This is a genomic window from Salarchaeum sp. III (genome assembly GCF_036418315.1).
Lineage (GTDB): Archaea > Halobacteriota > Halobacteria > Halobacteriales > Halobacteriaceae > Salarchaeum.
In genome coordinates this window covers 107,592-164,287 of record NZ_JAZHPG010000023.1, presented here as the reverse complement: position 1 = coordinate 164,287, position 56,696 = coordinate 107,592, and the positions used below count along the sequence as shown (strand labels likewise).

The 56,696-nt window shown below is 65.9% G+C and carries 51 protein-coding genes (2 of these 51 cut by a window edge); 26 read left to right on the top strand and 25 right to left on the bottom strand.

Annotated elements, in window-relative coordinates:
• From U3A55_RS07175 to U3A55_RS07150, 6 genes are all read right to left on the bottom strand, one after another.
• Positions 1-827, bottom strand: partial view of a CaiB/BaiF CoA transferase family protein gene (locus U3A55_RS07175; protein ID WP_330990803.1) — the 5' portion only. 391 nt of this gene lie to the left of the window's left edge; 827 of the gene's 1,218 nt are visible here — the first part of the coding sequence; it begins with the start codon at positions 825-827; the stop codon falls past the left edge of the window.
• A 23-nt stretch (positions 828-850) separates the two neighbouring features.
• Positions 851-2,242, bottom strand: coding sequence for a dihydroorotase (locus tag U3A55_RS07170; RefSeq protein ID WP_442978286.1), 1,392 nt, complete (start codon positions 2,240-2,242; stop codon positions 851-853).
• 1 nt (position 2,243) lies between these two features.
• Complete coding sequence (locus U3A55_RS07165; RefSeq protein ID WP_330990801.1) at positions 2,244-2,912, bottom strand: isochorismatase family protein; 669 nt, start codon at positions 2,910-2,912, stop codon at positions 2,244-2,246.
• 75 nt (positions 2,913-2,987) lie between these two features.
• The gene (locus U3A55_RS07160; protein WP_330990800.1) at positions 2,988-3,974 is read right to left on the bottom strand and encodes an LLM class flavin-dependent oxidoreductase; all 987 of its coding nucleotides are present in this window, start codon (positions 3,972-3,974) and stop codon (positions 2,988-2,990) included.
• Positions 3,971-4,357: a nuclear transport factor 2 family protein gene (locus U3A55_RS07155; protein WP_330990799.1), complete on the bottom strand. Its 387-nt coding sequence runs from the start codon at positions 4,355-4,357 to the stop codon at positions 3,971-3,973. The genes U3A55_RS07160 and U3A55_RS07155 overlap by 4 nt, the downstream gene beginning before the upstream one ends.
• Positions 4,357-5,796 carry an FAD-dependent oxidoreductase gene (locus tag U3A55_RS07150; RefSeq protein WP_330990798.1) on the bottom strand — a complete coding sequence of 480 codons (1,440 nt, stop codon included), beginning with the start codon at positions 5,794-5,796 and terminating at the stop codon, positions 4,357-4,359. The genes U3A55_RS07155 and U3A55_RS07150 overlap by 1 nt, the downstream gene beginning before the upstream one ends.
• Positions 5,797-5,913: 117 nt before the next feature.
• Between U3A55_RS07150 and U3A55_RS07145 the strand changes: the two genes are divergently transcribed.
• The 4 genes from U3A55_RS07145 (at position 5,914) to U3A55_RS07130 (ending at position 10,195) form a co-directional block, all read left to right on the top strand.
• Positions 5,914-7,281: an MmgE/PrpD family protein gene (locus U3A55_RS07145; protein ID WP_330990797.1), complete on the top strand. Its 1,368-nt coding sequence runs from the start codon at positions 5,914-5,916 to the stop codon at positions 7,279-7,281.
• Between the two features lie 59 nt (positions 7,282-7,340).
• The gene (locus U3A55_RS07140) at positions 7,341-8,111 is read left to right on the top strand and encodes an IclR family transcriptional regulator (RefSeq protein WP_330990795.1); all 771 of its coding nucleotides are present in this window, start codon (positions 7,341-7,343) and stop codon (positions 8,109-8,111) included.
• Positions 8,112-8,546: 435 nt separating this feature from the next.
• Positions 8,547-9,038 (top strand): Lrp/AsnC family transcriptional regulator, encoded by a 492-nt coding sequence (locus U3A55_RS07135; protein ID WP_330990794.1) that lies wholly within the window; start codon positions 8,547-8,549, stop codon positions 9,036-9,038.
• A gap of 2 nt (positions 9,039-9,040) precedes the next feature.
• Positions 9,041-10,195 carry a pyridoxal phosphate-dependent aminotransferase gene (locus tag U3A55_RS07130; RefSeq protein WP_330990793.1) on the top strand — a complete coding sequence of 385 codons (1,155 nt, stop codon included), beginning with the start codon at positions 9,041-9,043 and terminating at the stop codon, positions 10,193-10,195.
• Positions 10,196-10,638: 443 nt separating this feature from the next.
• On the opposite strand, the gene U3A55_RS07125 is transcribed toward U3A55_RS07130, so the two are convergent.
• Both U3A55_RS07125 and U3A55_RS07120 read right to left on the bottom strand, forming a co-directional pair.
• Positions 10,639-10,944 (bottom strand): AtuA-related protein, encoded by a 306-nt coding sequence (locus U3A55_RS07125; RefSeq protein ID WP_330990792.1) that lies wholly within the window; start codon positions 10,942-10,944, stop codon positions 10,639-10,641.
• Positions 10,941-12,290: an acyclic terpene utilization AtuA family protein gene (locus U3A55_RS07120; protein ID WP_330990791.1), complete on the bottom strand. Its 1,350-nt coding sequence runs from the start codon at positions 12,288-12,290 to the stop codon at positions 10,941-10,943. The genes U3A55_RS07125 and U3A55_RS07120 overlap by 4 nt, the downstream gene beginning before the upstream one ends.
• A gap of 85 nt (positions 12,291-12,375) precedes the next feature.
• Here U3A55_RS07120 and U3A55_RS07115 point away from each other — a divergent pair, with 85 nt between their 5' ends.
• Positions 12,376-13,401, top strand: coding sequence for an NAD(P)-dependent oxidoreductase (locus tag U3A55_RS07115; RefSeq protein ID WP_330990790.1), 1,026 nt, complete (start codon positions 12,376-12,378; stop codon positions 13,399-13,401).
• On the opposite strand, the gene U3A55_RS07110 is transcribed toward U3A55_RS07115, so the two are convergent.
• The 3 genes from U3A55_RS07110 to U3A55_RS07100 all read right to left on the bottom strand — a co-directional run bounded on the left by U3A55_RS07110 (position 13,398) and on the right by U3A55_RS07100 (position 17,064).
• Positions 13,398-14,195: an SDR family oxidoreductase gene (locus U3A55_RS07110; RefSeq protein ID WP_330990789.1), complete on the bottom strand. Its 798-nt coding sequence runs from the start codon at positions 14,193-14,195 to the stop codon at positions 13,398-13,400. The two genes, U3A55_RS07115 and U3A55_RS07110, sit on opposite strands and share 4 nt — an antisense overlap.
• A 37-nt stretch (positions 14,196-14,232) precedes the next feature.
• Entirely contained in the window at positions 14,233-15,501 is a 1,269-nt protein-coding gene (locus tag U3A55_RS07105) for an MFS transporter (protein ID WP_330990788.1), read from the bottom strand.
• Between the two features lie 72 nt (positions 15,502-15,573).
• On the bottom strand, positions 15,574-17,064 hold the full coding sequence (locus U3A55_RS07100; protein ID WP_330990787.1) for an aldehyde dehydrogenase: 1,491 nt from the start codon (positions 17,062-17,064) through the stop codon (positions 15,574-15,576).
• A 207-nt stretch (positions 17,065-17,271) separates the two neighbouring features.
• Between U3A55_RS07100 and U3A55_RS07095 the strand changes: the two genes are divergently transcribed.
• The gene (locus U3A55_RS07095; protein WP_330990786.1) at positions 17,272-18,321 is read left to right on the top strand and encodes a TAXI family TRAP transporter solute-binding subunit; all 1,050 of its coding nucleotides are present in this window, start codon (positions 17,272-17,274) and stop codon (positions 18,319-18,321) included.
• A gap of 50 nt (positions 18,322-18,371) precedes the next feature.
• Here the strand turns inward: U3A55_RS07095 and U3A55_RS07090 are convergent, their stop codons facing one another.
• The 5 genes from U3A55_RS07090 to U3A55_RS07070 form a co-directional block, all read right to left on the bottom strand.
• On the bottom strand, positions 18,372-19,145 hold the full coding sequence (locus U3A55_RS07090; protein ID WP_330990785.1) for an enoyl-CoA hydratase/isomerase family protein: 774 nt from the start codon (positions 19,143-19,145) through the stop codon (positions 18,372-18,374).
• A gap of 36 nt (positions 19,146-19,181) precedes the next feature.
• The gene (locus U3A55_RS07085; protein ID WP_330990784.1) at positions 19,182-19,718 is read right to left on the bottom strand and encodes a carboxymuconolactone decarboxylase family protein; all 537 of its coding nucleotides are present in this window, start codon (positions 19,716-19,718) and stop codon (positions 19,182-19,184) included.
• Between the two features lie 44 nt (positions 19,719-19,762).
• A complete protein-coding gene (locus U3A55_RS07080; RefSeq protein WP_330990783.1) occupies positions 19,763-21,034 on the bottom strand; it encodes an acyl-CoA dehydrogenase family protein in 1,272 nt (423 codons plus the stop codon).
• Between the two features lie 72 nt (positions 21,035-21,106).
• Positions 21,107-22,207, bottom strand: coding sequence for an Ldh family oxidoreductase (locus U3A55_RS07075; RefSeq protein WP_330990782.1), 1,101 nt, complete (start codon positions 22,205-22,207; stop codon positions 21,107-21,109).
• Positions 22,208-22,249: 42 nt separating this feature from the next.
• Positions 22,250-23,866: a thiamine pyrophosphate-binding protein gene (locus tag U3A55_RS07070; protein ID WP_330990781.1), complete on the bottom strand. Its 1,617-nt coding sequence runs from the start codon at positions 23,864-23,866 to the stop codon at positions 22,250-22,252.
• 99 nt (positions 23,867-23,965) lie between these two features.
• Here U3A55_RS07070 and U3A55_RS07065 point away from each other — a divergent pair, with 99 nt between their 5' ends.
• Positions 23,966-24,589: an RraA family protein gene (locus tag U3A55_RS07065; protein ID WP_330990780.1), complete on the top strand. Its 624-nt coding sequence runs from the start codon at positions 23,966-23,968 to the stop codon at positions 24,587-24,589.
• A 39-nt stretch (positions 24,590-24,628) separates the two neighbouring features.
• On the opposite strand, the gene U3A55_RS07060 is transcribed toward U3A55_RS07065, so the two are convergent.
• Genes U3A55_RS07060 through U3A55_RS07045 form a run of 4 tightly spaced genes read right to left on the bottom strand, consistent with a single transcriptional unit; the run spans position 24,629 to position 29,197 of the window.
• Positions 24,629-26,080, bottom strand: a complete 1,452-nt coding sequence (locus U3A55_RS07060; RefSeq protein ID WP_330990779.1) for an acetyl-CoA hydrolase/transferase C-terminal domain-containing protein — start codon at positions 26,078-26,080, stop codon at positions 24,629-24,631.
• Positions 26,073-26,621 (bottom strand): MaoC family dehydratase, encoded by a 549-nt coding sequence (locus tag U3A55_RS07055; protein WP_330990778.1) that lies wholly within the window; start codon positions 26,619-26,621, stop codon positions 26,073-26,075. Before U3A55_RS07055 ends, U3A55_RS07060 begins: the two co-directional genes overlap by 8 nt.
• Positions 26,621-27,820 carry an acyl-CoA dehydrogenase family protein gene (locus tag U3A55_RS07050; protein ID WP_442978285.1) on the bottom strand — a complete coding sequence of 400 codons (1,200 nt, stop codon included), beginning with the start codon at positions 27,818-27,820 and terminating at the stop codon, positions 26,621-26,623. Before U3A55_RS07050 ends, U3A55_RS07055 begins: the two co-directional genes overlap by 1 nt.
• Before the next feature lie 36 nt (positions 27,821-27,856).
• On the bottom strand, positions 27,857-29,197 hold the full coding sequence (locus U3A55_RS07045; RefSeq protein WP_330990776.1) for an MmgE/PrpD family protein: 1,341 nt from the start codon (positions 29,195-29,197) through the stop codon (positions 27,857-27,859).
• Between the two features lie 95 nt (positions 29,198-29,292).
• Between U3A55_RS07045 and U3A55_RS07040 the strand changes: the two genes are divergently transcribed.
• From U3A55_RS07040 to U3A55_RS07010, 7 genes are all read left to right on the top strand, one after another.
• Positions 29,293-30,066 carry an IclR family transcriptional regulator gene (locus U3A55_RS07040; protein ID WP_330990775.1) on the top strand — a complete coding sequence of 258 codons (774 nt, stop codon included), beginning with the start codon at positions 29,293-29,295 and terminating at the stop codon, positions 30,064-30,066.
• Positions 30,067-30,137: 71 nt separating this feature from the next.
• Positions 30,138-30,743, top strand: coding sequence for a rod-determining factor RdfA (gene rdfA, locus U3A55_RS07035; RefSeq protein WP_330990774.1), 606 nt, complete (start codon positions 30,138-30,140; stop codon positions 30,741-30,743).
• A gap of 77 nt (positions 30,744-30,820) precedes the next feature.
• Positions 30,821-32,755 (top strand): archaea-specific SMC-related protein, encoded by a 1,935-nt coding sequence (locus U3A55_RS07030; RefSeq protein ID WP_330990773.1) that lies wholly within the window; start codon positions 30,821-30,823, stop codon positions 32,753-32,755.
• Between the two features lie 631 nt (positions 32,756-33,386).
• A complete protein-coding gene (locus tag U3A55_RS07025; protein WP_330990772.1) occupies positions 33,387-34,247 on the top strand; it encodes a ParA family protein in 861 nt (286 codons plus the stop codon).
• Positions 34,247-34,666, top strand: coding sequence for a hypothetical protein (locus U3A55_RS07020; RefSeq protein ID WP_330990771.1), 420 nt, complete (start codon positions 34,247-34,249; stop codon positions 34,664-34,666). Before U3A55_RS07025 ends, U3A55_RS07020 begins: the two co-directional genes overlap by 1 nt.
• Positions 34,667-34,897: 231 nt before the next feature.
• Positions 34,898-35,074 carry a hypothetical protein gene (locus tag U3A55_RS07015; protein WP_330990770.1) on the top strand — a complete coding sequence of 59 codons (177 nt, stop codon included), beginning with the start codon at positions 34,898-34,900 and terminating at the stop codon, positions 35,072-35,074.
• 47 nt (positions 35,075-35,121) lie between these two features.
• Entirely contained in the window at positions 35,122-35,478 is a 357-nt protein-coding gene (locus U3A55_RS07010) for a TRAM domain-containing protein (RefSeq protein WP_330990769.1), read from the top strand.
• Here U3A55_RS07010 and U3A55_RS07005 read toward each other — a convergent pair.
• On the bottom strand, positions 35,475-36,947 hold the full coding sequence (locus tag U3A55_RS07005; protein ID WP_330990768.1) for an MATE family efflux transporter: 1,473 nt from the start codon (positions 36,945-36,947) through the stop codon (positions 35,475-35,477). The genes U3A55_RS07010 and U3A55_RS07005 overlap by 4 nt on opposite strands.
• Before the next feature lie 313 nt (positions 36,948-37,260).
• On the bottom strand, positions 37,261-38,433 hold the full coding sequence (locus U3A55_RS07000) for a membrane dipeptidase (protein ID WP_330990767.1): 1,173 nt from the start codon (positions 38,431-38,433) through the stop codon (positions 37,261-37,263).
• 147 nt (positions 38,434-38,580) lie between these two features.
• On the opposite strand from U3A55_RS07000, the gene U3A55_RS06995 reads away from it, so the two are divergent.
• The 9 genes from U3A55_RS06995 to U3A55_RS06955 all read left to right on the top strand — a co-directional run bounded on the left by U3A55_RS06995 (position 38,581) and on the right by U3A55_RS06955 (position 50,686).
• Complete coding sequence (locus U3A55_RS06995) at positions 38,581-39,066, top strand: Lrp/AsnC family transcriptional regulator (RefSeq protein WP_330990766.1); 486 nt, start codon at positions 38,581-38,583, stop codon at positions 39,064-39,066.
• A gap of 51 nt (positions 39,067-39,117) precedes the next feature.
• Positions 39,118-39,711, top strand: coding sequence for a rod-determining factor RdfA (rdfA, locus tag U3A55_RS06990; RefSeq protein WP_330990765.1), 594 nt, complete (start codon positions 39,118-39,120; stop codon positions 39,709-39,711).
• Positions 39,708-41,543: an archaea-specific SMC-related protein gene (locus tag U3A55_RS06985; protein WP_330990764.1), complete on the top strand. Its 1,836-nt coding sequence runs from the start codon at positions 39,708-39,710 to the stop codon at positions 41,541-41,543. Before rdfA (U3A55_RS06990) ends, U3A55_RS06985 begins: the two co-directional genes overlap by 4 nt.
• A 266-nt stretch (positions 41,544-41,809) precedes the next feature.
• Positions 41,810-42,709, top strand: coding sequence for an alpha/beta fold hydrolase (locus U3A55_RS06980; protein WP_330990763.1), 900 nt, complete (start codon positions 41,810-41,812; stop codon positions 42,707-42,709).
• Positions 42,709-44,541, top strand: coding sequence for a S9 family peptidase (locus U3A55_RS06975; RefSeq protein WP_330990762.1), 1,833 nt, complete (start codon positions 42,709-42,711; stop codon positions 44,539-44,541). Before U3A55_RS06980 ends, U3A55_RS06975 begins: the two co-directional genes overlap by 1 nt.
• Before the next feature lie 69 nt (positions 44,542-44,610).
• Positions 44,611-46,413 carry an ABC transporter substrate-binding protein gene (locus tag U3A55_RS06970; RefSeq protein WP_330990761.1) on the top strand — a complete coding sequence of 601 codons (1,803 nt, stop codon included), beginning with the start codon at positions 44,611-44,613 and terminating at the stop codon, positions 46,411-46,413.
• Positions 46,414-46,440: 27 nt separating this feature from the next.
• Complete coding sequence (locus tag U3A55_RS06965; protein WP_330990760.1) at positions 46,441-47,427, top strand: ABC transporter permease; 987 nt, start codon at positions 46,441-46,443, stop codon at positions 47,425-47,427.
• Positions 47,427-48,368, top strand: coding sequence for an ABC transporter permease (locus U3A55_RS06960; RefSeq protein WP_330990759.1), 942 nt, complete (start codon positions 47,427-47,429; stop codon positions 48,366-48,368). Before U3A55_RS06965 ends, U3A55_RS06960 begins: the two co-directional genes overlap by 1 nt.
• Entirely contained in the window at positions 48,365-50,686 is a 2,322-nt protein-coding gene (locus U3A55_RS06955) for an ABC transporter ATP-binding protein (RefSeq protein ID WP_330990758.1), read from the top strand. Before U3A55_RS06960 ends, U3A55_RS06955 begins: the two co-directional genes overlap by 4 nt.
• Here U3A55_RS06955 and U3A55_RS06950 read toward each other — a convergent pair.
• Entirely contained in the window at positions 50,668-50,892 is a 225-nt protein-coding gene (locus U3A55_RS06950) for a hypothetical protein (protein ID WP_330990757.1), read from the bottom strand. The genes U3A55_RS06955 and U3A55_RS06950 overlap by 19 nt on opposite strands.
• A gap of 154 nt (positions 50,893-51,046) precedes the next feature.
• On the opposite strand from U3A55_RS06950, the gene U3A55_RS06945 reads away from it, so the two are divergent.
• Both U3A55_RS06945 and U3A55_RS06940 read left to right on the top strand, forming a co-directional pair.
• Positions 51,047-52,813, top strand: a complete 1,767-nt coding sequence (locus U3A55_RS06945; protein WP_330990756.1) for a M28 family peptidase — start codon at positions 51,047-51,049, stop codon at positions 52,811-52,813.
• Positions 52,813-53,535, top strand: a complete 723-nt coding sequence (locus U3A55_RS06940) for an aspartate/glutamate racemase family protein (RefSeq protein WP_330990755.1) — start codon at positions 52,813-52,815, stop codon at positions 53,533-53,535. Before U3A55_RS06945 ends, U3A55_RS06940 begins: the two co-directional genes overlap by 1 nt.
• Before the next feature lie 202 nt (positions 53,536-53,737).
• On the opposite strand, the gene U3A55_RS06935 is transcribed toward U3A55_RS06940, so the two are convergent.
• A complete protein-coding gene (locus U3A55_RS06935) occupies positions 53,738-54,493 on the bottom strand; it encodes a hypothetical protein (RefSeq protein ID WP_330990754.1) in 756 nt (251 codons plus the stop codon).
• A gap of 69 nt (positions 54,494-54,562) precedes the next feature.
• Positions 54,563-55,699, bottom strand: a complete 1,137-nt coding sequence (locus U3A55_RS06930; protein WP_330990753.1) for a LolA family protein — start codon at positions 55,697-55,699, stop codon at positions 54,563-54,565.
• A 194-nt stretch (positions 55,700-55,893) separates the two neighbouring features.
• Between U3A55_RS06930 and U3A55_RS06925 the strand changes: the two genes are divergently transcribed.
• Positions 55,894-56,696: the 5' portion of a glycosyltransferase family 87 protein gene (locus U3A55_RS06925; protein ID WP_330990752.1), read on the top strand. 487 nt of this gene lie beyond the right edge of the window; only the first 803 of its 1,290 coding nucleotides appear in the window; the start codon lies at positions 55,894-55,896; its stop codon lies beyond the right edge, outside the window.

Genomic DNA, 56,696 nt, shown 5'->3' with positions numbered 1-56,696 from the left:
AAGTCGGGCCGGTCGATGGCCTCGAACACCCGTATCGCCGTCGGCTGCGTGGACGCGGAGATGGCGACGTACCGGCCGTCCCCGGTCTCGTACACGTTCCGGGGCGCGGAGGACGTCGAGCGGTTCCCCGCGCGCTCCTCGACCTCGTCCAGCTGGTCGTACCGGAGCGGCTGCGGGCCGAGAATGGAGAAAATCGGTTCGACGAGGCTGGTGTCGATGACTTGTCCCGTCCCGCCGTTCACCTCGCGCTCCCAGAGCGCGAACATCACCGCGAACGTCGAGAACATCGCGGCGACGCTGTCGGCGAGACCGGTCGGTGGGAGGAGCGGCGGCCGGTCCTCGAAGCCGTTGAGGTACGCGAACCCGCTCATCGACTCCGCGAGCGTGCCGAACCCGGGACGGCTCGAATACGGGCCGTCCTGTCCGAACCCACTGATGCGAAGGACGACGAGGTCCTCGTTGCGTTCGCGGAGCGACTCGGGCGCGAGCCCCCACTTCTCGAGCGTCCCCGGCCGGAAGTTCTCGAGGAGTACGTCCGCCTCGCTCACGAGGTCCTCGAAGACCGTGCGGCCGTCCGGCCCGGAGACGTCGAGGGTCACGGACTGCTTGTTCCGCCCGAGGTACTTCCACCAGAGACCCGTACCGTCGGCCTGCGGGCCGAAATGGCGGAGGTGGTCGCCCGTCTCGGGGTGTTCGACTTTCACGACCGTCGCGCCGAAGTCAGCCAGCAGGCGGCCGGTCGTGCCGGCGGAAATCATCGTGCCGGCCTCGACGACGAGAAGGCCGTCGAGCGGTCCAGTAGCGTCTGTGTCGTTCGTATCTATCATATGTACTGTGAAACGGTGGGTGCTCAGATGGGGCGGTCGATGTGCGTTCCGTGACCGGGTTCCCCGACGATGTCGCCGCGGTCGTACGCGAGCTCGCCGCGCACGACGGTGTGCGTCGGCCAGCCAGTCACGTCCCGACCCTCGTAGGGCGAGTAGTCAGCCCCGCCCTTGAGAAGGTCGGGCGTGACCGTTTTGGTCTCGTCGAGGTCGACGACGACGAGGTCCGCGTCCGCCCCGACGCGGATACTGCCCTTCTTCGGGTAGAGGTCGAACGCCTTCGCGGTGTTCGTGGACGTGATTTCGACCGCGCGTTCGAGCGAAATCCGGCCCTCGTTCACGCCCACTGAGAGGATGAGGGGGAGCATCGTCGCAGAACTCGGGAATCCGGGGAGGCTGTCCGGCACGTCCTCGCCGATCTTGTCCGCCGCGAGGTTCGCGCAGTGGTCCGTCCCGATGGTGGAGATCGTGCCGTCGGCGACGCGCTCCCACAGCGTCTCCTGGTCGTCCTTCGAGCGAACGGGCGGGTTGACGTTGTGGCGCTCGTCGCACTCCTCGGTGGTGAGCGTGAGGTAGTGCGTGCACGTCTCGCCCGTGAGCCGGTAGCCGGCGTCCCGGAGCGCGGCGAGTTCGTCCGCGGTCTGTCCGGACGAGATGTGGACGGCGTAGAAGTCGTCGTCGTAGTCGTGCTGTTTCGCGAGCGACGCGCCCGACACCATACTCTGGGTCTCCGCGTAGCCGGGGAACTGGTCGACGAGCGTCTGGTACGGCCGATACTCGCTCTCGTCGTCCCGCTCCGTGTCGAGGTAGGGGTTGTCGCCGAGCGAGTTCGTTATCTCGACGTTCTCGGAGTGATAGCCGAGCGTCGTCGGCGCGTCGATGTCGGCGAGCGCTTGAATGAAGGCGTCCCCGAAGTCGTCGCGCATTTCGCAGTCGACGCCGAACTTCTCCGACGCGACGTACTTGTAATTCATGTACCACTTAAAGGATGTGATGCCGAGCTCCTCCACGATGTATGGAATCTCGTCGATGTGGTCGAAGGAGAGCAGGCCGAGGCTGAAGAAGTAGTCGTGGTAGTAGTTCGCCTCGGCGTCGGCGAAGTAGTCGTCCATGATGTCGGCGTACGCGCCGGGTCGCCGGAAGTAGTTCCCGATGGTGGTGACGCCGCCGACGAGGTCGGAGCGAGATTCGGACTCCGCGTCCGCCTCCAACCCCCGGTAAATCCCGTGGTGCGTGTGCGGGTCGATGGCGCCGGGAAGCACGTGGTTGCCGGTCGCGTCCACTTCGGTCTCGCCCGAGAGCGACCCGGTCCGCGCGACGGCCGCGATTTTCCCGTCCTCCGCGGCCACATCAGCTTCGAACGTTCCGTGTTCGGGTGTGACGACGGTTCCGTTCTTCACGACGAGGTCGTACGCCAACTCACTCACCCCCGAGCGCTTCGACGTACTCCTCGACCTCCTCGGTCTCCAGGACTTCCGCGTACTTCATCCAGAGGTCGAGCAACCCGATCTTGTGCGACGCCTCGATACGGTCGAAGATGCACTCCTGGGGAATGAGCACGTCGAAGCCGTTCTGCTTCGCGTCGATAGCAGTCGCCCGCACGCACCCGCTCGTGGAGTTCCCGACGATGATGACGCTGTCGTGGCCGTTCCGAACGAGCCGCGAGAGCAAGTCAGTCCCGTAGAACGCGCTCGCGTAGGACTTATCGACGACCGTCTCACCGTCCTCGGGGGCGACTGGGTCGACGATATCGAGGTCGGGATGCGACGGGTCGTCGTAGCTCGACGGCACGACGCGCGTGTACATCACGGGAATATCGTGGCCGCGCGCGAAGTCGAGGAAGGGGTCGATGGCATCGATGGCGTCCCACGCGACCTCCCCCATCGCCGTCCGATACTCCTCGATGGCGTCGAGAATGGGTTCGTCCTCACCGACGATGAGGCGTTGCATATCGATGACGAGAACCGCGGGGTTCTCGCCGAGCCCCCGCGACTCCCAAGAGGACGCGCCCTCCTTGTCGTAGCCCGCTTTCGAGATGACTTGCTCGTCGCGCTCCGTTAGCAAGTCCTCCCAGATTCGCTCTGTCATGAGTGGTAATCACTCACACCTGCGCGCCGGAGCGGCATAAAATTACGTCATCGACCGGGGGACGACGCGGCGGCGTCACGCAGGCCGCGGAGCGAACGTCTCGAGAACTCGCTCCACGAGCGCTCGGTCCGCGCCCGACGGTGCGCGCATGATCGGTAGCGCCACGCCAGCCTCTCGAAGCGTCCGAAGATCAGACCGCGCCTCCGCCGGCGTCCCCCAGATAGCGACGCGGTCCAAGAACTCATCGCCGAGTTCGTCCGCGCCCGCCGCCGTCGTCGGCGCATCCCGAACCGCCGAAACCTCCCGGTCAAGCCCCGCGTTCTCCGCGACACGCCCGTAGTAACCCGGGATATCCCGGAGGTAGTACGCCACGTGCTCCGCGACCGCCCGCCGGGCGACCGCGGGGTCGTCGTCAACGGCCGCGAGCACGTACATCGCGATGTCCACGTCCGCGACGGCACGGCCGGTGCGTTCCGCGCCCGTCTCCAACCACGACCGTGCGGTCTCGAACTCGGAGAGCGGATAGAGGTTCGGGATCCAGCCGTCGGCGTACATCCCGGTCAACCGGACGTTCCCGGGTCCAAGCGCGCCGTTGTATATCGGTATCTCGGCGCGAACGGGGTCGAACGCCTCCCAGAACGCCGTTCGGGCCGGGGAGAAGAACTCGCCGTCGAAGCCGCGCGGGTCTCCCGCGAGGTACCGGCGGACGAGTCGGATGTACTCCTCCATTCGCGCGAGCGGACGCTCGAACTCGCAGCCGTGGAACCCCTCGACGACGCCGGGGTGTGCGACGCCCAGGCCGAGAATCGCGCGGCCGCCGGAGTGGTCGTCGAGCGTGGCGGCTGCCTGCGCGAGGGCCGCGGGCGTGCGCGAGAACACGTTGACGATTCCCGTCGCCAGTTCGATATCCTCCGTCACGGCCGCCCATCGTTCGAGCTTCCCGAACGCCGTCTTTCCCTGGCCCTCCGCGGCCCAGACGCTCTCGTACCCGAGGGTTTCCGCTCGCTGCACGAGGTCGAGGTCGTCGCGGAGCGCGAACAGGACGCCGGTTCGCTCGGTCATACGTCCACCACGCCGTCGTCGGCGAGGTCGTTGTAGACGTCCAGGCGCGCGATACGGCCGTCCCGCACCTCGTACACGTCCGTGTATCGGACACCCGCGAACTCCGCGCCGTCGATGTCGACGCCGTTGAGCGTTCCAACGCTGACGACCGCGTTCCTGTCCACATCGACGTACCACCGGTCGAACTCTTTCGCCGCCCACTCGTACCGGGGCGCGAAGTGCGCGAGCATCTCCTGGGGTGCGTCCGGACCCGAGAACGTCGCACCCGGGAGGGTGATAACGGCGTCCGTAACGAACAGCTCGCCGACCGTCTCTCGGCGGTCGTCGTCGGCCATCCGCTCGAAGAACTCCTCGACGACGCCCCTGAGACGACTTCGACTCATCACTCCGCTCCGAGCCGTTCGCCGGCGTGGATTCCCGCGAGACGGCCCAGTCCGAGCGCGGTCGTGAGGCCGTTCCCGGAGAGGTAGCCGCCGGCGCCGTGCCCGCTGATACCGACAGCGGACCCGCCGCCGGCGTAGAGGCCGTCGACGACCGAGCCGTCGGTGCGCTGGACGCGCCCGTGGCCGTCCACCACGAGGCCGCCCTGCGTGTGGAACAACGACCCCGTGACTTTCGCGCCGTAGAAGGGTTCGCTGAGCGTGTGCCTCCCGTCGGTCCGGCCGACGGCGTCCGGCTCGTCGGCCGTCACCGCGTCGTTGTACGCGGCAACCGTCTCCACCGTCGTCTCCGGGTCACAACCGAGGCGCTCGGCGAGCGCGTCGAGAGAGTCGGCGCGCTTGTACGCGCCGAGGTCGTCCGCGCGGTCGAAGTCGTCGAACGCGCCCACCAAGCGCTCGTAGATGCGTTCGTCGAAGATTTCGTACGCGATTCCGTCCGGCTGTTGGAGCACGTCGATGGCGAACTCCGAGTAGCCCTTCGATTCGTTCCCGAAGCGTTCGCCGTGCTCGTTCACGAGGATGCCGCCGTTCATCACGACCGCGTACGTGGAGAGCGCGCCGGTCTGACTGGACACCGTCGCGTGACCCTGATAGGAGTCCATGCAAGCGAGTTCTCCCCCGAGCGCGTGCCCCCAGCGAATCCCGTCGCCCGTGTTGCCGTCCGTTCCGAAGTAGAGCGCGCGCTCGATCGCGTCGTCGAGGTGTTCGCGAACCATCTCCCGGTTCCCGCCGAACCCGTCCGTCGCGAGGATGACGGCGTCCGCCGCGACGGCTTCCGTCCGTCGGTCCCCGACGATAGCACCGACGACACGCCCCTCGTTTGCGACGAGTTTCCGTACGGGCGCGTTCGTGAGTAGCTCGATGTTCTCCGTCTCCCGCACACGCGCTTCGAGTTCCGCGACGAGGTTCTCGCCGTTCCGGCCCGCGGGAGCGTGCATACGGTACTCCGAGTGCTTCGGGTATCGGAAATCGTCCACGAGGTTTAGCGTGATATCCCAGTCGTCCACGAGCCAGTGAACGAGATGCCGGCTTTCCTCGGCGAGGTGATGCACCATCTCCTCGTCGGCCTCGTGGGCGTTCTTTTCGAGAATATCCCGTGCCATGTCCGCGGGCGTCTCCTCGATACCCGCGTCGGCCTGCATTCTGGTTCCGGCTGCCGGAACCATTCCCGTCGAGAGCGCAGTGTTCCCGCCGACTGACTCGGACTTCTCGAAGACAGTAATAGTGCGGTCGTCGGCGTCTGACGCCGCGAGCGCGGCGACCAGCCCCGTTCCGCCGCCACCAGCGACGAGTACGTCCGTCGACACGTCCCACGAAACTTCGTCCGCCGTCACGACCTCCGACGCCGCATCGGAGAGCGTGACTGACTCTAACTCACTCATCGTGCTAACAGCTAACGTGCGAGACCGTAAAGCTGTCGTAGCAGCCGTGGGGCGGCTTTATACACCTTGCCGGAGTCGCCCTACACGAACGCCGCGCTACAGCGGCGACGTACCACCATGACAACTGAGACAGTTCATCCGGTCCGAGCGTGGGAGGCTGACGTGTATCGGTTCCTCGAACAGACGACCGTTCCGCCGGCGGTCAGAGAACACGGCGAACGGGTCGTCGCCGACGTGTTGGCGGCGATGGTCGCCGGGTCGACGGTCGACTCCGTGGACGCGGTCGGCCGGACCGCCGCGTTCTCCGCGGGTCCGGCAACCGCTCTCGGGTCGGGTCGGCGTCTCGATCCCGGGCAGGCAGCGTTGGTCAACGCCACCGCCGGTATCGCACAGGAGGTGGAGGAGGGGCACAACGAGGGCGGGCACGTCGGAACGAGCGTCGTCGCGGGCGCGCTGGCGCTCGGCGAAACCGCGGACGTGGACGGGGAGACGTTCGTCGACGCGTGCGTGAAGGCGTACGAGGTCGTCGTCCGGCTGGAGTACGCTATTTTCGCGATGAAAGCGGAGTTGAGCGAGGCGACGGAGTGGGTGATCCGCGACCCGCACTCCACGTGGACGACAGTCGGACCGGCGCTCGCGGGCGCGCTCTGCCGCGGACTGACCGACGACGCGCTCCGGAACGCGTTCCGAACGGCGGCGAACCTCGCGGTCGTCTCGATGCACGACCCCTACGAGGAGGGCGCTCCGTCGCGGAACTTCACCGCGGGGTTCTCCGCACAGGCGGGGACGACGGTTCCGCTCGTCGCCGAGGCGGGTGTTACGGGGGCTGAATCGGGCGTGACGGACGTGTACGACCCGCTCCGTGACCTACTCGACGACGGCGAGTTCGACCGTCTGTTCGCGGAACTCGGCGAAACGTGGGAGATACGGCGGAACTACTTCAAGCCGTATCCGTCGTGCCGGTACACGCATCCGGCGCTGGACGCGCTCGTCGACCTCCCCGAAGACGTGGACGCCGCCGATGTGGAGCGCGTGGACGTGTACACGTTCGGGAACGCCGTTGCGATGAACCATCAGTCGCCGGAGACGTTCACGAGCGCGAAGTTCTCCATCCCCTACGTGCTCGCACGCCAGCTCGTGAGCGGGGCCGTCGCGTTCGAACACTTCACGTCGGACGCGATCGCGGAGGACTCCGTACAGGCGCTCGCGGACCGCGTGTTCGTCCACACCGACGCCGAGTTCGAGGACCGGTTCCCCACCGAGTGGGGTGCGCGGGTAGCGGTTACCGTCGACGGTCGAACGGTGTCCGCGGTGCGTCGGGTCCCCCGCGGCGATCACGCGGATCCGCTGTCCGAGGCGGCGCTGAGCCGGAAGTTCGAACGGTGCTGTGCGCTCGCGTTGGACGACGCGGAACGCGCGACGACGGTGCTGGACGCACCCGCGAGCCACTCCGTCGCCACGATTGCGGACGCGCTCTCCGACTAGCGTTCGGCATTGACGAACGAACCCCGCATATTTTTCTATACCGCCTACCAAGGTAACGTATGACAGCCGACCCATCCGACACGGGCCTGCCGGTGCAGGCAGTCGGCCGCACGTTCGACATTATCAACCACTTACGGACGGAAGGGGCGTCCGGCGTGACGGCCGTGGCAGACGGTCTCGCCCTCCCGAAGAGCACGGTTCACGGCTACCTCGACAGCCTCGAACGCGGCGGGTACGTCGTCCGCGACGACGGCGAGTATCGGCTCAGCCTCCAGTTCCTCGACCTCGGGGACTACGCTCGAAGCCGCTACGGCCTCTACGAGACGGTAAAGCCGGAAGTGGACGACCTCGTTGCGGAACTCGGCGAACGCGCACAGGTGATGGTCGAGGAGGCCGGGCAGGGGGTCTATATCTATCAGACGACGGGCGAGAACGCCATCCAGACGGACTCCCACATCGGCACTACGGTGAATCTCCATACAACTGCGGTCGGGAAGGCGTACCTCGCGTTCCAACCCGAGGAGCGCAGAGAGTCCTTCATCGACGGCGAACTCGCGCAAGTCACTGAGCGGTCGCTCGTGGACACGGATGCGCTCCGTGAGGAGCTCGCGGAGGTGCGAGAACAGGGGTACGCGTTCAACATGGAGGAGAAACTAGACGGGATGCGTGCGGTGGGTGCACCGATACTCGACGACGACGGCGTGTCCACCGCTGCGATAAGCGTCTCTGGGCCGACAACGCGGTTCAACGGCTCCTTCCTCACCGACGACCTGCCCCAGCGGATGAGCCAAGTTGCGAAGGTCGTTAGCGTGAAAACAGCCTACTCGTAGCGTTCGGATATACCGAACAGCTGTGTGCGGGATGTTCTCGATTTATATGGGAACGCCAGTAGTGCACCCATATCCACTCTGTCACTAACACTCTGTCCGGCATCGTCGAACAATACTCGCACACCGGTGGTTGCACCACTAGAATAACATTCGTACTATCGTTATACATATGGGGCGTAGTCGAAGCGTACGCCATCCCTGAGAAACACCGTCCGCAAGCTACTCGCCCGCAGCATCCGCCTTCCGTCACTCACGCGTATCTCCGTTCACCGGGACGTTTTCGCGTCGGTTAACAGGCGTTCGACACAGCACCACCCACATCCGTTCGGTAATACTGAATTCCTTCGAGAGACGGGCGGGGCGAGGGGACCCGACGACCTCGCATATCTGGCGGGGAGCGGTAACGGCTTAACCCTGCCCCGTATTCCCTCAATTATGAACGGACGCCGACGCGAAGTACTCGACCTCCTGCGAGAGAACGCGCGGTACACCGCCGAGGACATCGCGCGACTGACCGACCTCGACGAAGACGAGGTCGAGCGCACGATTCGAGACCTCGAAGAAGCGGGCGTCCTCCGCGGATATCAAGCCGTCGTGGACTGGAGTCGCGTAGACGACGAACGCGTCCGCGCGGAAGTCGAACTGAACGTCTCACTCGACCGCGAAACGGGCTACGACGACATCGCGAAACGCCTCCAGCAGTTCCCGCGCGTACGGACGCTCCGCCTCATCAGCGGCGACTACGACTTCTACATGGAAGTCGAAGGCGACTCCCTCGAATCCGTGTCACGGTTCATCAGCGAGGAAGTCGCACCCGTCCCCGAAATAACGCAGACCGTCACGCACTACGTGATGACGTCCTACAAGGAGGACGGCATCGAATTCGACACTGACAGCGAGGACGACCGCCTCTCCTTCTCCCCCTAATCATGTCCTTCGAACTCTCCGAACGCGTGCAGGACGTGCCGCCGTCGGGCATCCGTCGGTTCTTCGAAATCGCGGACGAACGCGACGACGTCATCTCGCTCGGCGTCGGCGAACCCGACTTCAGCGCGCCGTTCGCCGCCCGCGACGCCGCCATCGCATCGCTCGAACAGGGCCGAACGTCGTACACGTCGAACCGCGGGAAACCCGAACTCCGCGAGGAGATCACGGGGTACGTCGACGACCGGTTCGACCTCGCCTACGACCCGGCGGAGGAAGTCGTCGTGACGGCGGGTGCGAGCGAAGCTATCGACCTGGCGTTCCGCGCGTTCGTCGACCCCGGCGACACGGTCGCGGTCGCCCAACCGGCGTACATCTCCTACGAACCCGGCGTCGTCTTCGCCGGCGGAGAGGTGCTACCCGTGCCGACCCGAGAAGCGGACGACTTCCGCTTGACCGTCGACGCACTCCGGGACGCCGGCGCGTCGGACGCCGACCTGCTCGTGTACTGCTACCCGAACAATCCGACGGGCGCGGTCATGTCGCGCGAGCACCTCGAACCGATTGCCGACTTCGTTCAGGAACACGACATCAACGTGGTCGCCGACGAAATCTACGCCGAACTCACGTACGAGGACGACCACACGTCCATCGCCACGCTGGACGGGATGCGCGAGCGGACTATCGTCGTCAACGGGTTCTCGAAGTCGCACGCGATGACGGGGCTCCGACTCGGGTACGCGCTCGGCCCCGCGGACGCCATCAACGCGATGAACAAGATCCACCAGTACACGATGCTGTCCGCGCCGACCACCGCACAGTACGCGGGCATCGAAGCATTGCGGTCGTGCCAGGACGACGTAGCGGCGATGCGTGAGCGCTACGACCGCCGCCGTCGGTTCGTTCTCTCGCGGTTCCGCGAGATCGGGATGGACGTGTTCGAGGCGACGGGCGCGTTCTACTGCTTCCCCGAAGTCCCCGAAGGACAAACCGCCGAGGAGTTCGCGGAAGGCGTCCTCCGCGAGCAGGGCGTCGCGGTCGTTCCTGGCGACGTGTTCGGTGTGGGTGGCGAGGGACACCTCCGAGTGTCGTACGCGACCGACCTCGACGACCTGCGCCGCGCCCTCGACCGGATCGAAGCGTACGTCGACGGCCTGTAGCGGCCTCGCGTACGTCGTTCGAGTAGTACGACTCGTTCCAGATCGTGAGTTGGACCCGGGATATCCTAACAAGGGTGCTGGCATTATCTCTCCTGGGTGGTGCGTGCAGCCCGGCGGTGTGGCCCGGTTGTCAACACGTGTCCCGAACGCGCCCGGAAGACATTTCATATAGCTATTTAGAGTTTATACCTGGGCTGGAGGCCACCGCTGTCGTTCGGTGTGCAGGTGGAGTAAACGCTGACGGGCAGTGCTCAGATATACGAATAGGTAAAGTAGCAACCCACCACATTTAGGTGACGAACCCCAAGTAATAAATGGTTCGATTGATAACGATTGTTTGGTAGCGTCATTGCCATCATGCGTCATGTCACGCGGACCGCCGACAGACGCTCCCGTCAGACGCTACCCGACCCTTCCCCCTCGGGTCGTTCATGCACGCCGAGTTACGGAACGGACATCCCGGCGACGAGCGACGACAGAGCCTTCCCATGACTGTCGACCCGCAGGGATGTCGTCACACCACCCGCGAGTACCCCGCGGACCACGAAGTTCAGTGACCGGGTCGCCGGAACCTCGTATCGCTCGGTCGCGTCCGCGCCGAGGTGCTCGAACCGCTCGAACACGCGGTCCTCCGTCAGTTCACGCACGAGCGTGTCGTAGGCCGCAGCGGAGTCCGCGACCACGACGACGTTCGACGTGTTTCCTTTGTCGCCTGCGCGCACCAGCGCGAGGTCGCGCACGGTCGTCATCGCTCCACCTCCGTCACCGACACGGACGGAGAGACGGTCGCGCGGTCGACGAGCGTCGACACGATACCCACGACGCTCTCCACGTCCGTACGCGCGCCACCGCCGCCCGCGGGACCGTTTGTGTACAGGGTTTCAACCTCTTGTGCGACGGCCGCGACGGTCTCCCGGTCGTCGTCGCGCGCGGCGACGCGCAACCGCGTCTCGTACGGGTCAGTATCGCCGACATCGCCGTGCAACGAGTCCACGCCGACGAGGTCGACGCGAAGGTCGGCGGGGTCGACACCGCGCACGTCGAGGCGTTCACGGACCACGTCGCCCGCGAGTTCTGCCCGTCCGCGCGCGTTCGGTCCGGCGTACGACAGCTCTCCGACCCCGCGGTAGCCCGCGTCGTAACCGAGCGAGACCTTCAGCGTGTCCGGCCGGGGCGCTGCAACCGCGCCCGCGACCGCCACCGCGTCCGGGCCGGCGTCCGTGAGCGTCACCTCGGTAAAGTCGACGGCTCCGTCGGGGACAAGGTACTCGCTGGGGTCGTGAATCTCGTAGAACAACTGCTGGGTGCACGTCTCGACGGTTACCTCGCCGCCGGTCTCGGGGAGTTTCGTGATAGTCACGTCGCCGTCGGGCGTGACCTCGCCGACCGGGAACCCGAGGTGTGCGAGGTCCTCGACATCCGCGCGGCCGGGGTCGGCGTAGTAGCCGCCCGTCACCTGGCCGGCGCATTCGAGAAGGTGGCCCGCCGCGATGCCCTGCCCGACGAGCGACGACGAGGTGTCGTGCGGGAACTCCCAGTCGAACTCGTGGAGGAGCGGCGCGAGGAACAACGAGGAGTCCGCCACTCGACCGGTGAGAACGATGTCCGCGTCCGCGTCGAGGGCGTTCCGGATGGGGTCAGCGCCGAGGTAGGCGTGGGCCGCGAGCGTCCGGTCCCGGTACGCCTCCGTGGGCTCACCGTCGAACGTCGTCCCGTCGAGCGCGTCGAAGCGGTCCGCGACGTTCGACCCGGCGACGCTGCCGACACGCAGGCCGTCGAGCCCGGCGTCGGCGGCCAACGCGACTGTTCGCTCCGCGGCGGCGTCCGGGTCCGCCGCACCCATGTTGGTGACGATGGTGATGTCGTTTCGCGCGCAGTTCTCCAGGACCGCGTCGAAGCGGTCGACGAGGAGCGGGTTGTAACCGGGGTCGCCGCGTCGCCGCCGTTCCTCGGCCAATGCTACGGTGCGTTCGCCGAGACACTCGAACACGAGGTAGTCCAGGCCGGCGTCCCGGGAGAGTTCGACGGCGGGTTCGATGCGGTCGCCGGCGTACCCGGCACCGCTGCCGAGACGAACGGCTTCGGCTGTCGACATGCCTCTCCAATCACGACTACCCTACAAAAGTCCAGCGCCGCACGCGAGCCAAATCTTCATACTGGTGCGGGCACGCTGGAAGAACATGCATTCGGTGTTAGTGACGACCAGCGAGTCGCGTCCCGTCCGCGCGGACGTGCTGACGGCGGAACTCCCCGACGACTGGACCGTCGAGACGTACGAAATCGACGCGGACGGGCTCGAACGGGGGTCGGGTGCGGAGGTTGCCGCGGCGGCGGACGGTCACAACGCGCTCGTCCTGCGGCCGGGCGTCGCCGACCGCGCACTGTTCGAGGGCGCGCCGTCCCTGGACGTGCTCGCGGTGTACGGGTCAGGGTACGACCGCGTCGACCTTGACGCGGCGACCGACCACGGCGTCGTCGTCACGCACTCACCGGGCGCGCCGGGACCGGCGGTGGTGGAGTACACGGTCGCGTCGATGACGATGCTGCTGCGGAACCTTTTCGGGATTCACGAGCGGACCACGGGTGGCGAGTGGCAGGCCGCAAAGGGCATGGAGCGGGAGCTCGGGCGGACGACGGTCGGCGTCGTCGGCCTCGGCACCATCGGGTTCGACGTGGCGGAGCGCGCGAGCGCAGAGGGCGCGACCGTGCTTGGGTACGACCCGTACGTCGCGGGCGACCGCACCGACTCCTGCATCTATCCGCGGTACTCCCGTGACCAGGTGGAGGACGCGGGCATCGAACTCGTGGATATCGCGGAGCTCGTTGAGCGCGCGGAACTGGTGTCGCTGCACACGCCGCTCACGGACGACACCCACCACCTCATCGGTTCCGACGAACTCGCAGCGCTCGACGGCGGCTACCTCATCAACGTCGCGCGCGGCGGCGTCGTCGACGAGGACGCGCTCGCCGACGCCGTCGAGAACGACCGGCTCGCGGGCGTGGTCGTGGACGTGTTGTCCGCGGAGCCACCCGCGCCCGACCACCCGCTGCTCACGCACCCGAACGTCATCGCGACGCCGCACGTCGCCGGCGTGACCGACGGCTACCTCGAACGCGGTGCGCGGCTCGCGGCGGAGAAAGTCCGGACGGTGCTCGGCGGCGGGCGGCCGACGACGGTCGTCAACCCGGCCGTATACGACGATTAGAGGTTCGCGCCCATCGACCCGCCGTCGACGGGCATCGCGGCGCCGTTGATGTATCCCGAGCGCGGAGAGGAGAGGAACGCGACGGTGGAACCGAACTCCGCTGTGGTGCCGAGTCGGTCGAGCGGGACTTCGGTGACGCGGTCGTCGATGCCGTCCTGGTAGTCCGCGTAGTCGCCGCGCTCGACGCCCTGTTTGACGAGGTCGGTGATGCGCGAGGTCTCGTGCGACCCGGGAAGGACGGCGTTCGCGCGCACTTCGGGCGCGAGCTCCGTGGAGAGCGTCTTCTCCAGGCCGATAACGCCCATGCGGACGGAGTTCGAGAGCACCATCTGGTCGACGGCCTGCTTGACCGTCCGCGACGTGATGTTGACGATGGTTCCCCCGTCACCGCTCTGGAGGTGGTCGGTGGCTTCGCGGACGGTGCGGACGACGCTCATCACGAGGAGGTCGTACGCGTCGTACCAGTCCTCGTCCGTCGTCTCGAGAAACGGACCAGAGGGCGGGCCGCCGGCGGACGTGACGAGGTGGTCGAGACCGCCGAACTCGTCCACCGTCGTCTCCACGAGCGTCTCGATGTCTTCTTCCTCCGTGAGGTCGGCCTGAACGGGGAGGATTGCCGTGCCCGCCGGTGCGATGTCGCGGAGTTCAGTTGCGGTGTCTTCGAGAACGGTCCGGCGGCGGCCGTTGATGGCGACGTTCACGCCCTCCTGAGCGAGCGCCTTCGCCGAGGCCTTTCCGAGGCCGCTGCTGGATGCTGTAACGAGCGCCGCGCTCCCCTCGATATTGAGGTCCATACGCAGTCCACTGGTCGGGTCGTGTTAACCGTTGGCGTTAGTCGGCGGAGTACGCGGTCGCTCCCTCGGGGGCCGTGGTGGTGTGCGCCAGGAGAACGCTCGCGACGCCGACGAGCACGGCGACGCCGCCCGCGCCGACGAGAATCCAGCGAAGGGCGTCCGCGCGTCCGAGCGACGGTTCGAGGACCGTGAGGAGCGCGCCGATGGCGACGGGCGTGAGCGTGGCAACGGTGCGCGCGCCGGACTCGGAGAGGCTGACGAGGCCGCCGCGGAACCGGGGCGGTGCGACGCCGGTGATGATGCTGCGGTAGAGCGAGAACGTGATGCCGACGCCGACGCCCATCGCGACGACGGACGGGACGGCGAGCGGGACAGCGGACGTGAGCGCGAACGTCACAAGGCCGCCGCCGAGCAGGATGTTCGCGCTGACCAGCGGGACGGCGTCGTGGTCGAACCACGCGGTGATGCGGCCGGCCTGCGTGGACGTCGCGGCGTAGACCATGCTGAACGCGGCGACGAGCAGGCCGGCCTGGCTCGCCGACCCGCCCTGAAGACGGCCGATAACGAGCGAGTTGTACGTGAGGAAGGCGAAGAAGGGCATCGCGACGATGGCTCGCGCGAGCAGGTACGCGGCGGCATGCGGGTGGGTTGCGAGCGCTGCGAGGCCGCGGCCGTACCCCGTCTCGTGGGACGTGTCTGTGTCGGCGTCACGGCCGTGGTCTGCGGGTTCGTCGAAGAACAGCCAGATGAGGGCGGCGATTGGGATGGCGAGCGCGTAGATGAGGAACGGGTACTGCCAGGCGGCTACCACGACGGCGCCAGCGATGGCGGGGAAGACGGCCTGGGAGAGGCCGGTGACGCCGAACCTGATGCCCTGCGCGGTGGCCTCCGTGTCGTCCGTGTAGAGGTCGCCGAAGGACGTGATGATAATCGGCGTGACGCCCGCGAACCCGACGCCCTGGAGCGCGCGGAGCGCGAGCACGACGGTGAAATCGGTCGTGAGAGCGATGGCTGCGCCGGCGCCGCCGAAGAGGACGAGACCAGTGATGAGGACGGGTTTCCGGCCGATGCGGTCGGCGATGACGCCCGAAACCGGAATGAGGAAGATGGACGGCGCGCCGACGGCGGTGACGAGCAGGCCGATTTCGGCGGCGGACACGCCGAACGGACCGGTGAGCGAGTTCAGGAGCGGGGAGACGAGTGCGGTGCCGAGCGCGCCGATGGCGTTCGCCGCGAGGAGGAGGCGGAATTCGTCGTCGTGAACCATGCTCGCGTTCCGCCCGAACAGCCTGCCAACCCATGTCATTACCGCGACGTTCTCCGCACGGGGTCAAAGGCGTAGGGGTATCGACAACGCCGGACGGAAGCGGAGTCAGGGCTATCCGAGCGTGAACGGGTCCTCGACTTCGCCCGCGAGGTCGACCCAGACGCTCTTCGTCTGCATGTACTCTTCGAGCCCTTCGCGTCCGTTCTCGCGGCCGAGACCGCTGTCCTTGTACCCGCCGAACGGTGAGTTGTAGGTGAGGGTGCGGTACTCGTTAATCCAGATGGTTCCCGCTTCGAGAGCGTCGGCGACTCGGTGGGCTTTCCGGAAGTCCTCGGTCCAGATGCCCGCGGCGAGGCCGAAGTCGGTGTCGTTCGCGCGCTCGACGAGAGCGTCCTCGTCGCTGAACGTGAGGATGCTGGCGACCGGGCCGAATATCTCATCCTGGGCGACGGTCATGTCGTTCTCCACGTCGGTGAGGATGGTCGGTTCGAGGAAGCATTCGCCGGGGAGGTCGTCGGGCTGGTGGCCGCCGAACCGGAGGGTTGCGCCCTCTTCGAGCGCGGTCTGAATGTACTCGCGGTCGGTCTCCCACTGTCCGCGGAAGGCGACCGGCCCCATCTCGGTCTCGGGGTCGCGGGGGTCGCCGAGGTCGATGTCGCGGGCGCGTTCGGTGAGCCGGTCGACGAACTCGTCGGCGATGTCCTCGTGGAGGAACACGCGCGAGCCCGCGAGACAGGTCTGACCGGTCGCGGCGAAGATACCCTTGATGACGCCGTTGATGGCGTTGTCGAGGTTCGCGTCGTCGAAGACGATGTTCGGGCTTTTCCCGCCGAGTTCCAGCGAGGCGGGGATGAGGTTCTCGCCCGCCGACTTCCCGATGTGGCGGCCGACACTGGTGCTCCCGGTGAAGGAGGCCTTGTCGACGCCGTCGTGGTTGATGAGCGCATCGCCGACGGTGCTGCCGCTGCCGGTGACGACGTTGTAGACGCCGGCGGGGAGGCCGGCTTCCTCGTGGAGAAGTTCGGCGAGGCGGAGCGCGCTCACGGGCGTTTGCGTGCTGGGTTTGTGGACGAACGTGCAGCCGGCGGCGAGCGCGGGCGCGAGTTTGAACGTCGTGAGGAGGAGCGGGGAGTTCCAGGGGGTGATGGCGCCGACGACGCCGTAGGGTTCCTCGACGACGTAGTTGAACATCTCGCCGTCCTTGCTCTCGACGGGGATAGTGTCGCCCTCGCGGGTCTCGCACTGGCTGGCGTAGTACCGGAACCAGTCGCCGAGCGAGTTCATCTGTCCGCGCATCTCGCGGATGAGTTTCCCGTTCTGCCGTGTTTCGAGTTCGGCGAGTTCGTCGGCGTGCTCGTCGATGGTGGCGGCGACGTCGCGGAGGAGGCTGGCGCGTTCGCTCGGGTGGATGCCGCCCCAGTCGTCGCGTTCGAAGGCGTTTCGCGCGGCTGTGACGGCGCGGTCGACGTCGCCGGCGGTGCCGAAGGGGACGGTCGCCCATGGTTCGCCGTCGTACGGGAACTCGACCTTGGCGCGGTCGTCGCTCTCAGAGGGGACGAACTCACCGTCGATGAACTGGTCGTGGCTCTCGATGTCGGCCATACTGGTATGGGAGAGCAGGCCACAATAACTCTTTCTGCGACGGAAGGCGACGGCGACGCCACGATTTGCGCGACGAACGGACGCGTGCGAACCGTTGATTTCTAGATATAAGGGCGTATATACAACACATATTCCTAAATTTCTACTTTTGGTACTCGTAACCAAGGGAAAGGTATTACCAAGCACGGCGAGCTCTGACGAACGTCTATGGTAGAGCGATCCATCGACCGACGGGAGTTCTTGTACGGCTCAGCAGCTGTGGGTGCGCTCGGATTGGCCGGGTGTACGAGCGGCGGCGACAGCGACGGCGGCAGCGACATGACGCTTCGCGTCGGCACGTCCGCCGGCGGCACGAAGGAAATCGGTCTCGCAGTCGAGCAGGTCGCGACGAACAACAGCGACAGTCTCGACTACGCGACGATCGAGAGCCCCGGTTTCATCGGCACTATCCGCCGGATGGACCAGGGCCAGTTCAACGCCGGTATCACGGACAACAACTCGCTCGTGAAGGCCGCCGACGGCCGCGGGTCGTTCGCGGAGCAGGGCGTGGACAGCATCCCCTGGTTCGGGTTCTACGGGTTCCCGTACAACATTTACCTCATCGCGCGTGACGGGACGGACATCGAGACGTTCGACGACCTCGCCGGAAAGAACGTCTACCCGGCCGAACCCGGCTACTCCACGCGCGCAACATCCATCGACGTGTGGTCGCAGGAGCCGACAGCGGATATCTACGAGCAGATGAACATCATTGACCTCAGCGTCGAGGACGCCCCCGGTGCGATGGAGGAGGGCAGCATCGACGCGTGTATCGCGTACGGCGCACCCGGCGCGGGCTACACCGGTTGGGTCACGCAGATCGCCTCCCGCGTCGACGTCCACTACGTCGAGCCCACGGATGCACTCCGCGAGTCGGGAGAGGCGTACAGCGGCGCGGGTACGTCCACCATCGAGTACAGCAACATGCCGCTCGGGAACCAGGACATCGGGACGGACACCCTGTTCACCTGGGACATCCAGTGTAACTTCATGTTCAACCCGACCGCGAGCGACGACGCCGTCTACGAGCTCTGCCGGGTTGTGGACGAACACAACAGCGCCGTGAACGAGACTGCGCCCCAGTTCGTCGACTTCGAGTCGACGAGCGACATGCACGCCTCCGCCGTCGACGCGTTCGAAATCCACCCGGGTGCGGCGCAGTACTACAAGGACAACGACGCGTGGAGCGACGGCCTCACCGAGGCGTCCCGCGAGTAACCGTCCATACGCCTCCGACGCTCTTTTCTTGCAACCGCGCACCGGACAGCTCAGCGGCCGGTGAACTCCGCGTCGCGGTTTTCGCGGAACGCGTCGATCCCTTCCTCCGCGTCCTCGGTCCCGAAGACGAACGCGCCCGCGAGCCGTTCGAGGTCGAGGCCAGCGTCCTGATTGAGCCCGCGATTCATGGCCTCCTTCGCGAGGCGCTGTGCGACCGGCGCCTGACTCGTGAGTCGGTCGGCCATCGCGTCGACTGCGTCCTCGAACTCGTCGCTCCCGTAGATGTGGTTCACGAGCCCGATGTCGTCGGCCTCCGCGGGTTCGACGACGCGGCCGGTGAGGACGAGTTCCTTCGCCATCCCGGCACCGACGGCCTGCGCGAGGCGCTGGGTGCCGCCGCCCGCGGGGATGACGCCGAGCGTGACCTCGGGAAGCCCGAACAGCGCGTCCTCGGACGCGAGGCGGATGTCGCACGCGAGCGCGATTTCGGTGCCGCCACCGAGTGCGGGACCGTCGACCGCCGCGACCGTCGGTTTCGAGAGGTCCGCGACGTAGTTGTAGAGGCCCTGCGCGTACTCTGTGACGTACTCTATGGCGTCTATGTGGTCGAACTCCGCGAACGAATCGAGGTCGCCGCCCGCGATGAACGCGCCGCCCCCGGCGCCGCGGAGCACGACGGCGCGGGAGTCGTCGTGCGAGACCTCCTCGAACGCGCTCCGGAGCGCCTTCCGAGTGGGCACGTCCATCGCGTTGTTCTTCTCCGGGCGGTTGACGGTGATGGTGGCGACGCTGTTCTCCCGTTCGACGAGTACGCGGTCTGCCATACCGGGAGGGTTGGGCGAGGGGGCCTATAATCCTTCTCAGGTTCGGGGCGTCCAGCCGACGAACGACTCCTCGATGGGTACGTCGAGTGCGCTGATGAATCGCTGGGTCGCGAGGTAGTGCGTCGCGAGCAGCGTCACGCCGACCAGCGTGGCGTCGTCGAGGAACTCCGCCGCGGCCGCGAACACGGCGTCGTCCACGGCGTCGTCGGCGACGGCTTGCGCGTACGTCGTGAGCGCGTCGACCCGCGACGAGAGGGCGTCCGTGGTGCCGTCGGCGAGCGCGCGTATCTCCCCGGACGGCACGCCTTCGCTGCGCGCGATGGGGTAGTGTTGGTGCCACTCGTACTCGGCGTCGAGTTCCCGCGCGACCGCGAGGATGACGCGTTCTACGTCCGCGCCGTTCAAACCGCAGTCACGCCAGAGCGCGGAACCGTACCGCATGTACGCCTGGAGCGCGTCGGGATTGTTCGCCATCACGCAGAGGAGGTTAATCTCGCCCATCGCGTCGTCGGAGAGCAAGTACTGGTAGTCGTCCGGCAGGTCAGCCTGCGCGAGACTCGAAAGTCTCGACATCTACACTAACGACGCCAAGCGGTGATATGAATCCCCCGGATACCTCAGTCGAGCGGGAGGGGGTCGACGTCCTCGTAGCCGCTGAGGAGGTTACGGGCGATGGTCTTGAGGTGTATTTCTGTCGGGCCTTCGCCGATGCGGCGGACGCGCGCCTCCCGCAGCCAGCGTTCGAGCGGGAGGTCGGCGTCGACGCCCATCCCGCCGTGTATCTGGACCATGCGGTCGAGCACCTCCCAGAGGGTTTCGGTGGCGCGGTACTTCGCCATTGAGGACTCGTGGCGGATGTCGTCGCCGTCGTCGTACGCGTCGGCGGCGTGGTAGACGGCGTACTTCGCGGACTGGAAGTCGACCGCGGACTTCGCGATCTTCCACTGGACGGCCTGCTTGCTGGCGAGCGGGTCGCCGCCGACGACGCGGTCGTTCGCCCAGTCGACACCCATCTCGACGGACTCCTGGATGGGGCCGAGGCAGTTCGCGGCGTACAGGACGCGGGACTCGCCGAGGCACTCCTTGGCGATGCTGAGTCCCCCGCCGACCTCACCAAGGACGTTCTCCGCGGGGACGCGAACGTCCGAGACCGTGACCTCGAACGGGTACTCGGGGCGGATGACGGGAATCGACCGCATCGAGATTCCGGGGTCGTCCGCCGGCACGAGGAAGGTCGTGATACCGTGGTCGTTGATGTTGTCGGTCTTCGGTTCCGTGCGGGCGAACAGGATGAGGAAGTCGGCGTCGCCCGCCCACGAGATGTAGTGTTTCGTGCCGTTGATGATCCACTCGTCGCCGTCCTTCTCGGCGCGCGTCTCCATCCCGCGCGGGTCGGAGCCGGCGGCGGGTTCGGTGAGCGCGAAACAGCTCTGCGCGTCGCCGTCGATGCACGGCTGGAAGAACCGGTCTATCTGGTCCTGGTTCGCGCTGTCGAGGTACGCCGTGGGTTCGCCGACGGTCAGTCCGGGGCCGAGTTCGATGACGCCGAGACCGGGCTGGTAGAGCCCCATCTCGTGCTTCGACAGTTCCTCCAGGACGACGCAGCGCTCGACGAGGCTCAGGCCGCCGCCGCCGTACTCCTCGGGAACGCCCATCGCCCAGAACCCCGCGTCCTTCGCGCGTTCGCGGAGGCGCTCGCGGTCCTCGCTCGGAATCTTGATCGGGTGCGGGCGGACGTTGTCCGTGAGTTCGGGATTGTCGGGGTCGAGGTCGTGGTACCGCTCGATTTTGTCGTCGACGCTGTTGAGTATCGGCCGGAACTCGTCGTCGACGAACCGCCGAATCTCGCGGCGAAGCATCTGCGTCTGGTCGGAGAAGTCTAGTTCCATCGTGGTAGCGCGTTCGGAAACCCGCGGCGTAAGTGTTGGGGTGGGGGGAGGGGGCGTCGCTTGCAGGGACTCTCAGCTGTCGAGCGCGGGCGGAACGGCGTCCGCGGCGTTCAGTTCAGCGGCGAGTTCGCGGAGTAATGCGGCGTCCACGTCGACGATGGAAACACCGTTCTCTCGGGTGTCGCGGAGCGTGCGGTGTTCGGCTTCACCGGGGAGGAGGCCGCGGTCGCCGCTGGCGGCGTCACCGGGACTCACGGGCGCGGAGTAGTCTGTGTCACGGAGATAGCTGGCGAAAGTTTCGACGCGTTCTTCGACGCCCTCACGGGTCGTGTGAAGCGTTGGGTCGATGACGACGAAGACGGCTCGGTTCCCCCACGTGTCGCCGTCCCCACCTGAAATCGCGCCGTCGCTGAGGATGGACGCGAACAGTTCCATCATCACAGACAGCCCGAACCCCTTGTGGCCGGTGGTGAACCCGCCGAGCGGGAGGATTGCGCCGCCGTCACCGTCGACGAACGCACCGGCGTCCCGGAGCGACGTGCCGTCGTCGTCGACGAGCCAGTTCGAAGGAACGGTGTCGTCGCTCGCCGCGTACTCGCGGACCTTCCCGTGCGCGACCTGGCTGGTGGCGATGTCGAGCACGAGCGGGAACGAGAGGGCGTCGTAGGTCGGGACGCCGAACGCGATGGGGTTGGTGGAGAGCCGGGGTTGCGCGCTCCCCGCGGGTGCGACGTACTGGCTGCCGGGATTGCAGACGAATGCCGCGAACAGCATCTCGTGGGCGACGGCGCGCTCGACCCACTCGCCGATGCGGCCGATGTGAGAGACGCCGTCGATACCGACGACACCGACGCCGTGTTCGGCGGCTTTCTCGACGGCGAGGTCGGTCGCGTGGCGGCCGGCGAGCTGGCCGAACCCGAGGTTCCCCTGAACGAGCCCGGAGAACGCCCCCGTTTCTTGGCGGTCGGGCGTGGCACCCGGTCGAATTTTGTCGTCCTGAATCTCCGGGTAGTACTTCGCGGGGAGTGCGCGAACACCGTGCGAGTGGTGGCCGCGTGCGTCCGCCGCGACCAGCGAGGTCGCCATGTCGGTTGCCGCGTCCGGGTCGGCGCCGAGCTCACGGATGAGGGTGGAGACGAAGTCGACGAGTGCGTCCCGTTCGATGCGTGGCATGCGGTACCCTGTCGCGGTTGTGCAGTTAAATCCGTCGAGTACTCAGTACGGCGGGAACCCGGGGCGGGAGACGGCGGGGTTCGTGCGCGCGTCGACGACCATCGGCCCGTCAGGGGCGTCGAGGTACTCGGCGACCGCGTCGAGGTCGTCGAGGTCACGGACTGTCACGGCTTCGGCGCCGAACCCGCGCGCGATAGCGGCGAAGTCCGGGCTCTCGTACTCCGCGGCGGTCGCTCGGTCGAAGTCGAGGTTCTGGCGGTGCCGGATGATGCCGTAGCTCTCGTCGTTGTAGACGACGACGAGCACGGGAAGGTTGAACCGGACCGCCGTCTCGATGTCCTGAATCACCTGCAGGAACGCGCCGTCACCGATGTAACACACCGAGGGCGTGGTGTCGTCGGCGACGCTCGCGCCGAGCGCGGCGGGGAGCGCGTACCCCATCGTGCCGAAGTTTCCGTTCGCGAGCATGCGGCCGCCGCGGTTGAGGTCGTGGTAGACCGGCGGAAACCCGGTGTTGTTTCCGGAGTCGACGGTGACGACCTCGTCACCGGGGAGGTGGTCGGCGAGTTCGACGGTGAGTTCGGCCGGGTCGACGGTGTCCTCCGTCGCATGGAACGGCCCCGCCTGCGGGTCGTCCGCGGACGCGATGGCGTCCCGAACGTCCGCAGCGCGCTCGCGGTTCGCCGGGAGGCGCTCGCGGAGTTCGACCGCGGTCGACTCCGCGTCCCCGACGACCTTCACCGCGGGGTCGGCGTGCGTGGCGATGGCGCCGTGGTCGATATCCACCTGGATGACGTCGGCGTCGTCGTAGAGCGCGCCGTACCGCGTCGTCTTCCCCGAGAGCTGCGCGCCGAGTGCGAGCACCACGTCGGCGGCTTCGGCCGCTTCGCCGGCGGCGGGCGTCATGAACGTCCCGCCGATGCCCGCGAGGAACGGGTGGTCGTGGCCGAGCATGCCCTTCGCGTAGAACGTCGTGACGATTGGGGCGCCGACGTGCTCCGCGAGGTCGGCGACGGCGTCACCGAACGGGCCGGCACCGCCACCGGCGAGGACGAGCGGCGCCTCGGCGTCGGCGAGCAGGGAGACGGCTTCGTCCAGCCGGGCGGGGTCGGGGCGGACCTGCTGGGGCGGCCGGTCGATGGGATGGTAGTCCTCGGCGGGCGCGTCGGCCTCCTGAACGCTCCCGGGGAGTTCGACGACGACGGGGCCGCGTTCGGTGCGTGCCGTATCGAACGCCTTCGCGAGCGTCCCGGGGAGTTCCGCGGGCGATGCGGCGCGGGTGCCGTAGACGGTGATCTTGTCCGTGAACGCGAGGTGGTCGAGGTACTGGAGCGAGTTCTCGTGGCCGGGACCGTCCACGTCGCCGACGAGCACGACGAGCGGGACGTTATCGCTCTCCGCGATAGCGAGCCCGGTCGCACCGTTCGTGACGCCGGGACCGTGCGTGAGCGTGCAGACGCCGACGTCCCCGGTGGTGCGCGCGTAGCCGTCCGCCATCGAGACGGCGACCTGTTCGTGGCGAGCGTACCGGAATGGGATGTCGTGGTCGCTGGTTCGGTCGAGGAAGTGCGCGTTCCCCTCGCCGATAAGTCCGAACAGTTTCTCGACGCCTTCACTCGCGAGTGCATCTAGAACGTAGTCGCTTCCCGTGTGGGCCATACACAACACCCATCCCCGGCCCGCTTAGTCCTTTCTCTACCCGGGCCTGGCGGCGGCCGCCCGCTAAAGATTCAAGGTGCCCCGCGGTGAGGGGGAGGTATGGACGATGTTACGTCCCGTTACCGGAAGTTCGACACGAGCCTCGTCTCCGACGCGCTCGACCAGCACGGCGTCGAGGGGGTCGTCACCGACATCACGCCCGTCTCGCCGACACACACGGCGGTCGGGCGCGCAACGACCGTCCGGTTCGAGCGCGTGGAGACGGACGACGCGACGAACTTCCCGAACGCGATGTTCGACGCGATGGAATCCGACCGCGTGCTCGTGTTGGGCAGCCCCGATGACCTCTCCTGCTGGGGTGGGATGGCGTCGCGGCTCGGACACGGGGCGGGCGTCGTGGGCGTCGTGACGAACGGCCGCGTCCGGGACGCGGACGACATCCGCGCGGGCGACTTCCCCGTGTTCAGTTCGGGAACGACGCCGCTGACGGGCCAGCGACGGATGCGGGTCGCGGCGACAAACGACCCCATTACTCTCGACGGACAGGCGGTCGAACGCGACGACATCGTGGTGGCGGACGCGACCGGTATCGTCGTCGTGCCGAGCGACCACGCGAAAGCGGTCGCGGAGACCGCGGAGTCGCTGCTCTCGGAGGAACTGCTCATCGGGGAGAAGATTTCGAACGGCGCGACGCACGACGACCTCCGCGACCACGAGTTCTGAACGCCGCGCGAGAAAGTGGCGGGCGCCTCCCGGTTGTTTTCAGCGGTCGATGTGCCAGTCGAGCGCGGTTTCGAGGTGGTGGGGGATGTGGCCGCCGCAGTCGAGGCCGCGGTCGAGGTACTCGCGGAGGCCGTCCCGGAAGTCGGGGTGCGCGCAGTTCTCCACGAGCGATTCCGCGGTCTCGCGCGGCGAGTTCCCGCGGAGGTCGGTGACGCCCTGTTCGGTGACGACCACGTCGATGTCGTGTTCAGTGTGGTCCGTGTGCGGAACCATCGGGACGACGCGGGAGATGTCGCCGCCCGCGGCCGTGGAGGGAAGTGCGAGCACGGCGATGGCAGCGTTCCGGTTGAAGTCCGCGCTCCCGCCGACGCCGTTCATGGCGTAGTTACCGTTAACGTGCGTGGAGTTCACGTGCCCGAACAGGTCGACTTCGAGCGCGCTGTTCACGCCGACGACGCCGAACCGGTCGATGAGCGCGGGGTTGTTCGACACGTCCGCGGGGCGGAGAACGATGTCCTCGGCGTACCGCTCGGCGTGCTCGTAGAGGCGGTCCTGGCCGTCGCGGGAGAGCGCGAGCGAGGTCGCGCTCGCTGAGTCGAGTTCGCCGTCGTCGAGCAGGTCGAGCAGGCCGTCCTGAATGACTTCGCCGAAGTAGACGAGGTCGCGGTCGCCGAAGTCCGCGTCGCCGAGCGCGCCCATAAGGGCGTTCCCGAGGCTGCCGACGCCGAACTGGATGCGGAGAGAGTCCTCGAACAGCGGGGAGTCCGCGACTTCGGTTTCAAGGAACGCGCCGAGGTTGTCGGCGATACCCTCGTCGTCGTCGGTGGGGTTGCGGAACTCGTAGGGCTGGTCGCGGCGGTCCGTCTCCACGACTGCCGTGAGTTTCTCGGGGTCGAACGTGATGCGGTCGTCGCCGATGCGGTCGCCGGGGTCGGTGAGCGGAATCGGCTCCCGGTTCGGCGGCAGATCGACGCGGTAGATGTCGTGGAACTCCCGGACCGTCTCGGGGACGGAGTGATTGAGTTCGACGACGAGCTCGTCCGCGCCCGCGACGAACGCCGGCGTCTGGCCGATGCTGGACGTGGGGATCAGCCAGTCCGGCCCGACGGCGAGCGCTTCGACGACGGCGACGTCCGCGTCGACGAGGTGGCCGAACTCGACCTCGTCGCCGAGCGTGCTGATGTTTCGGTCGTGGAACTCGATGCGGCCGTCGTTGACGGCTTCGCGGGCGGGCGGCCGGGCCTGGTAGGGAAAGCGCCGGGCGATTGCGCCTGATTCCACGAGGGCCACGTCGATTTCCGCGCCGACGCTCCCGCCGCTCACGACCGTGAGTTCGAGGTCGCGCGCCGAGTCGGCGAGCGCGAGCGGGAGGGCTTTCGGGTAGCCGACGCTCCCGAACCCACTCACGACGAGTTCGCCGTTCGCGGGGATGGTTTTGGCAACGTCCGCGGCGTCCCGAACGGGTAGGTCGCCGACGAGTCGGTCAGTCATCACCCTCACTCGGCTGACTGCCGACGCCCTCGGGCCACCCGGGCGGCTGTTCGGGCGATACGTCCGCGTGCTCGCGCTTGAGCACCATCGGCGTGCGTTCGAGGGAGAGAACGAGGTCGCCGTCCTGGTTGTACGCGCGGAGTTCGGTGGTGACCATGCCGACGTGCTCCCGGCTTTTCGACTCCCGCTTCGAGACGACTTCGGACTCGGCGAAGATAGTGTCCCCGTGGAACACCGGACCGTGGTGGCGGATGTCGTCGTATCCGAGGTTGGCGGTGGCGTTCATCGACACGTCCACCACGCTCATCCCCACCGCCAGCGCGATGACGAACGTGCCGTTGACGAGGCGTTCGCCGAACTCGGTCTCCGACGCGTACGCCTCGTTGAAGTGCATCGGGTTCACGTTCATCGTGAGATTCGTGAACCACACGTCGTCGGTCTCCGTCACCGTTCTGCCGTACGGGTGTTTATACACGTCGCCCGTCTCGAAGTCCTCGTAGAACCGACCCTGCCAGCCGGCCTGAATGCGTGTGTCGGACATTAGTATGAGCGGGGGAGTCCGAGGACGTTCTCGCCGATGTAGTTCAACGCGAGCTGCTGGGTGATGGGGACTAATCGGGTGAGCCGTGCCTCGCGGAAGAACCGCTCCACGTCGTACTCGCGGGCGATGCCGAACCCGCCGTGGGTCTGCACGGCGGCGTCCGCGGCGTCGAACGCGGCGTCCGCGGCGAGGAACTTCGACATGTTCGCGCGCGCTCCCACGTCCTTCTGATTGCCGCTTTCGACCTCGCTGGCGGCGCTGTACACCATTCCCTTCGCGGCCTGTACGCGCGAATGCGCCTCCGCGAGCGGGTGCTGGATGGCCTGATTCGACCCGATAGCGCTGCCGAACACCTCGCGCTCGTTCGCGTACGAGACACCGGCTTCGATGGCGGCTTCCCCGAGGCCGATGCACTCGGCGGCGATAGCGAGGCGTTCCTCGTTCAGGCCGTCGAGCATCTGGTAGAACCCGTTTCCTTCCTCGCCGATGACGTTCTCGGCGGGGAGGCGGAGGTCCTCGAAGAACAGCTCGTAGGAGTGCACGAAGTTGCTCGCGGTCTTGTCTATCTGTTCGATTTCGAGCCCGCCCTGGTCGTACGCCTCCTCCAGGGGAACGAGGAACATCGTCAGTCCGCGGGTCCGCTTCTTGACCTCGGATTTCGGGGTTGTGCGGGCCATGAGGACGAGGTAGTCGCTCGCGTCGACACGGGAGATCCATATTTTCTGGCCGTTCACGACGTACTCGTCACCCTCGCGAACCGCACGGGTTTCGATGGACGTGGAGTCGGAGCCGGCGTTCGGTTCGGTAAGCCCGAACGCCTGAATCGACGTGTCGCCGGCCGCGACCCGCGGCAGGAGGTCCTTCTTCATCTCCTCGCTCCCGTACTTCACGAGCGGGACGGAGTTGTAGATGCCGCCATGCACCGCCTGCGCGGCACTGAATCCGCCGCCGGACGCCGCGATTTCCTCCATCATCACGACGACTTCCTCGGTTCCCATGCCGGCGCCCCCGTACTCCTCGGGGAGGAGCGCGCCGAACCACCCGCCGTCAGCGAGTTCGTTCGCGAACTCGTGAGGGTACTCGCCCTGCTTGTCCTGCTGGCGCCAGTAGGACTGGTCGAAGTCCCCGCAGATGTCGCGGATGGAGTCGCGGACCAGTCGTTGCTGGTCGGTCAGCTGGACCGTGTCTCTGTCTACCATTGAACGTTCACTCATGACTGTGGGACTGGCTTAAACCTATGGATGGGACGCATTGCGAACCGCATTGGCGACGTTGTCACAGTCGGCGAGGGCAGTGAAGATGTCCTCGAGGGCGTCCGCCGTCTCCTCCGGGACAGCGCGGCGCGCGCATTCGTCGAACTTCGCGCGGAGTTCGGCGTCCGTGAGGGGGTTGTCGTGGGTGCCGGGCGGGTTCTCCTGCAGGCGCTCGTAGCTGTCATCGGCCGTGTCGATGCGGACGTGCGCCTCGTGGGAGTCGTAGTGAAGGTCGTCATCAACCGCGAAGTCGACGCGCTCACGGACGCGCTGGACGGCGGGGTCGTCGATTGCGTCGTCGTCGAACGCGGTGAGGCCGACGCGGTCGCGGACGGCGGCGCTCGCGACCGTGTATTCCATCGAGAACTTCGCTTCGAGGCCGGTGTCGGGGTCTGCGTGGTGGAGGGCGTCGGCCGCACCCTGAGCGACGCGGACGTGGATGCGTTCGATGTCGCTGGGGTTGATGTTGTTTTCGTCGACGAGCGCGGCGGTGCCGGCGATGCTGGTGTGGGTGAAGTAACAGCAGGGGTAGTACTTGACGTGAATGCCGCGCTCTTCGAGCGCCCACGTGTCGGGGCCGAACGTGAACTCGTCGCGGACGGCGGGGCCGTAGAGGTCCCAGAACCCGCGGTCGCTGCTGATAGCGGTCGGATCGGCGGTGAAGCCTTCGCGGGCGAGGCGGGCGGCGGTGACGCCGGAGCGCGCGCAGAGGCCGGCGTGGAGGGGTTTCGTCATCGACCCGAAGTTGCGTTTGAGGCCGGCGGGCGTGGACGCGGCGGTGTTGAGCGCGTGCTTGGTCTCCGATACGGTGAGGTCGAGGAGAGATGCTGCGGCGGCGGTCGCGCCGAACGCGCCGAACGTGGCGGTGGCGTGCCAGCCGTCCTCGTAGTGGTCGGGACTGATTGGTGCGGCGAGCGCGCATTCGAGTTCGAAGCCGGCGGCGAACGCGGTGACGAGGTCGCGGCCGGTCGCGTCGCTGTCGGCGGCGAGCGCGAGAATCGGGGGGACGAGGGTGACGCTGGGGTGGCCGTCCATTGCCCACGCGAGGTCGTCGTAGTCGAGCGCGTGGCTGGCGGTGCCGGTGTGGAGCGCGCGCTTCGTTGCCGGTCGATCGGTGCCGAGACCGAGAATAGTGAGGGCGTCGTCGGGCGTGACGCCGTCGGTTCGGAAGGCGGTCTCGCCGGCGTCGTCGTGCGCGCCGGCCAGGGTGACGCCGACTGTGTCGAGGAACGCGCGCTGGACGGTGTCGCGGGCGTCGACCGGGATGTCGTCGTAGTCGAGGTCGGTGACGAACTCGCTGAGCGTCGTCTCGGGGGTAGGCATGGCTGGGTGTCGCGCGGCGACCGTGATAAACGTTCACCACCGAATGCTGTTCGGCCATGCGGAACGTTAAGTATCTGGGCGAGGAAGGGGCGAATATGGCTGGAAACGACGCGTCGGACGGTGTGGATTCGGTCGGCTCCGTCGAGACGCTGTTCGATATCGTAGAACACATTCATCAGGCCGGTGGCGTCACCGTCTCCGGGGCCGCGTCGGAACTCGACTACGCGAAGAGTACGGTACACAGACACCTTGCGACGCTCGAACAGCGAGGGTACGTCGTGAGCGACGGCGGCTACTACGTCGGGCTTCGGTTCCTCGAACTCGGCGAGGACGCGCGGAACCGACGCCGCGGGTACCAGCTCGCGAAGGAGAAGGTCGAGGAACTCGCCGAGGAGACGGACGAGCGCGCCCAGTTCCTCGTTGAGGAGCACGGGGAAGCGGTGTACATTCATCGCGCGCTGGGGAGCCGCGCCGTGCGGACGGACCCGGGTATCGGGAAGCGCATCCCGCTGCACTCGACGGCGTCGGGGAAGGCGATGCTGGCGGCGATGCCACCCGAGACGGTGTCCCGTATCATCGAACAGATGGGGGTGACGGAGGTGACATCTGAGACCGTGACTGACGAGGACGAACTCCGGCGTGAACTCGACGAAATTCGGGAGCGCGGGTACGCGTTCAATCGCGAGGAGAACCTCGACGGCCTGCACGCGGTCGGCGTGCCCGTTCGGAACCCCGACGGCGGCGTTATCGGCGGACTGAGCGTTTCCGGTCCGAGCCATCGGTTCACGGGCGAGCGCTTCGAGGACGAGCTTCCGACGCTCCTGTTGGGGACGGCGAACGAACTCGAACTCAACATCGCTCACTCGTAACCGTTCCGTATCACGGAACGAACGCGGTCGGGAGAGGAAGAGTAATACGGACAGGCCGGTGAGAGACGTGTATGACTGACGCGGACGACGGGAGCCGACCGTCAGGGAAGGTCGCGCGCCTCATCGACGAGTACGACCTGACCGGACTGGGCGCCGAACTGGAGGACCGATGGACGGCAACGGGCGACCGGCGGATGAGCCTGCGCGACCTCGCGGACTACTTCAACCGGGAGCTGTTGGCGTCGGTGCTCGCCGACGCGGACGCACAGCCGCTCGACGGAGAGGTCGAGAACACGTATCGCGTGCTGACCGACGACGACGTTCGTAGCGCGAGTCGGACGCGGGCGCGCCGGCGGCTCGAACGCGAGGGCGTGGATGTCGACGACCTGGAATCGTCGTTTGTCACGTATCAGGCCGTGCGCTCGTACCTGAAAGACGGACGTGGCGCGGAATACTCGCCGTCTGGGGCGTCGGTCGCGGACCGGCGCCGCACAATTCAGCAACTTCAGGGCCGGTTGCAGTCGGTAACGGAGAGCAAGCTCGACAGTCTGGCGGGCGAGGAGGTGACGCTCGGGGAGTTCCGCACCCTGGTGAACGTTCGGGTTGTGTGCGAGGACTGTGGCGCGCAGTACGAGGTCAGCGAACTCCTCGACCGCGGCGGCTGCGACTGTGAATAACACCAGTACGCTTGTTATTCTATTCGGGCGAGAGGGCGTAGTTTATTGTACATCCCGGCGAAGAACCGTTACTACAAATGAACACGAACCAGAGTCAGGAGACAGCGACCGTGGCGGTCGAGAACGTCGGGGGCATCACCGAAACCTCCGTGACGCTCCCAGCGGGCGTTACAGTCCTCGCGGGACGGAACGCGACGAACCGCACGTCCTTCCTCCACGCGATAATGGCCGCGCTCGGCAGCGACGACGCGTCGCTCAAGGGTGATGCGGACAAGGGACAGGTCGAACTCGCCATCGGCGACGAAACGTACACACGACAGTTCACCCGCCAGAACGGCCAGGTCACCACCGGCGGCGACCCGTACCTCGACGACCCGACGGTCGCCGACCTCTTCGCGTTCCTCCTCGAATCGAACGACGCACGGCAGGCGGTCGCGCGCCGCGACGACCTCCGCGACCTGATTATGCGTCCCGTCGACACCGACGAAATCGAGCGCGAAATCGAACGCCTCACCAGCGAACGGGAGCGGCTACAGGACGAACTCGACGAACTCGACTCGCTGAAGTCCGACCTCCCCGGACTCGAGGAGGAACGAAGACAGCTCACGGACGATATCGAGGAGAAACGCACGGAACTCGAACGCGTCGAGGACGAACTGGAAGCCCAGGATGCGGACGTTGAGACCCAGCGCGCGGAAAAACAGGAGCTCGAAGAGCGGCTGGCCGACCTCCGGGAGAAACGGGATACACTCGAAGAGATTCGATACGACATCGAGACCGAAAAGGAGAGCCGCGAGGAGCTGCGCGCTGAGAAACGGGAGCTAGAGGACGAACTCGACGACCTCCCCGAGTCGCCGGCCGCCGACCAGCAAGAGCTTGAGGAGACCATCGAACGCCTCCGCTCGCGGAAGCAGTCGCTCGAAGCCGACGTGGACGAACTGCAGAGTATCGTCTCGTTCAACGAGGACCAGCTCGACGCCGCGACGGACGGCGGATTCACCGCGCTGGACGACAGCGGGTCTGTGACGGACCGGCTCGTCGCCGACCGGGAGGTCGAGTGCTGGACGTGCGGGAGCACGGTCGAGACCGACCAGATCGAGGCGACGGTCGAACGCCTACGGGAGTCGATGCAGGAGAAGCTCGCGGACGTTCGAGAGATAGAGGACGAGCTTGCGGACGTGAAAGCGAAGAAGCGGGAGGGAGAGCGCGAACAGCAGCGACGAGAGTCGCTCGAACGCGAGCTGGAGGAGACCGACGACGAACTCGAACGGACGGCGGACGCCATCGAACAGTTGACCGACCGCCGGGAGGACGTGACGGCTGAAATCGAGGCGCTGGAGGACGAAGTCGAGGCCCGGGACGACGAGACGTACAGCGAGGTGCTCGACCTGCACAAGGAAGCGAACCAACTGGAGTACGATATCGGCCGGACGGAGAACGAACTCGAACGTGTCGAAGAGGAGATTGCGGACATCGAGGACCGCCTTGCCGACGAGGACGATATCGAGGAGCGACTCGCGGCGGTGCGAGAAGACTTGAAGCACGAGCGAACGAAGATCGAGCGTCTGGAACGGGACGCAGTCGACGCGTTCAACGCCCACATGGACGACGTGCTGGCGCGACTCGGGTACGAGAACCTCGACCGAATCTGGCTCGAACGCACCGAACAGAGTGTTCGGGAGGGCCGACGGAAGACGACGAAGTCGGCCTTCGACCTGCACGTGATTCGGTCCACGAGTTCCGGGGCGACGTACGAGGACACCATCGACCACTTGAGCGAGAGCGAGCGGAACGTGACCGGACTCGTGTTCGCCCTCGCTGGCTACCTTGTGCACGACGTTCACGAGACGGTGCCGTTCATGCTCCTGGATTCACTGGAGGCCATCGACTCGAACCGGATCGCAGCACTGGTCGAATACTTCGAGGAGTTCGTCCCGCATCTGGTCGTCGCCCTCCTTCCGGAGGACGCGCAGGCGCTCGACGACGAGTACCGCCGCGTCACCGACCTCTAATCGCGGTCCTCGACGCACCCACTATCTACGTAGTGAGGCTGCACGTTCGTTGGTGGGGCTCCTCGCAGACTGTTAGTAGAGCACGTCGGTGGCGACGAGTTCGAACTGACTGCGGTCACGACTGATACCCGCCATCAGGGCGAGTTGATATAGTGGTAATAGATTTATGAGGTTGTTCGAGTCTACCGGCGAGCTGCGAGGGCTCGCGAACGCGCGTGCAGGACTTGTGAGCGCGGCGGATGTTACACAGACAGATAGGACTCGGTCCGTCTGGTACTCTTTGGGTTCGCCACGCCGGTCGGAGTACTGTCGCGCGCCCGTGCGAGCGGGCGTTGTCCCTTCCGTTAGCCAGAGTCCGATGTAGCCGGGTGGTGCATCACTACCGGATGCTCACGTATACAGACCAGATATAGTCTATAGTTGAGATGTATAGCTATAGGATATAGCTATTGTACTTTGGAGGTTGTTCTCGGAGTCTTCTTTGCCCACTAAACTCATCGATACTGGGGACAGGACGGATGACGGCGGCATTTAATAGTGTAGTTGTGAAGTATAGCTATATGGTATATTCGTATGTCGTCGTTGTTAGTTGTGACTAATCTTTATGAGTGGGGGATATCTCTATGCGTGTATGCTGACGTACACCCCGGTGTCGGAGGCGGGCGGCGTGGGGAAGACCACGACCGCCGCGACGCTTGCGGTCAGTCACGCGCGGAACGGCCGGAACGTCCTCGCGATAGACATGGACACCCAGAACGGGAGTCTGACGTACTTCTTCGGGCCGGACTACGACAGAGGCGATCCGGAGGCGGACAATCTCGTTCGACACCTCGTCCGCCGGCCGAAGGGCGACTTCGCCGACCTCACACACGAGGTCGAGGCGGGCGTCGACCTCGTCCCGTCGCACAACATGCTCGAAGACGTTCACGAGTTCCTGCTCAACGAGAAACAGCAGGCCGAACGCCTCGGCGAATCCTTCAGTATGTACCACCAGCTTCACCGCGTGCTCACCGATGCGAACGTCCGCGACGAGTACGACGTGATTATTGTTGACACTGCGGGGAAGGCGGGGCCGGTTCTCTACAACGCGTTGGTCGCGGTGCGGAACGTCGTCATCCCGTTCGAAGCGACCGCGAAGGGCCAGGAGTCAATCGATGGATTGGACGACCTGGTTGACGGATTGGAGGAGAACCTCGGCGTCGACGTGGGCGTGCTCGCCGTGCTTCCGCTCGGGTTCAAGAACACCCGCGACCAGCGAGAAATCCTGGAGGACCTGCGAGCACAGGGGTTCCCGGTACCGGTCGTCATCGGGGAGCGGAGTTCGCTGATGGAGGGCTGCTGGAACCAGCAATGTAGTCCATTTCGCTATATCGAAGAGCATCGGGGGCGAGAGCGCGAGTACGAACTCGAGACGCTCGAGCAGTTCGAGGAGCTCGCCCGCCACCTCGAACAGGAGGCTGGCCTCGGCGCGCCCGAGGAGGTGACCGCGTAATGGGGCTCAAATCCGGGTCTCGTGACGCCGGCCTCGACGACGAAGAGGCGGAGTCGAACGAGCGCGAGGCGGAGGCTGGCGAGCAGTCCGAACCGACGACGAGCGAGGTGGACAATGCGGTTGAGGCTGCGGACGCGTCGGGAAGCGAGGGCGAGGAGGCGGGTGACGACCGGCCGTCGATGAGTTCGATTCCGTACAAGCTCCGCCGGGACAAGGTGAACGAGGGCCGCGAGCAGGTGCCGTACTTCCTACGCGAGGAGGTGATTGCGGGCGAGGACGACCTGCAGGCGGAACTGGAGGACCTGCTCGACGAGAAAGTGTACAAGTCGGACTACCGGGAGGCGGCGATGGTGGTCGCACAGCGCAATCCCGACCTCATCGCGGACGTGCTTCGCGAGTGGGGATACGACCTAGAGTAGTCGACGAGTACAGCCGCCTTCGAACGGCGGCCCTCCGCGGGCAGTGTGGCCGAACAGACGGGTGATGTCCGTCTGTGCCCCTCACTCCGGCTGCCGTGCTGGAGGTAATCGAGACGGAGCTAGCAAACTAGACTATATCGTATAGTTATACTCCATAACTATACTTGGGGCTGGCAGTGCTGGCGGCCGTGTACCGGAACGCTCTTTTTCGAGTCTGAAAGTGGTTCGCGCATGGCATCTGCCCTCCGGAGTCCACTGGTTCGGTACGGTATGGGCGCGAGTTCCGCAGTCATCATCTTCGCAATCGCGTTCACCTTCGCCGAAGGGATTGTGCAGACGATGCTGTTCGTGCTCGCGGTCGTAGAACTGCTCATTATTCCCCAGGTTCTCAAGGCTGCCGCGGAGTAGCGACGCGCGGTCGTAGGAGTTTTCGTGGCGGGTTTCGTTACGGCGGTATGGATACGACGACGCTCATCGCACTCGGTGCTGTCGGCGTGGTGTTGGTCGGTGGCGCTGGCGTCTTCCTGTGGCGGCAGTCGTCCGAGGACGTACGGGAGTCAAAACGCGCGCACGCGGAGGCACAGGAACGCGAACCACCCGTCGAGCTCGGCGAAGCGTACGAGTTCGGTATTACGGAGTTCAGCGACCATCACTCCGGCGAGCGCGTCGCCGTCGGGAAAGTCGAGGGATTCGTGGTGTTCACGGAAGATGTTCCGGACTCGGTCGCGGAAGGGGACGTCATCCGCGCGAAAATACTCTCGTTCAATCAGGGGAAGACGTCCGCGGACGCGACCTTCGTCGACACCGTTTAGTCGTCCGTCGCGGCGACCTCGTCAGTGTCGACGCGCTCTTCGGTGAGGTCGGCGTCCCGCCACGTTCCCCGCTGATACCACGCGTAGGCGAGGATGCCGCCGAGAACGTTCGAGACGGCGAACGCGACCCAGATGCCGGTTTCGCCGAGCGGGTCGGACGCGATCCACGCGATGGGGAAGCGGACGAGGCCGAGAACCACGACGGAGATGACGGCGGCGGTAAGGGTCTTTCCGGCGCCGCGGAAGCTCCCGACGTAGGCTTGCGTCACGCCGATGAAGCCGAACGTGAGCGCGACGTACCGGAGGAACTCGGCGCCGACGGAGACGACTTGGTCGGCGTTCGCCTGGTCCGCGCCGACGAACGCGGAGATGATGGGTTCGGGGAACGCGAACACGACGAGGCCGGCGAGCGCGAGCACGACGAACAGCACTTTGCTCGCGAGGTCGGCGGCCGCGGCGGCGCGGTCGGGCTGGTCGGCGCCGATGTTCTGGCCGGTCATGGTTTCGACGCCCCGGGAGATGGCGATGGCGGGGAGGAAGATGACGGAGAACACGCGGGTGCCGACGCCGTAGGCGGCGACGACCGCGTCGGGGAAGAACGCGACGATAAACAGGAGGAGGTTCATCGAGATGGCGCGCCCGCTCCCCTCGATTGAGGCGGGGCCGCCGATGCGGACGAGCCGGCGGAGGTAGTCGAAGTCCGGCGCCATGTCGCGGATGTTGATTTGGACGCCGCGACGCCCGCGGAACATGATGGCGAGGCCGACGACGAGCGCGAGCGCGCGCGAGAAGACGGTGGCGATGGCGGCGCCCTGGATGCCGAGTTCGGGGAACGCTATCGTGCCGACGAGGGGGGCGTTCTCGACAACCGTCCAGCCGAAGATGAGGAAGGGGTCGAGAATGATGTTGAGGACGACGCTCCCGAACATGACGAGCATCGGTGTAATGGTGTCGCCGTAGCCGCGCATGAGGGCGACGAAGACGGCGAACCCGAACATGAAGAGGAGGCCGAGCGAGATGACTTCCATGTAGCTGGTAGCGAGCGGGAGCACGTCCGCGGACGCGCCCATCACGGAGAGGAAGTCACTGACGAAGAAGTAGCCGATGACGCCGAGCACGATGGAGACGATGACCGCGAACGTGATGGTCTGGGAGGCGGCGTATTCGGCTTCGCGTTCCTCGCCCGCGCCCGTGAACTGGGCGACGAGGACGCTGCCGGCGACGGAGATACCCATTCCGAGGGAGATGAGGAGGAACACCATCGGGAACGCGAAGCTGATGGCGGCCAAGGCGTCGGTGTTGTACTGGCCGAGCCAGAAGGTGTCCGCGAGATTGTACGCGGTCTGGAAGAGGTTCGTGATGACGATGGGCAGCGAGAGGTAGAAGAGGGGTTTGCCGATGCTGCCGGACGTGAGGTCGAACTCCTCGGGACCCTTGAACACTCGCTCTATCTGTTGGCGGACACCCATTAGCCCGCCACCTCGGCCGTCGCTGTGGGTGGGTCACTGATGGAGGGCGGTCTCGTCAGGACGTGTGTGAGAGCCATTTGTTACCCGTACTTACTGACTGGTCAGTCAAAAGAGTTCTGCGTTACGCGTTCACAGCCACGGACGACAACACGCAGGATGGAGACGGACGGCCGCGTACTACAGTGAATAATGAAGTCACTACTACACGTCATTTTCGCGGGCGTCCACTTAGTCGTTCGCGTGCCGGCGTCGATGGTCGACGAGCCGACGGCTACGCGCTCCGCCGCGCTCGTTCGACGGAGTCAGTGTGCCGTCACACCCACGTCTCGTTGAGCACGCGGAGGATGTTCTCGCCGAGCACTTTCTCCATATCGCGATCGGAGTAGCCCTCCTTCACGAGCCAGCGCGGGATGTTCTGCCAGGCTTCCGTTGGGTTCTCAAGACCGCGAACGTACTCGGTCTGGAGGGTGGAATCGGGGAGTTCGACGCCCTGGTCGGCGGCGAGCACGCGGAGCAACTCGGTGTGGTCGCCGTACAGGACGTCCGGGCCGAACGCGACGTGGTCGATACCCACGAGGTCCACGAGATACTCGAAGTGCTCCATGTACTCGTCGATGGACGGGAGATGGGCGGAGGAGAGCAGGCCGATGACGCCGCCAGTGGCGGCAATCGCTTCGAGTTCCTCGTCGCTCGTGCCGCGTTTCCCCATGCCGGCGCCCTGTGCGAGCGCGTGCGTGTCGAATATCGGTTCGTCCGTCACGTCGCACACGTCGAGCGTAGTCTGCTTACTCGCGTGACTGGTGCTGACCGCGAGGCCGAGGTCGTTCATGCGCGCGATGGCGTCCACGCCGAACGTCGTGAGGCCGCCGTCTATCTCGTAGACGCCGCCTTTCCCGGCACCGAGGCTGTTCGAGGCGTCGTACGTCACGCCGATGGACCGGATACCCATGCCGTAGAGCTGGTCGAGGCGGTCGAGTTCGTTCTCTATCATCGCCGCGGATTCGAGCGCGGGGACGAACGCGAGTTGGCCGTTCTCGCGGGCGCGTTCGATGTCCTCGATGCCGCTCGCGCGAATCCCGTAGTCGGAGTGCTGGATGTCGGCGGCGCGCATCGTCACGTCGTGGACGATTTCGCTCCATTTCCAGCCGTGGTGGGAGTGGATGTGGGAGAGGCCGTCGAGGTGCATGTCGAACACGGCGTCGAGCGGCGTCTCGGAGAGTGCTCTGAACGCGGTTCGCGCGCGGCCGGCGCGGATGTAGTCCTGGATGTCCTCGGCGAGGTGTTCGGGGAAGTAGAACGGATGGTCGTGGAGAGAGATAACAGCGTCCTCGAGTACGGTGTTGAGGCGGGCTTCCTCGTCGTCGCTCAGCGGGACTTCGTAAGGGTCGAAACCGGCGTGAACGTCGGGGAGGTCGAACTGTTCGTAGGCGTCATCGTCGAGATAGTCGTACGACTCGTAGTGGTCGTACCGCTTGTCGCGTCCCATGCACCTGCACGGTGGGAAAGTGGAGTTTAAAAGCCTCGGATTGTGGCAGCCTTTGGCGGGTGGTTCGCTGGAAACGAGCGTGACGCGGTTTCCACTGAGTTTTCTGCAACCCGCCGTTTCAAGACCGACGCGCGAGTACGCGGCAGTATGGATAGCTCACGATTCGACAACGTCGACGACATCGACAGCCGCATCCTCCAGATTCTGGCGGCGGACCCCCGTGCGCCCTACTCGGAGATAGCGGCCAAATTAGAGGAGGCGGGCTACGAGATGTCGACCGAGGGCATCCGGTATCGGGTGTCGAACCTCCTGGAGATGACGACGGTGTTCTTCCTGCTCGACCCGGAGAACGTGAGCTGGGAGATCGTTCGCATCGCCGTGGAGGCGGTTGACGAACCGGGTGCGAAGGACGCGACGTTCGACCGGCTCGCGGAGATGCGGTTCTGGCACGTCGTCCGCGGGATTGGTACGTACGACGTGTACGCAGTTGGGATGGCGCCGACGCTCCGCGAAATCGACGAGCTCGTGACGGCTATCGAGGAGTATGAGATGGTCGAACGCGTGGACCACATCGTCGTGACGGACCGCGAGAGTAACATGGATGATTACTACATGGCTCCGGACTCCGAATAAAATCTGAATAGGCCTCAAGATTCATACGGGTTCACTGGGTAGAGAACGAGCATGACGACGTACGGTTGCAAGGTCTGTCGAATATTCGACGAGTACGACCTCACGGGGTACGAGGACCGCCTCGTCGACCAGTGGACGGCCGACGGGCCGCGCCGGAAGGGCTATCGGTCGCTCGCCGACTGGCTGAACGTCACACTCCTCCGGAACACGATGGACCGTGCCGGCCTCCAGACGCTCGGCAACGAGGCCGAATCGAAATACGAACGTATTCAAGAGGACGATGCGACCGCGGCTGAGGTCCGGAACGTCCTCCGCGAGGAGGGCGTCCCCATCGACGACCTCGAGTCCGATTTCGTCTCCTACGCCGTCGTCAGAACCCACCTCAAAGAGTGCCTCGGCGTCGAGCGAACAGACTCCTCGACTACCGACAGCAACTGGGAGGAGGACGCCCTCGACATCGCGACCAGCCACGCCGAGTCGAAGGCACGCGAGGCCGTCTCCTCGCTCACGACGAAGAACCGCCTCAGCGCGGGCGGCGATATCGCGGTGCACGCAACTGTCGAAGTCGAGTGCGAGAACTGCCGCACCCGCGTCCCCGTCGAGCGCGCGCTCCACCGCGGATACATTTGTCAATGTAACTCATGACGTTTGAACTCACAGTCCGGAACGTCGGCGGTATCGACGAACTCAAAACGACCTTCGGCGACGGCGTAACGTTGCTCTCGGGGCCGAACGCCTCGAACAAGACCTCACTCTTGCACGCGCTCACGTTCGCGCTCGGAAGCGACGACGTGCCCCTCCGGAGCGGCACGACGCGTGCGGAGGTGACCCTGTCGAACGGCGACCGGTCGGTGACGCGGACCGCTGAACGCGCCGGGACCGGCCTCTCTGTTTCGGGCGAGTCGTGGTTGGACGACGCGGACAACGCGGACGACCTCGTCTCGTTCGCCACGTTCCTCGAGTTCAACGACCTTCGCGCGGCGGTGCGGAACGGCGATTCCTTCGAAGAGACGCTGAAAGCGCCGCTCGAAGTGTCGTCGCTGGAGGCGGAGCGCGCGGCGAAGATGGCCGAAAAGCAGTCAGCGGAGGACGACCTCGACGACCTCGCAGGCGTCACGGACGACCTCGCGGACGTGGAGGACTCGCTCGCCGAGAAGCGCGAGCGGGTCGCGTCGCTGGAGGACGACCTCGACGACTTGCTCGCGCGCACGACTGCCGACGAGGACGACGAACTGGCGGCGCTCCGCGACCGCCGCACCGAACTCGCGTCGGAGCGTGACGAGCAGCGGCGACGGGTCGAGAACACGGAGGACGCCATCGACCGCCTCGAAGACCGACTGGAGACCGTCGAGGCCGACCTCGCAGAGGCGCGGGCGACAGCCAACGAGCACGACGCCGCGGAGTTGCGGGCGGAGAAGGAACAGTTGGAGCGACGGGTGGCCGAACGCGAAAACCGCGTGAACGTGTTACAGTCGGTGTTGACGGCGAATCGGGAGATGTTGAACGGTGACTTTACGGGCGCGCTCGGGCAGGACGCGGGTCTCGCCGGGGACGAGTACACGTGCTGGGCGTGCGGACAGGACAGGCCCGAGTCCGCGTTCGAGGGGACGCTCGACGAGCTCGTCGAACTGGTGGAACAGGATCGCGAGCGACTGGAGGAGCACCGGCCGCGCGTCGAGGAGGTGTCGGAGGAACTGGCGGCAGCGGAGGACGCAGCGGCGCGCGTCCGCGAACTGGAGGCGGACCGCCGTGAGGTTGCAGAGTCGCTGCAGGAGCGGCGGTCGTCGCTCGACACCCAGCGCGAGCGGCTACAGGAACTCGAAGGCGACCTTAACGACCTCGACGAGCGAATCGCGGCGCGGGAGCGCGAGCGTGCCGCTGAGGAGGATGGCGTGGTGACGGAAATCGAGGAGACCCGGGCCGCGCTCCGGGACGCGCGTTCGACGGTCGGTCGGCTCGAGGATCGTCGGGACCGCCTAGAGTCCGCGGTCGCGGAGTACGAGGAGTTGGAGGAACGAATCGCGGCGCTGTCGGCGGACATCACGGCATTGACCGACCGCATCGAGAACGCCGAGGCGGAGTTGCGCGAGTCGTTCAACGAAGTGATGGACGACCTGGTGTCCGCGTTGGAGTTCGAGCGTGTGCAGCGCGTGTGGTTGGACGGCGACTTCGAGTTGGTTATCGCGCGGGAGGTTGAGGGGGTCGTTCAGCAGGAGAGTGTGCGCCATCTCGCGGAGTCCGAGCGTGAACTCATCGGACTGGTGCTGTGTCTCGCCGGGTGCCTGACGTACGACGTACCGGAGGCGGTGCCGGTGGTGGCGATCGATTCGATGGGAGCGTTCGACGTGGTTCGCGCGCAGCGGCTCGTGGAGTACGTAGCGGGCCGCGTGGACCATCTGCTGGTGGCGATGCATCCGGACCGGGCGTCCGCGCTCGAGTTCTCCGTGACGGAAATCGGGGACGCACTGTCGGCGTAGGTGTTCGTTCTTCTTCGTGTTCCCCCTCCTCGCCCAGTGACAACTATTCACATAGTTTACGGTCCGGTTCGTGAAATCCACGCACTCCTGCCCAAGTAATAACGCACTTAGGGTGTTATTTATCGTGGAAAATTCTGCGTTCACCCCGCAAATCACAGAACACGTTCTGTCCCCACTCGACCGACGTATCCCATCCCACCCCAGATGTCCGCGTCCACAACTATTTTGCCAGTGATTCACGCACTCACGGACGCGATAGATAGCTCATGTATGCAGATGTCAACGGCGCGGAGCTGTACTACGAGGTCTTCGGCGAGGAGAACGACGACGCCATCGTCATCCTCCACGGCGGCCCCGGAATCAGTGACCACCAGAAAGGAAAACAGGCCTACGAAACGCTCGCCGACGACTACACAGTCGTCGTGTACGATCACCGCGGCTGCGGCCAGTCCAGCCTCACGAAACCCTACTCGAACGAACAGTACGCCGCCGACGTAGAGGGACTGCGCGAGGAACTCGACCTCGGTGAAATCGCCATCATCGGCGGATCCTACGGCGGATTCATCACCCAGGAATACGCGACCACGTACGGCGACGACCTCGCCGGGTTCGTCCTCCGCGACACCGCCCCGACCGGCGAGTACGAGGAGAACGCCTGGGAGAACGCCCGCGAGTCCTGGGACGAACTCAAAGCACACGCCTTCGACATCCCCGACATCACCTGGGATGAGTTCTCTCGCGTGATGGACGGCGACGTTCGCTCCGACGAGGAGTTCGAACGCGTCTGGCTCGGCATGCTCCCGCTCTACGAACCCGACATGAGTCAGTTCGACGCGGACGCCGCCCGCGAGGGCGTCGAATCCCTCGACTTCCACCACGAGACGCACAACGTCATGTTCACCGAAGAGTACCCCACCATGGACTACACGGACGACCTGCCCGACGTCGAGACGCCCGGCCTCGTCACCGTTGGCCGCCACGACTGGATAACGCCGCCCGAAGCGAGTGTCGAAATCGCGGACCTCCTCCCCGACTCCCGCCTCGTCGTCTTCGAGAACTCGGGACACTCCCCGAACCTCGACCAGCACGACCAGTACATCGCTCGCGTCCGCGAGTTCTTCGCCGAAATCGGGTTCGGCCCCGCGGTCGAGGGAGGGGAGAACTGATGGCGGACACCGCCAACCCCGACGTGATGAACATCGCGGACGCCGTCAGCGTCTCGTGGCGACCCACTACGGACGGTGAGCGCCTGACCTACGTGGAGCGCGAGACGGGGTCCGACACCGTCTGGGAGTACCGCGACGACATCGACGCCTCTGAACGCATCGTCGCCTTCGACGACCGGATCTCCGGGCGCTGGGGCCGCATCGACTGGAACGCCGACGGTACGAAACTCACGTACACCCGCGACGACGAGGTCCGCGTCTACGACACGGAAACCGGCGAGGAGTCCGCGCCCGCGCCGAGCGACACGTTCGACGCCGAACCCCGATTCGCGCCCGACGCCGACCGCCTCGCGTTCATCTCCGGGCGGGGCGCGTACAACGACATCTGGACGGTGGACGCCGACGGCGCGAACATCGAACGCGTCACCACCGGCATGAACCCCCACGACGACAAGCGCTGGTCGCCCACCTGGGGACCCGCGGGCGAACGCATCGCGTACGTCTCCGCGGACGACTGGGACGGCCGCGACTGGGCGGACGAAGCCCACCTCGTGAACCTCACCGACGGCACCGACGAGAAACTCACCACCGGCCTCTCCGTCACGAGCGTCCCCTCGTTCGGCCCGGACGGCGACCGCGTCGCGTTCTTCGCGAAGCGCGTCGCGGAACCGTGGTACCGGCACTCAGAGGACATCCACGTCGTCGACCTCGACACCGGAAACCGCGAGGTGTACGAGGTGGAGGCGAGCCACCAGTACAACGTCCAGAGTCCGCTCTGGTCCCCGGATGGCAAGCAGCTCTACTATCCCGTCCGCGAGCGCGGCGCCCAACAGTTGGAAACCGTGCTCCTGCACGACGACAGCGACGCGAAGGGCATCACATCCCGAATCACCGTCCACGACGGCGTGTTCGGCGCAGGCCCCGTCCACCTCTCCGCGGACGGCGAGCGGTTCGGGTTCGTGTACGCCGCGCAGGACGCGCCGAACCACCCGCGAACGCTCGACGTGGCCGGTGGAAGTGAGACTCAGCTCCGGGACCCCGACACACCCGAGGGCGTCGTCGTCCCCGAGAACGTCACGTACGAGTCTTTCGACGGGATGTACGTCAATGCGTACGTGTACAAGCCCGAGGACGTGACGCCAGAGAACCCGGCGCCGACGCTCGTGCAGGTGCACGGCGGCGCGCACTTCCAATTCGGGAACGGCTGGCACCCGATGGAGCAGTACCTCGCAGCGCGCGGGTTCGTCGTCGTCGGAATCGACTTCCGCGGGAGCGGCGGGTACGGCCGGCCGTTCCAGGAACTCTCGATGGGTGACTGGGAAGGCGGTGAGGTCGAAGACGCCCGCGAGGCCGCGCGGTTCGCGCGCAATCTCCCGTACACGACCGACGAGGTCGGCATCTACGGCGGGTCGTGGGGCGGGTTCATGACGCTTCAGTCCATCACGCAGTACCCCGACGTGTGGGACGCGGCGGTGGAGTGGTACGGCGTCGTGAACCAGTTCACGGACTACGAGGAGGTCGACCGGGTCGGACGCCTGCTCACGGAGCGCGACCTCGGCGGAACACCGGACGAGCAGGAGGAGCGCTATCACGCTGCGTCGAGCCACTGGCGGCTGGACGACGTGACGACTCCGCTCTCCGTGCTGCACGGCGCAGAGGACCTCCGAGTGCCCGTGAACCAGGCCGAAGAGCTCATCGACTTCTTCGAAGACTCCGACGTTCCGTTCGATTCGACCATCTACGAGGGCGAGGGGCACGGCTTCCGGGACGCGGAGAACCGCCGGGACGCGGTACGGCGGACGGCGGACTGGTTCGACGAACACCTCCGCTAACCCCCGTAGGTTGACCCATAGCCAAAATTTATAACGCGGCGTGAAAAAGTGAGTCTCGGTAGCAAACCTATGAGTAACGATAGTCAGGGGACTCGCCGTAACGTTCTGAAGTACCTCGGCGTCGGCGGAGTTGCCGGCCTCGCAGGCTGTTCGAGCGGCGGTGGGGACTCACCAGACAACAACGACACGACCAGCGGGACGACGACCGCCCCGGGAGAAATCCAGCAGGGCGGAAAGCCGGTCATCGGATTGACGAACGAACCGCGCGGCTTCAATCCGCTCGTCATCTCCGACTCCGCGGCGTTCGCCATCATGGACCAGCTGTTCGTCTACCCGACGGCGCGAGACCCGGAGAACCCGAACGAGACGGCCGGGTACGCGTTCTCCGACTGGGAGTTCGACCCCGACACGCTCGAGGGCAGCGCGAATATCCGGGAGGGAATGACGTGGACGGATGGCGAGACGTTCGACGCCGACGACGTGGCGTTCACGTTTAACTACCTCATGGAGCAGAGTGGCCACCGCTACGAGGGGAACGTCGGGAACCTCGAATCCCTCGAAAAGACCGGGCAGTACGAGATCGAGTTCACGCTCGGAAGCGAGACGCCCGCCGTCTTCACGCCCGACACCGGCACGTTCGCCGTGCCGATTCTCCCCGAACACGTCTGGTCCGACATCGACGACTACACCACGTACTCGCCCGAACAACCTATCGGCGCCGGCGGATTCCAGTGGCGGGACAAGAGCGAGGGCAACTGGTACGAACTCGAAGCACGCCCTGACGCGGTTCCGGACGACCTCCACGAGGGCCCGTACGTGGACAGCCTCCGGTTCCTCGTGTTCGGTAGCATGACCGCACTCATCAACGGTATGAAGAACGGCGAGGTCGACCTGACGTACTCCTCGGTCACGCCAAACCGTGCGTTCCAACTGCAGGACCGCGACGACACGAAGGTCTGGAACTCGCCGACGCGCGGCTACGAGTACATCGCGTACAACATGCGTCGCGTCCCGTTCGACGACAAGAAGTTCCGGCAGAGTCTCGGATTCGCGTACCCGTTCGACTACCTCGTGAACACGCTCCGTCGCGGCCTCTCCACGCCCGGCGATTATCCCGCCGCGAACACGTACGACCCGTGGCGGCCGGACTCCTACCAGAGCGGCCCGTACCGCACGGAGAGCGGTGAACTCGATGTCGAACAGATGCGGACGTTCCTCGAGAACGCCGACGGCGAGCACGACTACACGTGGGGGTCCGTCGAGTCCAGTCAAGTCACCGGTGACAAGGAAATCCGGGTCGACGGTGAACTCCTCACCGACGCGCACACGAACAACGACGGCGAGAGCGGGCAGGGCCCCATCCAGATGATGATGACGCCGCCGTCCGCGAGCCCCATCGTCGCCCGCGCCTGCGGGCGGTTCGTCGAGAACCTCAACAAGGTCGGGATTCCCGCGGAGAAACAGCCCATCGCGGAGAACAGCCAGTCCCCGCGCGTCTGGGGGCAGGAGAACTTCGACATGTGGGCGTCCGGCTGGGTGTACATGCCGAAGCCGCACTTCTACCTGAATTACTGGCTGCACAGTCGCCGCGCCGACATGGAGTCGAACAAGGAAGCGCTCCATCTCAACCCGATGGGCTACGGTGGCGCAGACGACCTCATCGAGAAAGTGCACAGCACGTACGACCAAGAAACGCAGCGCCAGGCGTCGAAGGAGGCGCTGTCGGCTATCTACGAGGATATGCCCGCGCTCATCACGGAGTACCCGAACCGGCTGCACGCCACCACGCAAGCGTTCGACGGCTGGGTGCAGATGCCGGGCGGTGTCTCCCAGAACCCGTGGACGTACCTCAATGTTCACCAGTCTCAATAACACACCCCATCTCACGCGACACACGATATGGCACGGATAACTGGACGGTACGTCCTCCGGCGTCTCGGGATTAGTGCCGTCACTCTCTACGCGATCGCGACGCTCCTGTTCGTCCTCCTCCACGCGATGCCGGGCAGTCCCGTGGACCAGTTGGTCGGGCCGAGTATGACGGCGGAACAGATTCAGAACCTCGAACAGCGCTTCGGCCTGAACGCGCCGCTCTGGGAGCAGTACGTGCAGTTCATCACGAACTACCTCGTGTTCGACTTCGGGTATTCGGTCACCAGCCTCGAACCCGTGAGCGAACGCATCCTGAACCGGTTGTTCCCGACGCTCATCCTGTTCGTCCCCGCGTTCGTCCTCCAGTACAGTCTGGGGACGATTCTCGGGACGTACTTCGGGTGGAAGCGCGGGAGCAAGACCGACCTCGGTGGGTTCATGGCGGGCTTGACGCTGTACAGCATCCCGTTCTTCTGGCTCGGCTGGATACTGCTCTGGGTGTTCTCCTACCAGCTCAACCTCTTGCCGTCCGGGCATATGCTCCCGCCGTTCGCGTCACAGTTCGGCTGGGTGGACGCGGTCGTCAACCTCGTCCGCCACCTGACGCTCCCGGTGCTTGCGCTCGCGCTCATCGGGTGGGCGGGGCCGATGCTCGTGATGCGGACGACGATGCAGGACGTGGTGAACGCGGACTACATCGACTTCGCGCGCGCACAGGGCTACCCCGAGTCGACCGTGATGACGCGGTTCGGTGCGCGGAACGCCCTCATCCCCGTCGTCACGCAAGCGATAATCGGTATCGCGTTCATGATAGACGGGAGCGTCATCGTCGAGACGGTGTTCTCGTGGCCCGGTCTCGGAAAGCTACTCGTGGACTCCGTGCTCGCGAAGGACCTGCCGACGGCGCTCGCCGCGTTCTACGTGCTCGGCGTGCTCATCGTCGTCCTGCGGTTCCTCACTGATATCGTCTACACAATGATCGACCCACGCATCGAATTCGGAGGCAGCGACTGATGGCGGCGAAGGACTACTCTCGGATGGACCAGCTCCGCGACCGCCTGAAACCGTGGAAAATCGGGTTCAAGCGGACGTGGAGTCAGTTCACGGAGTCCCCCGTGGGCCTCATCGGACTCATCATCCTCACCGTCATCATCCTGATGTCGGTGTTCGCACCGTACATCGCTCCGCACAGCCTCGAATGGCGGGCGTACGGCGACGGCGCGACGTTCGAACAGATGGCGTCGCTCCCGCACCCGCCGGCGTTCGGCGACCCGTTCTTCGCGCCGCTCGGCACGGACAGCCTCGGGCACGGCATCTTCACCCAGCTCGTGTACGGGAGTCGAACCGCGCTCTTCATCGGGCTCGCGGCCGGCCTGCTGTCCTCGTTCGTCGGCGTGCCGCTCGGCATTATCAGCGGTTACTACGCGAACACGTGGATAGACGAGAGTATCCAGCGCGTCGTGGACATCCTGTACGCGCTGCCGTTCCTGCCGCTCGTCATCGTTCTCGTGTTCGTTCGCGGGATGTCGACGACGAACATCATCCTCGCCATCGTCGTGAAGTCCTGGCTGAACAACGCCATCGTCATCCGCGGCCAGGTGTTGTCGCTCTCCGAGCGGCCGTTCGTGGAGGCGGCGCGCGCGAGCGGAGCGAGCGACCTCCGCATCATGTTCCGGCACATCATCCCGAACGTGCTGCCGCTGTCGTTCGTCTACCTCGCACAGGACGCCGCGTTCGCGATTCTGACGCAGGCGAGCCTCGCGTTCCTCGGGTTCAGCGACTTCACGAACATCTCGTGGGGCGTGATGCTGCAGTGGATTCAGGTCGAGGGCTACGTCTACACGGCGTGGTGGTGGTTGATTCCGCCCGGCCTGATGATCGCGCTGCTCGCCGCGTCGTTCTACTTCGTCGGGTATAGCCTCGAAGACGTCATGAATCCGGGTAGCCAGTCATGAGCACGACAGTCGAAGCACGCGAACCAGAATCGGAGTACCTCCTGGAGGTCGAAGACCTCTCGGTGACGTACCGGATGGACGACGGCCCGGACGTGCAGGCCGTGCGCGACGTGAGTTTCACCGTCGAGCGCGGCGAGACGTTCGGCGTCGTCGGTGAGTCCGGGTGCGGGAAGACGACGGCCGTCCGGTCGCTCGTCGGCCTCCTGGACGACAACGGAGAGATCACGAGCGGGAGCATTCGCTTGAACGGCCGCGACCTCACCAGCCTCTCGGAGGCGGAACTCCGCGGCGTTCGGTGGTCGGAGGTTGCGACCATCCCGCAGAACGTGATGAACTCCCTGAACCCGGTGACAACGGTCGGGAAGCAGATCGTGGACGTCGTGCAGCTCCACACCGACCGCACGACCGAGGAAGCGATGGAGCACGCGCGCGATCTCTTCGACCGCCTTGGACTCGACCCGGGGCGGCTCGACGACTACCCGCACGAATTCTCGGGCGGGATGCTGCAGCGCGCGGTCATCGCGATGGCCATCTCCTGCGACCCCGACGTCATCATCGCGGACGAACCGACGACCGCGCTCGACGTGGTCGTGCAAGACGAAATCCTCGGAGAACTCGCGTCCATTCAGGACGAGTTCGACCTGAGCATCGTCGTCATCAGTCACGACATCGGCGTGATGGCCGAAATCTGTGACGACGTAGCAGTGATGTACGCGGGCGAACTGATGGAGCGCGGCACCGCGGAGGACGTGTTCACGAACCCCGCGAACCCGTACACGCTCGGTTTGAAGAACTCGTTCCCGAGCGTGGACGACCCGGACCGCGACCTCGTCGCGATTCCGGGGTCCGCACCCGACCTCACGGATCCGCCGTCGGGCTGTGTGTTCCGCGAGCGCTGTCCGTTCGCGACGGAGGACTGCGAGAGCGCACACCCCGAGGCTCATGACGCGCCGGGCGACGCCGGCCACGTCTCACGGTGTCACTACGTCGACGACATCGACCGCATCCGTGAGGAGGCCGCGAAACCCGAGACGTGGGGTGGGACGTCCTCGGAGGTCACCCGCACGCCGACGGACGAGCCGCTGGTCGAAGTCGACGGCGTGCGGAAGTATTTCGACAACGACCAAGGACTCGTGGATACGCTGCTCGGCCGCGACCCCACGCCCGTCCGTGCGGTGGACGACGTGGAGTTCACAATCAATCGCGGCGAGATGTTCGGCATCGTCGGCGAGTCCGGGAGCGGGAAGAGCACGCTCGGCCGCCTCCTGTTGAAGCTCCTCGAACCGACCGACGGGACGATATCGTTCGACGGCCAGGACCTCGGGTCGCTGAGCCGGCGGAACGAATCAGAGTTCCGACGGGACGCCCAGGTCATCTTCCAGGACCCGTTCGAGAGCCTGAACCCGAGATTGACGGTTCAGCAAACCCTCCTCGAACCCATCAGTTTGCTCGGGGACGAACCGTCGTACTCGGCGCGCGTCGAGCGCGCCCGGGAGACGCTGGAGGAAGTCGGGTTGTCGCCCGCGGAGGAGTACCTCCAGCGGTTCCCCGACCAGTTATCGGGTGGTGAACGTCAGCGCGTCGCCATCGCTCGCGCGCTCGTCATCGACCCCGAGTTCGTGCTCGCTGACGAGCCGGTGTCGATGCTCGACGTGAGCATCCGCGCGAACGTCCTCGACCTGATGGAGCGCCTCGGCGCAGAGCACGACCTGACGTACGGCGTCATCAGTCACGACATCAGTCTCGTGCGGAACATCTGTGACCGGACGGGCGTGATGTACCTCGGGGAGTTCGTCGAACTCGGCGACACCGCCGACCTCGTCGACGACCCGAAGCACCCCTACACGCGCGCGCTCGTCAACTCCGTGCCCGTTCCGGACCCGACGGTCGAACGGACGGGCGCGGATATTTCGGGCGAGACGCCGTCCGCCCGCGACCCGCCGTCCGGCTGTCGGTTCCACACGCGGTGTCCCGACGTCATTCCACCCGAGGGCGTGGACATCGAGCAGGAGCGCTTCCGCGAAGTCATGGACCTCCGGCAGGACATCGAGTCCGACAGCGTTCGGAGCGTCACTCCCGCGGCCGGCGAAAGCGAAGCCACGGCGCTCCGGAACGCGTACTTCTCCGACGGGTTCACGGACGAATCGGCTGAGTCGGCGGTCGAGTCGGCGCTCGCTGCCCTGTCGAACGGCGACAGTGACGCGGCGGCGGCGACGCTCGCGGAGACGTTTACCAGCGAGTGCGAGACCGCGTCACCTGAGTATCGAGAAGTAGACGGTGTCTACGTCGCCTGTCACCTCTACGACAGCGCGGTGTAGGCGCCGGCCGCGCCGCCAGTCATCGCCGCGACTCCAACGGCGACTACGGCGATTTTGTCGGTGAGCGAGCTGAGGTAGGGCGTCGTCAGTCCGAGGAGGGTTATCGAGATGCCGATGGCGAACACGACGGAACTCACCGAGAGGAGGAGCAAGAACCCCGCCTGTCCGGTGTCCGTGATACGGTCCTGTGTCTCTGTCGCAGGCATACGCGATTGTGTTTCTCCCCCGGCAGTATAAGCGTTGACCCTGACTACAATCGACGCACTCGCCACCGTACATCCCCGTCTCGGCGGACACTACCGTGTAGTGGCCTACCGCAAGGCGAACGTTTTTGCGGGTGGGTGTGGGAGTCTCAAGCAGATGAGTCAGACTATCGCGGATAGTGAAGCGCTTAGCGACTTCGAACGGTCGCTCGTGGACGATATCTCCGTCGACGAACCGTGGGCCCTCCTCGAGGAATTCTCCGACCTCAACCGCCTCTCCGGCACTGAGGAGGAAGTAAAGGCTGCCGAGTACATTCTCGACCGGCTCGACGCGTTCGGCGTGGACGCGAACCGATACGACCCCGACCTCTACATCAGTCAGCCACACGACGCGGACATCCGCACGCTGAACAAGGAGTTCGAACCCGGGCCGGTGAAGACAGTCTCGTTCTCCGAGTCGACGACCGTGCAGGGCGACGTCGAGTACGTCGGGGAGGTCGAGACCGGATTGCTCGCTGAGGGCGCGGCTGGCGAGGGCGCGTTCGCGGACGTGGGCGACCTCTCCGGGAAGATAGCGCTCACCGCTGCGGGAAGCCTCTCGATTCGCGCGACCAGCATCCTCGAGGACAAGGGCGCCATCGGCGTCGTCGCCATTCACGAACACGACCGCGAACCGCACAACGGCATCGCGACGCCCGTCTGGGGCGGCGCGCCGCGGCTCGACGAGACGGAGAAGATTCCCGGCATCCCCGTCGTCAACGTGAACAACCCCGACGGCGAGACGCTGAAGGACTGGGCGCTCGCCGAGGAGGGCCTGGAACTCGAACTCGAGACCGACCTCACGACGGACTGGATGGAGTGCCCGCTCGTCGAGGCCCGCGTCGAGGGCGGGAACAGCGAGAGCGACGATTTCGTCCTCCTACACGGCCACTACGACTCGTGGTACGTCGGAATCACGGACAACGCGACGGGGGACGCAGGCCTCCTCGAACTCGCGCGTGTCTTCGAGAAGCACAGCGACGACCTCGACCGGGACATCCGCATCGCGTGGTGGCCCGCACACTCGACGGGCCGGTACGCGGGGTCGACGTGGTACGCGGACGAGTTCGCGCACGAACTCGACGAGAACTGCGTCGCGCAGGTGAACATGGACAGCCCGGGCGCGAAGGACGCGACTGACTACACGGATATGTCGTGCTGGACGCCCGAAGCGCACGGCCTCGTCGGGGATGCCATCGATGACGTGACGGGCGCGCCGTACGAGGAGCACTTCCCGCATCGCGCGGGCGACTACTCGTTCGACAACCTCGGCATCACGGGCTTCTTCATGCTGTCCTCGAACATTCCGACCGCCGAACGAGAGGAACGCGGGTTCCACGAGGTCGGCGGTTGCGGCGGGAACTCGGACGCCTGGCACGTCTCCACGGACACGCTCGACAAGGCCGGGGAGGACGAACTCGTCCGCGACATCCGACTGTACGCGGTGAGCGTCGCGCGCGTCCTGAACGCGGACGTGCTGCCGTTCGACCACGCGCGCAACGCCGCCGCCATCCTCGACGCCGTGGAGGGCTACGACGAGGACGCCGGCGACCACTTCGACTTCTCGCCCGCTATCGAAGCGCTCGAAGCGCTCGAAACCGATCTCGAGGAGTTCTACGACGCCGTCGAGGCCGGCGACGTGTCCGCCGCGAAGGCGAACGAGACTATCAAACAGCTGTCGCGCATCCTGACGCGCGTGAACCTTGTCTCCGAGGGCCAGTTCGAGCAGGATCCCGCGGTCGGCCGCCAGCCCGTGCCGCGGCTCGCGCCCGCGGCGAAGTTCGAAGCGCTGGAGGGTGACGACGTGAAGTTCCTGCAGACCCAGTTGAAGCGCGAGCAGAACGCGGTCGTCGCGGAGGTGCGCCGCGCTCGCCGCCTCCTCTAATGGTGGATATCGCGTACCTCGTCCCGGGGAGCGGGTTCACCGAGGACGAGCGGGCGCGCCGCGAGCGCGTCGCGAACGACCTGACGAGCGCGACGGTCACGGTCGTCAACGCCGACCCGGACGGCCCATCGAGCATCGAATCCACGGTCGACGATGCTTTAAGCGTCCCCGGGACGCTCCGTCGAGCGCGCGCTATCGAGGCCGAGTACGATGCCATCGTCGTCGGCTGCTTCGGCGACACCGGCCTGCGACCGCTCCGCGAACTGGTGTCTGTTCCGGTCGTCGGACCCGCGGAGGCGACGGTTCACACCGCCGCGCAGGTCGCCGACCGGTTCGGCTGGCTCACCGTCCTCGACCGCACCATCCCGATGTGCCGCGAGCAACTCCACGCGCTCGGGTTCACGGAGCGGTGCGCAGGTGTCCGGTCGGTCGACGCACCCGTGGAGGACATCGACCACGAGTCCACGGCGCTCGCGGAGCGAATGGTAGCCACCGGCTCGCGTGCGGTGCGTGAGGACGGCGCGGACGCGCTGTTCCCGGGCTGTATGAGCCTCTCGTTCGCACAGCAACACGAGTTCGTCGCGGAGCGCCTGGACGTGCCGTTCCTCGACCCGGCGACCATCGCGCTCGAACAGGCAGCGACGTGGGCGCGCCACGGCATCACGCAGAGCGACCGGTCGTATCCGCCAGTGGAGGCGTGCGACCATGACGAGCTGCGCTGACCCATAGACTTATACTCCCGCCTCTTTTATCTATAATTGGAAAGCTAACGCTCTATCTGTTGCCGGATACTGTAGCGTTCGTTTTCCATCCTGGTCTCCAACCACTTCCATTTGAGGCACAGCCGCTATCCTCCAAAGTACGTCTCGTAGCCCTGTCTCCGCCTCGAAACGTACGGACGCGCCCGTCATAGACCGTGAATCGTTACGCGAGAAGGAGGAACAGACCGAGCAGAAAACCAACGAGGGCGATGACGAGGCCGCCGAGAGAGGTGCGCGCCATCCGGAAGACCGTTGCGCGCGGTGAGCGGTCCGAGACGACGAGCGGCGTGAGGGTTGTGCCAGCGTTCGTGGTGCGGCCGACGACAGTGACCTCGTCACCGGGTTCGATGCACTGTTCGGTGTAGCGTCGCGTTCCGATTGAGAGTGCGCGGAAGACAGACCGGATACCGGTGGGTGGTGTCTGCCACCACGACGAACGCGGAATCCGGTCGTGGTCGCGTTCGAACGACTGAATGGACTTGGGCGGTGTGTCGTCGGGGCCAACGGTCGCGACGGTCGTCGTGGCCGCGGTGACGGTTCGCGTGGCTTCGTCGACGGGTACGGTCGCAGCGGACGTGGCGAGGTCGAACGGAACGGCCGCGGTGGCTTCGTGAACGGTGACGTACCAGGGGAGGACGTAGAGGAAGCTGAGGCGTCGTTCCTCTACCTGATACCGGAGCGCGACGCAGTCGGTGTCGCTGAACGGCGCGACGAGCGGGTCGACCGCGTGTTCGACGGTGCCAGTGAGACGGACGAGCGCGTTCGCGTCAGCGCCAGCGAGGGTGTCAATCGACGGCGCGCGGACGACCGCTGACGCGCGCCAGACGTATCGAGCGCTTGCCGCGAGAACGACCAGAGAGACGACGAGGAGGAATCCGCCGAAGAGCGTCGACACCGAGAGTGACGCGGAGAACGCCATGTGCGAAAGTGGAACGGGGGCCGCGTGTACCTACCGGGTAGTTTCAGGCCGAGAAACTGTGCGGAACCGTCAGGGTACCACGCCGCATAGGAGCGGATGCCGCTGGTCCGCCGGCGTCCCCGCTGACGGTTCTCTCCTATCGACGACTGACGACGCCACTGCGAGGAGAACGTCCCGATTCTCGCCCGTGACCGTGTATGTCGCCGACTCGGTCTGCCACTGCACCAGTTGTCGGTCGCCGTTCTCGACGTACCGGACCGTCGTCCCGTTCACGCTCACTGGCTCGCCATCGAGGCGGCGGTCGGCGGCGGGAACGCGTTTCGTGACGAGGAGGCTGGTATCGTTCGGCGTCGTGTACGTGAGCGTGATGCTCGTCCGGTTCCCGTACGCCAAGAGCATGCCGTCCTCGAACTGATAGGGCGCAGGAACGTCGGGCGACGGAACCGTGACGGTCGTGTTCGTGCGGAGCGCCGCGAGGTCGTCGGCCGTGATGACGCGATTCGTGGTGACGGTCGCGGACTCCGGGAGGTTCGGGTCGAACCGGTCAGCCGCGAACTCCGGGTCGAGCGTGACGTTCGTCACCTCGATGGTGACCCGCGACGTGGAGTTGTTGGTCGAGTACGTCATCCGGGCTTTCACGGGAATCCGTCGGTCGCGGTCGACCCAGACGCGCGTCGTCCGGTTCGCCGTCGCGGCTTGCGTGACGAACTGATAGGGGCCGCCGGCCGCGCCGACTCGAACCGACGCGTTCCCGCCTTCGACGGCGTATTCGACCGCGAACCCGTCCCCCGCGTTCGTCTCGCCTTCGTAGGTCGCATTCCGTTCGAGCAAGTCGGAGAGCCGCTCGAAGAGATCGGTTGGCGTCGTTCCGTACGTCACGGTCGCGCGGTTCGTCCGCGGAACGTACTGAACCGTCGCGGACGCGTTGGTGACGATGCGCATCCCAGCAATCCGGTCCGGCTGGCGGTACGTCGCGTTCGTCCGCCCGTCACTGTGCGCAACCCGATAGGTGACGGTTTCGTTGAGCGATCCGTTCAGCGTGACGTGGACGGTCGCCGCGTACGCGTCGAGCGCGTCGGTCTTGGCTATCGCGGTCTGCTTGACCTCGGCGGCGCTCGGCTGCGTGTCGCCCGGCAGGGCGGCGCACCCCGCACACACGGAGAGCACGGCGATACCCAGGAGGACCAGTAGCGGGCGGGAACGCATGACGCACGATACGTCCGACGGTGCCGCCGTAAACCCCTCGGTGTCCGCGCGCCACGACCGGCGGTTTCAGAGCCGGAAACTCCCCACTATTGGTTAAGGCGGTCACTCGACACCGTTCGGATGATGCCGCCCTCCACGCACGCCGCGTTCCGCAGCGACGCCCGAAGTCGACTCACGCGCCGCGTTCGCCCGCAATGGTGGTCGGAGTGACCACGCCCCGGCGGTCGCGGCGCGCCGTCCGCGCCGTCCTCGCGTTCGGCGTGCTCGTTGGACTCCTCGTCCCGGTCTACTTCTGGGGGCTCGCGGACACCACGCCGTTCGCGTGGGACTTCCGCGCGTACCATCACGCTGCGACGCTCGCGCTCGACGGCCGGCCGTTCGTCGGCGTCTCTCCGTCCGTCGGCGGCGGCGAATGGGTGTATCCGCCGATCACTGTCGTCGCGTTCTACGCGTACACGCTCGTGTCGTGGAGTGCTGCGTACCTCGTGCACGCGACGGCAAGCGTCCTCGCCGGCCTCGCGTGCGCCGGTCTCGTCCTCGACGACCTCCGGGACCGCGGCGTCGCGCTCCGCCGGACCGACACCGCGCTCGTCGCCGCGTTCTTCACACTCAGCACGTACCCGATGGTCGTGCTTGGACAGGGCCAGCTCGGGCTGTTCGTTCTCCTCGCCCTCCTCGGCGCGTATCGAGCGCTCAACGCGGGCCGCCAGCGGACGGCGGGTGGGTTGCTCGCGCTGGCGTCCGCGTTCAAACTCTTCCCGTTGTTCCTGCTCGTCTGGTTCGCGCGGCGACGCGCGTGGCGAGCAATCGCGTGGTGTCTCGGCGCCGCCACGGCCCTGTGCGCGGCGGGGGTCGCGATGTTCGGTTGGTCGCTCCACGCGGAGTACGTGCGGTTCATCGTGTTCGAGCGGAGTCGCGTCAGCGAACTCGCCGCCGGTATGAGTCCGAACGTCTCGGCGCTGACGCTCCAACGCCCGCTCGCGGCGCTCCTCCCGGA

What these genes read in the sequence shown, in the direction of transcription:
- U3A55_RS06950 (WP_330990757.1), bottom strand. Translation starts at nt 50,892, where the DNA reads ATGCCTGCGACAGAGACACAGGACCGTATCACGGACACCGGACAGGCG.
- U3A55_RS07015 (WP_330990770.1), top strand. Translation starts at nt 34,898, where the DNA reads ATGGCATCTGCCCTCCGGAGTCCACTGGTTCGGTACGGTATGGGCGCG.
- U3A55_RS06980 (WP_330990763.1), top strand. Translation starts at nt 41,810, where the DNA reads ATGTATGCAGATGTCAACGGCGCGGAGCTGTACTACGAGGTCTTCGGC.
- U3A55_RS07160 (WP_330990800.1), bottom strand. Translation starts at nt 3,974, where the DNA reads ATGACCGAGCGAACCGGCGTCCTGTTCGCGCTCCGCGACGACCTCGAC.
- U3A55_RS07115 (WP_330990790.1), top strand. Translation starts at nt 12,376, where the DNA reads ATGCATTCGGTGTTAGTGACGACCAGCGAGTCGCGTCCCGTCCGCGCG.
- U3A55_RS07145 (WP_330990797.1), top strand. Translation starts at nt 5,914, where the DNA reads ATGACAACTGAGACAGTTCATCCGGTCCGAGCGTGGGAGGCTGACGTG.
- U3A55_RS07000 (WP_330990767.1), bottom strand. Translation starts at nt 38,433, where the DNA reads ATGGGACGCGACAAGCGGTACGACCACTACGAGTCGTACGACTATCTC.
- U3A55_RS06975 (WP_330990762.1), top strand. Translation starts at nt 42,709, where the DNA reads ATGGCGGACACCGCCAACCCCGACGTGATGAACATCGCGGACGCCGTC.
- U3A55_RS07040 (WP_330990775.1), top strand. Translation starts at nt 29,293, where the DNA reads ATGGCTGGAAACGACGCGTCGGACGGTGTGGATTCGGTCGGCTCCGTC.
- U3A55_RS06930 (WP_330990753.1), bottom strand. Translation starts at nt 55,699, where the DNA reads ATGCGTTCCCGCCCGCTACTGGTCCTCCTGGGTATCGCCGTGCTCTCC.
- U3A55_RS06935 (WP_330990754.1), bottom strand. Translation starts at nt 54,493, where the DNA reads ATGGCGTTCTCCGCGTCACTCTCGGTGTCGACGCTCTTCGGCGGATTC.
- U3A55_RS06970 (WP_330990761.1), top strand. Translation starts at nt 44,611, where the DNA reads ATGAGTAACGATAGTCAGGGGACTCGCCGTAACGTTCTGAAGTACCTC.
- U3A55_RS07110 (WP_330990789.1), bottom strand. Translation starts at nt 14,195, where the DNA reads ATGGACCTCAATATCGAGGGGAGCGCGGCGCTCGTTACAGCATCCAGC.
- U3A55_RS06945 (WP_330990756.1), top strand. Translation starts at nt 51,047, where the DNA reads ATGAGTCAGACTATCGCGGATAGTGAAGCGCTTAGCGACTTCGAACGG.
- U3A55_RS06940 (WP_330990755.1), top strand. Translation starts at nt 52,813, where the DNA reads ATGGTGGATATCGCGTACCTCGTCCCGGGGAGCGGGTTCACCGAGGAC.
- U3A55_RS07060 (WP_330990779.1), bottom strand. Translation starts at nt 26,080, where the DNA reads ATGACTGACCGACTCGTCGGCGACCTACCCGTTCGGGACGCCGCGGAC.
- U3A55_RS07165 (WP_330990801.1), bottom strand. Translation starts at nt 2,912, where the DNA reads ATGACAGAGCGAATCTGGGAGGACTTGCTAACGGAGCGCGACGAGCAA.
- U3A55_RS07100 (WP_330990787.1), bottom strand. Translation starts at nt 17,064, where the DNA reads ATGGCCGACATCGAGAGCCACGACCAGTTCATCGACGGTGAGTTCGTC.
- U3A55_RS07125 (WP_330990792.1), bottom strand. Translation starts at nt 10,944, where the DNA reads ATGACGACCGTGCGCGACCTCGCGCTGGTGCGCGCAGGCGACAAAGGA.
- rdfA (WP_330990765.1), top strand. Translation starts at nt 39,118, where the DNA reads ATGACGACGTACGGTTGCAAGGTCTGTCGAATATTCGACGAGTACGAC.
- U3A55_RS07095 (WP_330990786.1), top strand. Translation starts at nt 17,272, where the DNA reads ATGGTAGAGCGATCCATCGACCGACGGGAGTTCTTGTACGGCTCAGCA.
- U3A55_RS07075 (WP_330990782.1), bottom strand. Translation starts at nt 22,207, where the DNA reads ATGCCACGCATCGAACGGGACGCACTCGTCGACTTCGTCTCCACCCTC.
- U3A55_RS06955 (WP_330990758.1), top strand. Translation starts at nt 48,365, where the DNA reads ATGAGCACGACAGTCGAAGCACGCGAACCAGAATCGGAGTACCTCCTG.
- U3A55_RS07090 (WP_330990785.1), bottom strand. Translation starts at nt 19,145, where the DNA reads ATGGCAGACCGCGTACTCGTCGAACGGGAGAACAGCGTCGCCACCATC.
- U3A55_RS07150 (WP_330990798.1), bottom strand. Translation starts at nt 5,796, where the DNA reads ATGAGTGAGTTAGAGTCAGTCACGCTCTCCGATGCGGCGTCGGAGGTC.
- U3A55_RS07010 (WP_330990769.1), top strand. Translation starts at nt 35,122, where the DNA reads ATGGATACGACGACGCTCATCGCACTCGGTGCTGTCGGCGTGGTGTTG.
- U3A55_RS07005 (WP_330990768.1), bottom strand. Translation starts at nt 36,947, where the DNA reads ATGGGTGTCCGCCAACAGATAGAGCGAGTGTTCAAGGGTCCCGAGGAG.
- U3A55_RS06965 (WP_330990760.1), top strand. Translation starts at nt 46,441, where the DNA reads ATGGCACGGATAACTGGACGGTACGTCCTCCGGCGTCTCGGGATTAGT.
- U3A55_RS06985 (WP_330990764.1), top strand. Translation starts at nt 39,708, where the DNA reads ATGACGTTTGAACTCACAGTCCGGAACGTCGGCGGTATCGACGAACTC.
- U3A55_RS06960 (WP_330990759.1), top strand. Translation starts at nt 47,427, where the DNA reads ATGGCGGCGAAGGACTACTCTCGGATGGACCAGCTCCGCGACCGCCTG.
- U3A55_RS07130 (WP_330990793.1), top strand. Translation starts at nt 9,041, where the DNA reads ATGTCCTTCGAACTCTCCGAACGCGTGCAGGACGTGCCGCCGTCGGGC.
- U3A55_RS07065 (WP_330990780.1), top strand. Translation starts at nt 23,966, where the DNA reads ATGGACGATGTTACGTCCCGTTACCGGAAGTTCGACACGAGCCTCGTC.
- U3A55_RS07050 (WP_442978285.1), bottom strand. Translation starts at nt 27,820, where the DNA reads ATGGTAGACAGAGACACGGTCCAGCTGACCGACCAGCAACGACTGGTC.
- rdfA (WP_330990774.1), top strand. Translation starts at nt 30,138, where the DNA reads ATGACTGACGCGGACGACGGGAGCCGACCGTCAGGGAAGGTCGCGCGC.
- U3A55_RS07105 (WP_330990788.1), bottom strand. Translation starts at nt 15,501, where the DNA reads ATGACATGGGTTGGCAGGCTGTTCGGGCGGAACGCGAGCATGGTTCAC.
- U3A55_RS07080 (WP_330990783.1), bottom strand. Translation starts at nt 21,034, where the DNA reads ATGGAACTAGACTTCTCCGACCAGACGCAGATGCTTCGCCGCGAGATT.
- U3A55_RS07140 (WP_330990795.1), top strand. Translation starts at nt 7,341, where the DNA reads ATGACAGCCGACCCATCCGACACGGGCCTGCCGGTGCAGGCAGTCGGC.
- U3A55_RS07030 (WP_330990773.1), top strand. Translation starts at nt 30,821, where the DNA reads ATGAACACGAACCAGAGTCAGGAGACAGCGACCGTGGCGGTCGAGAAC.
- U3A55_RS07135 (WP_330990794.1), top strand. Translation starts at nt 8,547, where the DNA reads ATGAACGGACGCCGACGCGAAGTACTCGACCTCCTGCGAGAGAACGCG.
- U3A55_RS07085 (WP_330990784.1), bottom strand. Translation starts at nt 19,718, where the DNA reads ATGTCGAGACTTTCGAGTCTCGCGCAGGCTGACCTGCCGGACGACTAC.
- U3A55_RS07155 (WP_330990799.1), bottom strand. Translation starts at nt 4,357, where the DNA reads ATGAGTCGAAGTCGTCTCAGGGGCGTCGTCGAGGAGTTCTTCGAGCGG.
- U3A55_RS07025 (WP_330990772.1), top strand. Translation starts at nt 33,387, where the DNA reads ATGCTGACGTACACCCCGGTGTCGGAGGCGGGCGGCGTGGGGAAGACC.
- U3A55_RS07120 (WP_330990791.1), bottom strand. Translation starts at nt 12,290, where the DNA reads ATGTCGACAGCCGAAGCCGTTCGTCTCGGCAGCGGTGCCGGGTACGCC.
- U3A55_RS07045 (WP_330990776.1), bottom strand. Translation starts at nt 29,197, where the DNA reads ATGCCTACCCCCGAGACGACGCTCAGCGAGTTCGTCACCGACCTCGAC.
- U3A55_RS07055 (WP_330990778.1), bottom strand. Translation starts at nt 26,621, where the DNA reads ATGTCCGACACACGCATTCAGGCCGGCTGGCAGGGTCGGTTCTACGAG.
- U3A55_RS07070 (WP_330990781.1), bottom strand. Translation starts at nt 23,866, where the DNA reads ATGGCCCACACGGGAAGCGACTACGTTCTAGATGCACTCGCGAGTGAA.
- U3A55_RS07020 (WP_330990771.1), top strand. Translation starts at nt 34,247, where the DNA reads ATGGGGCTCAAATCCGGGTCTCGTGACGCCGGCCTCGACGACGAAGAG.
- U3A55_RS06995 (WP_330990766.1), top strand. Translation starts at nt 38,581, where the DNA reads ATGGATAGCTCACGATTCGACAACGTCGACGACATCGACAGCCGCATC.